Here is a 57052-nt window from a genome sequence, read left to right as displayed (position 1 = left end):
TAGAAGAAAGTATTAGAAAATCACATATTCAATTTTTGCAACGTGAGGATTTAAGATTACTAGTATTTTCGAAAGAAACAGGTGAATTTATTGCTTCAGCCGGATTACATCGTATTAATTGGGATATACCTCAATTTGAAATCGGATATTGGATTGATACAAGGTTTAGCGGAAAAGGCTATATGGTAGAGGCTGCGAAAGGTATAACGGATTACGCTTTTTCTGAATTGAAAGCAAACCGTGTAGAAATTCGTTGTGATTCTTTAAATAAGAAGAGTAGAGCGATACCTGAGAAATTAGGCTTTAAGTTAGAAGGTACGTTAGAAAGTGCGAGTGTTGCGGTAGATGGAAATGGATTAAGGGATATGTGTGTATTTGCCATGACTAGAAATACATATAAAAAAGAAGAGCTGTAAAGAAACAGCTCTTCTTTTTGTGTATTATGGTACAGGATGTCCATTAGAGCTTTCGAAAATTGTAAACCATTGTTGACGATCTAAGTTAACGTTTGTAGCAAGAGCGGCCGTTTTTACGCGATCTAATTTACCAGAGCCAACGATTGGCATCATATTAGCTGGATGAGCAAGTAACCAAGCATACATAACCGTATCGATACTAGAAACACCTAGCTCAGTAGCAACTTTTTGCATAGTTTCGCGTACACGTACGGCACGTTCGGATTGACCAGTAAAAATTTCCCCACCAGCAAGAGGTGACCAAATCATTGGATTGATTCGTTTTTCTTGGCATAAATCAATTGTCCCTTTTTCAAAATGCTCAAGCTGCAATGCAGAAACTTCAATTTGGTTCGTAATAAGCGGGAAATCTAAGTACGAACTTAACATATTAAATTGTGAAGGTAAGAAGTTAGATACACCGAAGTGACGAACTTTTCCTTCTTGTTTTAATTGTGAAAAGGCTTTTGCCACTTCATTTGGATCCATAAAAGGATCGGGACGATGAATAAGTAATACGTCAATATAATCTGTATGTAAATTTTTAAGTGATGCTTCTACACTTTGCATAATATGCTCTGCACTAGTATTGTAGTGAGCCACATATCGCTCTGGAAATTTCGGTGATGGGGGAGCGATTCCACACTTTGTAATAATTTGCATGTTTTCTCGTAAGGAAGGCTTTAATTGTAAAGCTTCGCCAAATAACCCTTCACATGTATATGCGCCGTAAATATCAGCGTGATCAAAAGTAGTAATTCCCATATCCATACAATCTTCAATGAAAGAAAGTAATTCTTGTTTCGTCATATTCCATTCTGCTAAACGCCAAAATCCTTGAATAATACGAGAGAATTCTAGCGTTTCATTCATTTGAACTCGTTCCATTATAAGTACCCCCTTGATGAATAATTATTATTTTGAAAAGGCTTTCTTAATACGTATTATTATATAGTTTGGGGGGTGTACATACAATAAATATGTTTTGCTAAAAAAATGATTTTCTCTATATGCTATAATGTAGAAACATATAGCTAGAAGGAGATGTACGAAATGATTCCAGTAACAATATTAACTGGTTTTCTTGGATCGGGGAAAACGACATTATTAAATCGTATTTTATCAGAAAATCACGGTAAGAAATTAGCGGTGATTGTAAATGAAATAGGGCAAATTGGCATTGATAATCAGTTGATTATGAATGTGGAAGAAGAAATTATGGAAATGACAAATGGCTGTTTATGCTGTACTGTACGTGAAGATTTACTCGTTGCTTTAAAACAGTTACTGGACGTAAAAGCGGAAGGGAAAATGGATTTTGATGGTTTAGTAATTGAAACGACTGGCCTTGCAAATCCAGGCCCGATTATTCAAACATTCTTTTTAGATCCAGTCATTCAATCTGCTTACCAAATTAACGGTGTTGTAACGGTAGTAGATAGTTATCATATACATAAACATTTTGAAAAAGGATTAGAAGCAAAAGAGCAAATTGCGTTTGCTGATGTCGTTTTAGTAAATAAATTAGATTTAATTGAAGAGAATGAGAAAGAAAATCTCTTGCATGAAATTCAAGGAATTAACCCGACTGCAAAGTTAATTGAGGCGACTAACTGTGAGGTAGATATACCATCTTTATTACAAATCCAAACGTTTAAAACGAAAGATACGTTGCAAATTTACCCTCATAAAGAACATAACCACTTAGAAGGTGTGAAATCATTTGTATTACGTGAAGAACGTCCGCTGGATTTACAAAAGCTTAATGAGTGGATGTCAGCTGTCGTTCAAGAGCTAGGGGAATATTTATATCGTTACAAAGGAATTTTATCGATAGATGGAGTAGATAAACGTATCGTTTTCCAAGGTGTACATACGTTATTTGCTGCTTCGTACGATAGAGAGTGGCAAGAGGGAGAAGAGCGAGTAAGTGAAGTAGTTTTTATCGGAAGAGATATTAATAAAGAGTGGTTCCAAGAACATTTCGAGGAGTGTGTGAAATAAGTCTGCGTAAATTGTAGGCTTATTTTTTATGAGCACTCTATTAGATTGTAAAACAGAATTAAATAAGGGAAAGAAACTAAAAATTGATAACTGTATAATAAAAAGCCTGTTTTCACAGGCTTGTATTTTCGTCTATTAGTAACTCCATTACAACACCTACAACTGGACCTTCATCATCAATATCCCCATTTAAGCGGAAACCAAATGATTCATACAGTCCCATTGCAAGTTTGTTGTCTGGATGTAAACTTAAGTAAATTATTTTACATTCAAATTTTTCTTGTAAGAATTGAATGAGTAAGCGAAGGAAACGTTTTGCGTATCCTTTTCCTTGATATTGTTGGTCAATCATAAAGCGATCGAGCCATACACTTTTATGTTTTACTGAATACCATCCATACATTGCGTATCCTACAAGTGTTTCGCCATCATATAAACCTACTGACGTTCCGTTTCCTTCATATAATGATTCTGCTAAAGAAAACGCGTTACTTTCAATAAATTGTTGCTGGTCTTTTGCGACGTCTAAAGCAACTACTGAACGCCAATTTTTTGCTGTTACTTCACAAATGTGAAGATTCATAATTCCAACTCACCTTCTAAATTAATATAGCTTTCAAGCTAATATGGATAATTTTACTTGTTATTTTGGTCAAGTCAAGGATAAATACATAAAAAGGCAGCTGAATAACAGATTCAGCTGCCTAGAAAATATAATGGATTAGTTTGTTGCTTCTTTCAATGTATTTACGTTTTCTTCCATTAAAGTGAAGTAATCTTTATTATTTTTTGCATCATCTTCAGAAATAGTAGCTAAGTGATTTAAGCGTAAAACTTTTGTACCAGTTTCTTTTTGAATTACGGATGCTACTTTTGGAGTAGAGAACGTTTCGAATAAAATATATTTTAGATTATGTTCTTTTACTGTTTTTGTAATGTCAGCAAGCTGCTTTTGAGATGGTTCATCAGAAGCTGAAATTCCAGCGATAGGAATTTGTTTTAGGCCGTATCGTTGTTCCCAGTAACCATAGGCAGCATGAGAAACTAAAATTTCTTTCGTTTTTGCGTTCGCTACAGCTGCCTTAAATCCATCGTCTAAATCAGTAAATTTAGTTTGAAGTGCTGCAAAGTTTTTTTCGAATTCTTTTTTATGTTCAGGTTGTAATTCTACAAGTGCATTTTTAATTTTTTCTGCTTGTTTCATTGCTAGAGTAGGATCTAACCAAACATGTGGGTCTTTATCGTGATGATGTTCATCTTCTTTATGGCCATCTCCATGATCATGATGCTCTTCTTCAGTAGAAGCACGAAGCTCAATACCTTTAGATGCATTTACAATTTTAACATTTTCTTTTTGTAATGTTTTTTCCATTTTTTCAGCAAATGGTTCTAATTCAGCGCCGTTATAAACAAATAAATCGGCTTTTGCAACTTGTACTGTTTGTTTTTGACTTGGTTCAAATGTATGTGAATCTGCACCAGGTGGGTAAATTGCTTCAACATTTACATAGTCGCCACCAATTTTCTTTGCGAAATCAGCAAGTGGGAAAATCGTTGTATAAACTGTTAGCTTTCCATCTTTCTTGGCATTACTTTCTTTTTTATTTGAGCAGCCAGCGAAAATTAAGGTAAAAATAAGTAAGAATGAAAATATAGTCAATCTTTTAGGCATGAAGTTCTCCTCTTTTCTTTTTTACGGATATATTTTCCCCAATTATAGAAGAAAAATATCATTTTAATACAAAACGGAATAATTACGTTTTAGTTTGCGAACTTAGTATAATACATCTTTAATAAAGTTGCAATAAATAATAATCATTCCGATTTGTTTTTGTTATAAAGTTGTCAAATATAGGTGTATTATTTTTGCAAATGCATGCATATGTGACAACGCTGTTTTCATATATTGAAAAGGAGGTAAAGAGGGGGATGAGCGCTTGGGTTACTTAATGGAAGCTATTTTATTAATATTAGCGGTAGTATTGCCATTATCTTTCGTATTAATTTTTTTAAGAAGATTAATAAGTAATTTAGGGGACGCTACAACAATAACGAAATTACAAGAGAGAGATGAGAAAAAAGAGTGAGTAAAGCACTATGCGTACGCATAGTGTTTTACTTGTGGTAAAATAAGAGCAGGAAACTCCTAAAGGTTGTATTTTACTGAAGGAGAGAAAAGTAAAATAAGAGGTATATGCATATATGAATAAGCGAACAGCGTTAATACTTGGTGCAAGTGGTTTAGTTGGACAAGAGATAACGCGTCTATTACTTGAATCAGATTACTACGATTCGGTTACTATTTTTGTAAGAGAGCCAATGCAATTGCAACATGAGAAGTTACAGCAGAAACAAGTTGATTTTTCGGTATTAGAGGAATATAAAGAGTTCTTTGCTGTGGATGATGTTTTTAGTTGCTTAGGAACAACAATAAAAAAAGCAAAAACAAAAGCAAATTTTAAAAAAGTAGATTATGAATATACGTTACGAGCTGCTTGTTTAGCTGAAAAACAAGGGGTACAAAATTTCCTTGTCGTGTCTTCTATGGGAGCGAATCCTAAATCATTTTTCTTTTATTCACAAGTGAAAGGGAAAATGGAAGAAGAATTGCAAAAGTTAGTGATCGGTGGTATTCACATTTTTAGACCATCATTATTAGTAGGAAATCGACAAGAATTTCGTTTCGGCGAACAAATGGCTGAAAAGTTATCTCGTATTATTCCTTTTATTTTTAAAGGGGCTTTCAAAAAGTATAAACCAATTTCAGCTAAAGATGTGGCGAAAGGTATGTATATAACCGCGCTGCGAGAAGAATCGGGTATCCATACTTATAATTCAAATGAAATTACAACGATAGAATAAATAAAACCGAGAAGAATGACTTCTCGGTTTTATTTATTCGTATGAATTTTTCCTGGTGCTCGCTTATATTGATATGGTTCTTGCAATTCAAAGCCAAGTTCATTGGCCGCTATTCTTGGGAAGTACGGATTGCGAAGTAACTCACGTCCGATAAAAATTAAATCTGCTTCGTTATTATTTAAAATTTGCTCTGCTTGTGACCCAGTCGTAATCAATCCCACTGCACCAGTTGCAATCTTAGTATGCTCTTTAATATGTTTGGCGTATTGTACTTGGTAACCGGGATACACATCAATATGTGCTGGTACAACTGCACCAGAACTACAATCGATTAAATCTATTCCCTGTTCTTTCATCCACTTTGTATACTGAACGTAATCTTGAACCGTTAGCCCGTCAGGGTGATAATCATTTGCTGAAATACGAACGAATATTGGTCCGTCCCAAACTTCATTTACAGAGTCGATAATTTCGCGTAAGAAACGATAGCGGTTTTCAGGTGAGCCGCCGTATTTATCCGTTCGTTTATTAGTAAGTGGTGATAGGAATTCATTGATAAGGTAACCGTGAGCGCCATGTAATTCGATAACATCAAATCCGGCTTGTTTTGAACGTAACGCGGCCCTCTGAAAAGCTAATATAGTCTCTTTGATTTGCTGTATATTCATTTCTACTGGTATCTTCATCTTATCATTAAAAGGAATTGCAGAAGGAGCGAAAGCATTCGTATCTAATTCAGCTTTTCTTCCGGCGTGAGCGAGTTGAATGGCAGCTTTTGCGCCGTTATCATGTATAAAAGTAGTCGTTTTATGTAAGCCTTCAATTAGGTTGTCATCCCAAATACCTAAGTCTTTGTTAGAAATTCGTCCTTCAGCTAACACCGCAGTTGCTTCAACCATAACTAAACCTACTTGGCCAGCAGCGCGAGTTCCATAATGAATGAGATGAAAATTCGTAACGCTGCCATCCTCATTCCCCGATGAATACATACACATAGGCGACATAACGATACGATTTTTTAGTGTAACGTTCTTAATTGTATAAGGTGAAAAAAGCTTGGGATTCATCAAATAGCCTCCTTGATTGAATTTTCTTATATTTTACCATTCTCTTTTTTGTTTCTCTAATAAAACGCTTATACGAAAAATTTTGTATATTCGTGTTACAATGACTAATATGAACTGAATTGGAGGATGGCATATGTACCAGGCTTATTATGAAAGCGAAGTAGGTTTGCTTGAAATTACAGCGAATCAAGAAGGAATTACGTCTGTTATATTTGTTGATGAACGACAAGAAGAAAATAAAAATGAAATGATAGAACAATGTATAAATGAGTTAGATGAATATTTTAAAGGGAAAAGAAAAGAGTTTACGGTCCCGCTGTCTGCGGAGGGAACAGCATTTCAAAAAAATGTATGGGATGCACTTTATACTATTCCATACGGCGTAAGTGCTTCATATTTAGATATTGCAGAGAAAGTTGGAAATATAAAAGCTGTACGGGCAATAGGAGGGGCAAATAGTCGGAATCCAATTTCAATAATTGTTCCATGTCACCGTGTAATAGGAAAGAGTGGAAAGCTTGTTGGATATGCTGGTGGTTTATGGAGGAAAGAGTGGTTATTAAAACACGAAGGTATTTTGAAATGACGTATGGATGGGAAGAGGGATTGTTTTGAAATGTATAAATTGTGGGCAACCTTGCGGGGAGGAACAGTTAAATTGTGCAAGTTGTCAGCGAAACTTGGATAATGAACAAGAGGAAGGTAGCTCGTTAATAGATAAAGAACTGGAAGTATATGTAGGGAGACAATATCCGTATTACAAAAGGAAATGGAATCTTGAGAATAAGCGGATTGCTAGGTGGAGCTGGAATGGTTGGGCTGCTGTCTTCAATATAGGCTGGCTAGGATATCGTAAGTATTATGTACCAGCTGCTTTATTTATGTTGTTATTAGTAGCGTGTGATGCATTTTCGTATTATATGGGATTTAATGTAGCGTTGCCAATCATTAATATGGTGCCTCTTACGTTTTTATTACTCATTTTTATTCTGTTTGGAATGGGGATTTTTGCAAATGGATTATACTATCAATTTGCGGAAAGACGTATATACCGAATAAAAGCAAGAGAAATAAAAGATAAATCAGTTGAAAACTATCTAATCAATGATAGCGGCGGAACGAGCAAAATGGGAGCGACAATTGTTACTATTTTAGCAGTTGCTAGCATATTTTTTAGCCATTTCTTTTTTCCGACTGATCGAGACGTTATTCAAAAGGTTCGTACAAGCTCGCTTTATGAATATCCTTTCTTTTCAATAGGTGAATCTTTTGAAAATTATTTTCAAAATTCAGGTTGGATATATTATCGTGGAACGGAAGGGTTAGAATTAGTAGAATTCCAAGGGTATAACACCGGAACGCCAAGACAAAAGGTGAAGATTCAATTTGTTGTCGATTATAAATTAGGTGAAGTGGAACCATACTCACTTATGGTTAATGGTGAATCTAAAACTGAAGAAGAGTTTTTGAAGCTGATGGAAGAAATATTTAAAGTTCAAAATCCATTTGATATAGAGGATGGATTACAAGTAAATGCTATTCAAGAAAGCGGCTGGAAAGAAATTTCCGATCGCTTTTTTCTATGTTTGTTAAAATAAATATTTAAAATAATCAGAATCTTTTGTATAATGAAATATATTATATAGGATTTAACTTATACATATAGATTGGGGGAAGGAAGAATGAAGAGAAAGACAACAACAATTGCTGCACTTGCGTTAACGACGAGTGTATTGGTTGCAGGATGTGGGAATGGTGAGAAGGCTTCGACAACGAAGAAAGAATCGAATAAGGGAATGGCCGATAAACAAGTTTTAAATTTGCTAGAAACAGCTGAAATTCCTTCAATGGATACATCTAAATCAACAGATTCTGTATCTTTCCGTGTATTTGTAAATGCAATGGAAGGTTTATATCGTCTAGATAAAGATAATAAACCAACACCAGGTATGGCAAAAGATGTGAAGATTAGTGAAGATAAAAAGACATATACATTTGAATTACGTGATGCGAAATGGTCAAATGGTGATCCAGTTCGAGCACAAGATTTTGTATATGCATGGCAACGTACATTAGATAAAGCATTAGCGGCAGAATATGCATTCATTTTATTTGATGTGAAAAATGCACAGAAAGTAAATAAAGGTGAATTACCAGCAGATCAATTGGGTGTTAAAGCGAAGGATGATAAAACGTTGGTAGTAGAATTAGAGCAACCAGCACCTTATTTTCTTGAGCTTACGTCGTTCCCTACATTTTTCCCATTAAATGAAAAATATGTGAAAGAGCAAGGAGATAAATACGGATTAGAAGCAGATAAATTATTATATAATGGACCATTTACAATGAGTCAATGGAAACATGAACAAAATTATCAGTTGAAGAAAAATCCTAATTATTGGGATAAAGATACTGTAAAATTAGACGAAATTAATGTAAGTATTGTGAAGGAAACAAGCACGGGAGTAAATTTATATGATAGTGATCAAGCAGATCGAGTTATTTTAACTTCTGAATTTGTTGATAAATATAAAAAGAATAAGCCAGATGAATTTAAAACGAAGTTAGATCCACGCATATATTTCTTGCGTTTTAACCAAAAAAATGCAACATTTAAAAACCAAAAAGTACGTGAAGCGATTGATTTAGCATACGATAAAAAAGGAATTGCTGATGTCATTTTAAATGACGGTTCATTGCCAGCATATTTCTTAGTACCTGAAAAATTTACGACAGGTCCGGATGGAAAAGATTTCCGCTCTGTAAATAAAAACTTCCGTGATAGTAAAGATAATGCAGAGAAAGCAAAAAAATTATGGGAAGAAGCGAAGAAAGAGCTTGGTCAAGATACAATTACGGTTGAATTACTAAATGATGATAACGGTAGCCGTAAAAAAGTGGGCGACTTTATTAAGGAAGAACTAGAGAAAAACTTGCCTGGTATTAAAGTGAATTTGAAACAGCAACCATACAAGCAGAAGCTAGATTTAGAAAAGAAATTCCAATACGAATTCTCATTATCTGCATGGAGCCCTGATTATCCGGATCCAATGACTTATATTGATATGTTTGTTACTGGAAGCTCATTTAATGAAATGGATTATTCTAATCCGAAGTATGATGATTTAGTAGCGAAATCAAAAGGAGAGCTATTAAAAGATGATAAAGCACGCTGGAATGCACTTGCGGAAGCTGAAAAAATCTTAATTGGTCAAGACGCAGCAATTTCTCCTACGTACCAACAAAGTACAGCTTATTTAGAGAAGCCGTTTGTAAAAGGCATTGCTAACCATACGTTTGGCGGGGACTTCAGTTATAAATGGGCATATATTACAAAAAAATAGTATAATGAAAGGTGAGTGAATTTTCGCTCATCTTTTATTTGTATAAGGAGGAATTATAGTTGTTAAGGGGAATCAATCATATTTGTTTTTCGGTATCTAATTTAGAAAACTCTATTATGTTTTATGAAAAAGTATTAGAAGGAGAATTATTAGTTAAAGGAAGAAAATTGGCTTATTTTAACATATGTGGAGTATGGATAGCGCTTAATGAAGAGACGCATATTCCGAGAAATGAGATTCATCAATCTTATACGCACATTGCATTTTCTGTTGAAAAAGAAGACTTTAAATGTCTAATACAGCGATTAGAAGAAAATGATGTTCATATTTTACAAGGAAGAGAACGTGATGTAAGAGATTGCGAATCTATATACTTTGTTGATCCTGACGGTCATAAATTTGAGTTTCACTCAGGGACACTGCAAGACCGTTTAAATTATTATAGAGATGAGAAACCTCATATGACATTTTATTAGGGAGGGATAGCATTTGCATGCACTTGTAATTGGTGGAACAGGAATGCTAAAGAAAGTTTCTATGTGGCTTTGTGAGAAAGGATTTTATGTTTCTATTATCGGGCGAGATGAAGTGAAATTAGAAAATGTTAAGCGAATGAGTTCTGCACCAGAAAATATTACATGCCTTTCGTTAGATTATCATAATGATGAAGATGTAAAGCTAGCTATTAAAAGTACAATTGAGAAAAATGGCCCAATCACATTAGTTGTTGCATGGGTACACACAAGTGCAAAGCATGTACTATCAAATATTTGTAAAGAACTAGATTTGTCGTCTAAAACATATAGTTTATTTCATATTTTAGGTAGTAAAGCATCACGTATGCCTGCACAAAAAATAGGGAGTACGCGATGTATTTATCATAGAATTATTTTAGGTTTTATTTTAGAAGATACATATGGAAGATGGCTTACTCATGAAGAGATAGCTGATGGAGTTATAAAAGGGATTGAAAGTAAACGAGCGGAGTGGATTGTAGGGAGAGTTGAACCGTGGGAATTACGACCAACATGGTGAGGAGGAGTAAGAAATGAAAACAACTATATATGTAACAAGGCATGGTGAAACAGAGTGGAATGTAGCGAAGCGAATGCAGGGACGGAAAAATTCTGCTTTAACTGAAAATGGTATAGTTCAGGCGAAACAATTAGGGAATCGAATGAAAGATTTACCAATCCATGCGATCTATAGTAGTCCGAGCGAAAGAACACTTCATACGGCAGAGTTAATAAAGGGGGAACGTGATATACCCATTATAGCGGATGAGCATTTCTATGAAATCAACATGGGTATATGGGAAGGACAAACAATCGCGGATATAGAAAAGCAATTTCCAGAAGAAGTACATCTGTTTTGGAATGAGCCACATCTTTTTCAGTCAACATCAGGCGAAAATTTTGAGGCCGTTTATGAAAGAGTAATTGAAGGGATGCAGCTTCTTTTAGAGAAGCATAAAGGACAAAACATATTGATTGTTTCTCATGCGGCAGCAGCAAAATTACTTGTAGGGCATTTCGCGGGAATTGAAATAGAAAATGTGTGGGATGATCCATTTATGCATAGTGCCAGTTTGAGCATAATAGAATTTGAAGAGGGTATTGGTAAAGTGAAACAATTTGCAGATATAAGTCACTTTCAATAAATGTAAAAAAGGCCGCAAAACGGCCTTTTTTGGGTGGTATAAAAACTAGCAGTTACGTTTTTTATACCAGAAGTGATCAAATTTCTTATTTTTGCAAGATGGGAATTTATGTCCGCCTTTGCAATCATTCCATTTGTGTCCGCTATCGTGACAGTCTTTACCATGATCACATGAATCATCGCAAGAGCCACCGTGTCCGTGAGGGAAGAACTCGCATTTTTTACAGTAACATCGTTTAGTCCAGTAAAATTTCTTTTCAAAGCGTACACATTTTGTAACGAATGTACAATGTTTTCTACGCGTACGTTTTGTAACTAAAACGCATTCTTTTCTACGCGTTACTTTCGTAACGAACGTCCATTTTTGAACGCGTACGCGAGTACATTTCGTAACAAATGTCCATTTTTTTACATGAGTACATTTTGTAACGAAAGTACAATGTTTCACACGAGTACATCTTGTTCTTGGGCAATTACAATCATCGCTACATTCAACTTTTGAAGAGCAATCATCATCGCATTCAAAAGTACTTGGATCTTGGTGTAAGAAATCCTCCATCCCAGCACTTTTGATTTCTTCAACAGCTTTTCTAATATCACGTTTCATAGAAATCCTCCTTATCATGTATTAAAGTGAAAAGGTATTCTTTTTCCTTAACATGATATGTATGTAGGCATCTTTCTGAACAGGACAAGAGTGTAATTTTATATAAATAGATGATTGCGGATGTATGGACAAGACAAGGCGCATACATTGAATGAAGAGAACTGAGAAGGGATGAGAAAACATGCTGCCTTCATATGATTTTTTTGTTCATCCAATGTACTTAGTGGAATTGAAAAAGGACATTTGGTCAGATAGTCCAGTGCCAGCAAAATTAACTTATGGAAAAAAGAAGTATGATATTGATATCGTATACCGAGGAGCTCATATTCGCGAATTTGAGAAAAAGTCTTATCATGTTATGTTTTATAAGCCTAAAAAATTTCAAGGTGCGAAAGAGTTTCATTTGAATTCGGAGTTTATGGATCCGTCTCTCATACGAAATAAATTATCTTTAGATTTTTTTCATGATATTGGTGTACTTTCGCCAAAATCACAACATGTATTTATAAAAATTAATGGTCAAATTCAAGGTGTGTATTTACAGTTAGAATCGGTTGATGAAAATTTTTTGAAAAATAGAGGATTACCGAGTGGTTCTATTTATTATGCGATAGATGATGATGCGAATTTTTCATTGATGAGTGAACGGGATAAAGATGTTAAGACAGAGCTCTTTGCGGGTTATGAATTTAAATATTCGAATAAAAATAGTGAAGAACAACTGAGTGAATTTGTATTTCAAGCGAATACTTTGACGAGGGAAGCCTATGAAAAAGAAATTGGGAAGTTTCTACATGTAGATAAATATTTACGATGGTTAGCAGGAGTTATTTTTACGCAAAACTTTGATGGTTTCGTTCATAACTATGCACTATATCATAACGATGAAACAAATTTATTTGAAGTTATACCGTGGGATTATGATGCGACTTGGGGGCGAGATGTACAAGGGAGACCACTTAATCATGAATATATTCGCATTCAAGGGTATAATACGTTAAGTGCAAGATTGCTAGACATACCTGTATTTAGAAAGCAGTATCGAAGTATTTTGGAAGAAATATTAGAAAATCAATTCACAGTTTCGTTTATGAGGCCGAAAGTAGAAGGGTTGTGTGAATTGATTCGCCCATATTTACTACAAGATCCATACATGAAAGAAAAATTAGAAACATTTGATCAAGAGGCTGATATGATTTATGAATATATAAATAAAAGAAGAAAGTATATACAAGACCACTTACATGAATTAGATTAATTTTGAAAGAGATTGAAACGTTATCAATCTCTTTTTTTTGTATAATAAAGATGTATCAATAAAAATGAAGTAATATATTTGATAGAGAATGGGGATGCGGATATATGACGATTAAATGGATTGATTGGGTAAAACAAATACAATCTATAGCTCAAGCGGGTTTAACGTATTCTAAGGATGTGTATGATATTGAGCGTTTCCAGCAATTACGAGATATTTCTATTTCAATGATGTCACATTACACGAAAACAGATTGGGAAGTCGTAGAGAAATTATTTGCAAGTGAGACAGGCTATCAAACACCTAAAGTTGATATAAGAGCGGTTGTTTTTCAAAATGAAAAGTTATTATTTGTGAAAGAAAAAAGCGATGGGAAATGGGCATTGCCAGGTGGATGGGCTGATGTCGGTTACACGCCAACCGAAGTTGCAGCAAAAGAAGTTTTCGAAGAGACTGGTTATGAGGTAGATCATTTTAAGTTACTAGCTATATTTGATAAAGAAAAACATCAACCATCTCCATCGGCGACGCATGTATATAAGATTTTCATTGGATGCGAGATTATTGGTGGAGAAAAGAAAACTAGTATTGAAACAGAAGAGGTGGAGTTTTTTGGTGAAAATGAATTGCCTAATTTATCAATTGCTAGAAATACAGAAGACCAAATTAAAGAGATGTTTGCCTACATGAAAGACCCGCAGAAAGAGAAATTAATAGATTAATCCTGCTTGAATTGTACATATTATTAAAATGAAGATATTGGCAGATTGCAGCCTTTATGTAATAATGGGATGGTATGTGAAGAAAAAAGGAGATAAAAAAGAACATGTTAGCAAACATAATAGATCAGTTATTGCAATTTTTTGCAAGCTTAGGTTACTTTGGAGTAGCTCTTGCTTTAATGATTGAAGTAATCCCGAGTGAAATTGTACTTTCGTATGCTGGCTTTTTAGTAGCGAATGGTAAAATTAGTTTTGTGGGTGCAGTTATCGCCGGAACGATTGGTGGTACTTTAGCGCAAATCTTTTTATACTGGCTTGGATACTACGGAGGGCGTCCGGTTGTAGAGAAATATGGGAAATATCTACTTATTAATAAACATCATTTAGACATAGCGGAAGGTTGGTTTAAGCGTTATGGAGCAGGCGTAATATTTTCTGCGCGCTTTATCCCAGTAGTACGTCATGCGATCTCTATTCCAGCAGGACTAGCTAAGATGCCATTAAAACTATTTACACTTTATACGGTTGTAGCGATCATTCCATGGTCAATTCTATTTATATACTTAGGTGAAAAACTTGGTGGGAATTGGCGACAAATTAAAGAGTATGCATCTGATTACACACATTACATAATTATAGGAGCTGTTCTTTTTATTGCTCTATACTTTGGTTTGAAATATTTCAAAAAGAAAAAAGCAGCGCGTTAAAGTCAATGATTTTTCATTGGCTTTTTTTGTTTGTTTCGGTTCTAAAGAAAAGGAGTTGTCCATAATGTGTAATAATAAAGCGTAGCGGAGGAATGTGATGAAAGGGTCACCGTTTATACGTGGAACGATATTTTTAACGATGGCAACGATGATATCAAAAATGTTAGGGTTTATATATGTTATACCATTTACAGCGATGGTCGGTACGAGTGGTTACGTTCTATACACATATGCATATCGTCCTTATACCATCATGCTCAGTATAGCAACAATGGGATTACCGCTAGCTGTTTCAAAGATGGTATCAAAATATGATCAACTGAATGATTATCATACGGTTAAGAGAGTGTTGAAAAGTGGAATCGTGTTTATGTTTATAATGGGAGTCATTTCGTGTTTTACGTTATATATGCTAGCTCCGCATTTAGCTAAACTTGTCATCGATGGGAATGATCAAACGGGGAATAGTGTAGGAGCGGTTACTACTAATATTCGAATTGTAAGTTTTGCGTTAATACTTGTGCCAGTAATGAGTTTATTAAGGGGCTTCTTTCAAGGATTCCAATCGATGGGGCCTTCTGCATTAAGTGTAGTTGTAGAGCAATTTTTTCGGGTTTTAACCATTTTAATAGGAAGCTTTGTCGTTTTATATGTTTTAAAAGCTTCTGTTTCGCTAGCGGTTGGTATTTCAACGTTCGGTGCATTTATGGGAGCTGTAGGTGGATTAACTGTTTTAAGTGCGTATTATATAAGAAGGAGAAGGCACTTAAAGAAAAAAGAGATGGAAAGTATACCACAAACAACGAAATCTTTTTTCTCATTGTATAAGGAGCTCTTTACATATTCTATTCCTTTTGTTGTGGTGGGCTTAGCAATTCCGTTGTATCAGACGATTGATACATTTACAATTAATAAACTACTTATACAAATAGGGTATATGCAAGGAGAAGCGGAAAAAATTAATGCGATAATTGGTCTTGTTCAAATGGTTGTACTTATCCCGGTATCCGTTGCGACAGCTTTTAGTATGTCTCTCGTACCAGAGATGACGAAAGCTTACACAGCAGGAAATACGAAGCTATTGTACAAACATTTTACGAGAACAAATGTATTAGTAGTAGCAATTACGGTACCGGCGGCAATTGGAATGATGGTGTTAGCCAAACCTGTATATACTCTTTTATTCGGTGCTGGAAATGATCCAGAAATGGGGAGAATCATTTTACAGTATTATGCTCCTGCTTGCATACTATTTTCTCTTTTTACAGTAACGGCTGCTATGCTACAAGGAATCAATCAACAGCAGAAGACGGTGCTAGGACTAGTGATTGGAATTATTGTGAAGATAGTTTTAAATATTGTATTGCTTCCGTATTTCGATTATGTAAGTTTTATCATTTCAACATACGCGGGCTATACGATTTCAGTCGGGTTTAACTTGTGGATGCTTTCTAAATATGTTATAAAGGCAACATAAGCTTTTAAGGCAGAGAGCACTCTGTCTTTTTCTATGTTTATCCCGCTTTAACGGGCAGTGAGACCCTCACCGCACAATTCAGCGAAAGAAAAGAAGTTTGGTTGGGGGCGGATAACTCGTAAAAGCCCGATTTGTAAGGGCTAATAATTAGTGAGGATGAAGCCCTCCACTGATTAAAGTTTCACTTTATAATATTTTTCTTATAAAAACGTTTTCAAAATAATTTTTCTATTGAAATTTAAACGTATGTTTCATATGCTGAGAATGGCGGTTTAAAAACTGTGATTTAAGAGAGGTAGATTCCTACATGTAAAAAGAATCGGGGTGATAGTATGTTAAATATATATTTAACAGACCGAAACGGAAAACTACAAGAGATTGAGGAAATGCAAAAGGGGTGCTGGATTAATGTACTTCATCCAACAGAAGAAGAAATTCAATATCTAGTACAAACTTTAAATGTAGACTTAGATTTCATTAAAGACCCTTTGGATGATGAAGAACGCTCTCGTATTGAAAAGGAAGACAATAATACTTTAATTATCGTGGATATTCCGACAGTTAGACATGATGAAGAAGGAAATTCGATTTATGACACGATTCCAATAGGTATGATTGTGATGCCGGATTGTTTTGTTACAATCTGCTTAGAAGAGAATCCAATTTTTGAACGTTTTATTAATCAACGTATTAAAGAATTTTATACGTTTAAGAAGACGCGCTTTGCACTTCAGCTCTTATATACGATTTCTACTTATTATTTAAGATACTTAAAGCAAATAAATCGAAAAACAATTGATTTAGAGCATCAATTAAATCAGTCAATGAAAAATAAAGAGATTTTCACATTGTTAGGCCTTGAGAAAAGTTTAGTATACTTTACAACGTCATTAAAGGCTAATAAAATTGTAATTCAAAAGTTAATGCGTAATAGTACATTTTTAAAAATGTATGAAGACGATCAAGATTTATTAGAAGATGTATTAATTGAAAATAAACAGGCTATTGAAATGGCGGAAATATATAGTCACATTTTAAGTGGAATGATGAATACTTTTAGCTCCGTTATATCAAATAATTTAAATAGTGTTATGAAACTGTTAACGTCAATTACGATCATTTTATCTTTACCGACGATGGTTTCTAGTTTCTTTGGAATGAACGTAAAGGTTCCGTTTGAAGGGGAAGCCCACGGTTTTGTAATTGTACTCATCATATGTGTAACACTATCTTTCACGTTAGCTTTTGTTTTTTGGAAGAAACGTTACTTTTAACGATAAGAAAGCTGCTCTAGCATAGTTATATAACTACGCTAGAGCAGCTTTTTTGCTATGAAATCTCAAATTTTGAATAGAATATAACTTGTACAATGTAATGTATATAAAGGGTATGTATGCTATATAAACCTTGTTCAATTAATGAAATGGGGTTAAAATTACATATTGTTAATGAAAAGTTGGAGGAAATACATCATGGAATTGTTTCAATTACCGAAAGCATTCCTGCAAATGAATACAATTTTTATCTCCATATTGATCGAAGCACTTCCTTTCGTGCTCATTGGTGTATTTATTTCAGGATTCATTCAAATGTTCGTGACAGAAGATATGGTGGCAAAATGGATGCCGAAGAACCGATTTCTGTCTGTTTTATTAGCTACTTTTTTAGGTATGTTGTTTCCAGGTTGTGAATGTGGAATTGTTCCGATTGTAAGACGATTAATTGGAAAAGGCGTTCCACCATACGCAGGGATTGCATTTATGTTAACTGGACCTATTATTAATCCAGTTGTATTATTTGCTACTTATGTTGCCTTTGGGAGTAGTATGCACATGGTATGGTATCGTTCTATTGTAGCGATTATCGTAGCCATTATCGTTGGAATTATATTATCCTTTATGTTTAAAGAACATCAATTAAGAGATGATCACTTCCCAGAAGTGAATAATAAGCGTCCACTGCGTAAAAAAATGTGGGATGTATGTACACACGCTGTTGAGGAATTCTTCTCAATGGGAAAATATTTAGTACTAGGTGCGTTAATTGCAGCAGCGGTACAAACGTTTGTACAAACTTCAACACTTCTTGCTATTGGACAAGGTCCGTTTTCTTCATCAGCTGTTATGATGGGACTTGCTTATATATTATCACTTTGTTCAGAGGCAGATGCATTTATCGCTTCTTCGTTCCAAAGTACGTTTTCAACAGCTTCACTTGTCGCGTTCCTCGTTTACGGACCGATGGTGGATATTAAAAATATGTTTATGATGCTTGCGACATTTAAAACTAAATTTGTAATTGTTGTTATAGTTACAGTTACTCTTGTTGTTTATGCAAGCTCACTACTCATTTATGCGATGGGGTGGTAGGTTATGTTTCGAGCATATATATTATTAGGTTTTACAATATTAATTGCGCAGCTTCATATTTCCGGTAACATTACGAAGTATATCAATATGAAGTATGCCTATTTATCAACAACAGCAGCAATTATTTTAGGTTTCTTAACGATTATACAAATTATCGTCGTTTTCCAAAAAGAGCACCAAAAGGAAAAAGAGAAAAATGATTGCAGTTGTGACCATAGCCATTGCGGGCATGATCATTCAAAAGATGAGAATACATGGTGGAAAAAAGCATTTTCGTACTCCTTGTTTTGTTTTCCAATTATCTCAGGGTTATTTTTCCCAATTGCGACGTTAGATTCGGATATTGTTAAAGCGAAAGGATTTCACTTTCCTGTTGCACAAGCAGAAAGTAAGGATCCATTTATGACAAGACAATTTCTAAGACCTGATACGAGCATTTATTACGGGAAAGAAGGATACCGTGGTGTAATGGAAAAAGGGAAGAAAGAGTTTGTTACGAAAGACAATATTAATTTGAAAGATGAAGACTTCCTAAAGGGTATGGAAACAATTTATAATTATCCTGGCGAGTTTACTGGGAAAAAATTATCTTTTAAAGGGTTTGTTTTTAGGGATGATTCTTCTAAAAAAGAACAATACTTCTTATTCCGTTTCGGTATTATACATTGCGTAGCAGATTCTGGTGTGTATGGTATGTTAGTGAAAAAGCCAGAAGGCGTAGAGTGGAATAATGATGACTGGATTCAAGTAGAAGGAGAGATAACTACTGAGTTTTATCAGCCGTTTCATGCGAATATTCCTGTATTAGAAGTAACAAAATGGAATAAAGTTGAACAGCCGAAAGAACAATATGTATTTAGAGGAGCCGATTGATAAAATCGGTTCTTTTTTGTGGACTAAAAGTTCTGAATGTTGTTAATATTAAACGTGTAGTTCATTTAGTATAGTGATTATTGAAATATTAGGGATAAATCATTAAAGGGGTGATAACAATGACAGAAGTAAAGGGGAAAACAGCCAATGAGTCAAGGGTGTTCAAAACGAGCCGAGTATTCCCAACAGATTTAAATGATCATAACACGCTATTTGGTGGGAAGATATTAGCGGAGATGGATATGGTTGCTTCTATTTCAGCATCCAGACATTCGAGAAAGGAATGTGTCACAGCATCTATGGACTGGGTCGATTTCTTACATCCTGTTCGTTCTTCAGATTGTGTTAGTTATGAATCTTTCGTAATTTGGACGGGAAGAACTTCGATGGAAGTGTTTGTGAAGGTAGTAGCTGAAGATTTAATTTCAGGTGAGAAGCGTATAGCGGCAACGTCATTCGTTACTTTTGTGGCACTTAGTAAGGAAAATAATCCAGTTCCAGTACCGCGTGTTATCCCTGAAACAGAAGAAGAGAAAGAATTACATCGTATTGCTGTGTTACGTGCAGAACAGCGTCATATACGTAAGGCAGAGAGTAAGAAAGTAGCCACATTGTTAACCTTTTGAGATGAATATTTAGCCATTTAAGTTACTATAGCAGTCGGAAATGGTTTTAAAATGAAAAGCGGACACCTAAAAATAGGTGTCCGCTTTTATAGTTTTTTCATCCACATATCATATGACAGTAGCTACTTAGCAGAAGCAAGCAGCACCGACGATGATTAAGAGGATAAATAATACGACTAATAGCGCAAATCCATTACCATGTGCGAAGCCCATTGTTATTTCCTCCTTTTATTTTAAGATACAACATACAATATGCAAATGAGCTATTGTTTGATATGGACATATATCATGCAATGACATATTTTCTTGAATGATAATGTAATAAAAAAGGGAAGATATAGAAATAACAGTAAGTGGAGAAAGGAATTTATCCATGAAGCACTTTTTCGCTATAATCCTTTGTTTAATAGGTGTATTCATTTGGATGAACATCGATGTGGAAATGGGGAAGGAAATGGCTAGTGAATATGAATTAGGACAAGTTCGATTAGGTGAATTTCAATTATATACGAACGGTGAAGAGTTATATAGAAAATTATTTGAGGATATAAACGATGCAGAAAAGTATATATATATCCATTTTTATATTGTAGGAAAAGATGAAATAAGCCAAGAGTTTTTACAGTTATTAGAGAAAAAAGCATCTAGCGGAGTAGAAGTGAAATTGTCAGTCGATCGGATAGGTGGATATAAGCTGAAGAAAAAGGTAATTAGCCGATTAAAGGAAAACGGTGTGAAGTTTACATTTAGTAAAAAACCGAAACTGAAAAATGTGTTCTATTCTTTGCATCAACGGAATCATAGACGTATTGTTACGATAGATGGAAAGGTATCATACGTCGGTGGTTTTAATATCGGAAAGGAGTACCTTGGACAAAATCCAAAGTTTGGGCCATGGCGTGATTATCACGTGCGCATCCATGGTGAGGGTGCAGCGGATATGGAAAGAAAGTTCGCCGAAGATTGGAAAGAAGATACAGGAGAAAAAATGCCTATACATGAAAGTATACCTACATTAGGGAATGTGAAATATCAATATTTATTTTCAAATGGAAAAGGCTTATGGGAAAAGTATGGGGCACTTTTAAAAAAGGCTAAAAAGTCTTTAATTATCGCTACACCATATTTTGTACCAAGTAAAGAAATGGTGAAAGAGTTAAAAGCTGCATTAAATCGTGGTGTTAATGTGAAAATTCTCGTGCCATTTAAAAGTGATGCCATATTGTTAAAACAAGCTGCCTATCCATATTTGAAAGATATGTTACATGCTGGAGCGGAGATTTATCAATATCGAAATGGATTTTTTCATGGGAAAGTAACAATTATTGATGGAGAAATTGTTGATATTGGGACAGCGAATTTTGATAATAGAAGTTTTTATTTAAATTGTGAGTCTAACTGTATCATATATGATAAAACAGTTGTTGATGAAGTATGGAGTCGATTACAGGTAGACTTTCATAAATCAAAACGATTTTCTGAAGAAGATTTTGAGAAAATTAGTAGATGGGATTGGTTTTTAGCGAGAATAGCGAATGTTTTAGCATCATATTTATAGTATATGGACAAAAGAGAAGGGAGGCGCTTTAATGGACTGTATGAAAGAATTAATGAAATATAGTTATATGCTAATATACAAGGTTGGAGAGTATGCTGGAAAGGTCAGAGACGAAGAATTAAAAAATCTATTACAGCACCATTTACCATATATGTTACAAGCATATAATGAACAAGTAAATTTTCAAGAAGGAGAGAATGTGCAGCATATAACCTGTGAAACAATGGAGTTTGATTTGCATGAAATGGGAAAGGAAACAGTTAGTAAATATACAGGGGATATTCATATTGCAACCAGTTATATTGCGCATTTGAAACGATTAGCTTTAAAGTTTGCTCAAGTTGCAGTGGAAGTTGCTAACCCAGAGTTTCGCTCATTTTTGGAAAATTGTTTCCTGAAAATGAACCGTTACGCTTATAGTGTGTGGCAATATGTTATGAAGAAGGAATATAAGATTACACATCTGTATGAAAATGAAAAGTTTGCATGAGAAACTAAGGCGAAATGGTATGCGCCTTAGTTTTTTTACGTCCATTGAGAGAAAAAACTAGTTTTATTGTGTATCGATTGGAAATGAAATATATAAATTAAAATTCGGTTTTGTTATCGGAAAATTTACAAAAATTTACCGTATATTTACTGTTTTTCAATCTCTCCTTTAAAAATAGAGAGTAATATGAGGTTGTACATATTCTATCACAAGGAGGAAACGCAAATGAACAAATGGGTTAAATCATTAACTGCTATGGCACTTGCAAGTTCTTTATTAATGGTAGGTTGTAGTAAAGGTGAGGACAAGAAGAAAGAAGACGACACAACAACACAACAAGAGGACAAAAAGGATAAAGAAACAAGCGGAACCGAGAAGTCTACTGATTCTAAAGAAAAGAAATAAAGTAATAATAAAGCTTCCTCTTATATATGAGGAAGTTTTTTTGTTGTAAATTGACTGAGATTATTGAAAAATAGAAAGAGAATGAAAGAGGGGGAAAACAAATGAAAGTATGTATATTGGGAGCAACAGGACGAGTAGGTTCAAACATAATTAATTTAGCATTAAAGGATTCAGCTGAAGTGACTGCATTAGCGCGTGATTTAAATAGAATAGAAATACAACATGAAAGGTTAAGAGTGATAGAAGGGAATGTATTGAACGAAAATGATATAAAGAAAGCGATAGAAGGAAGTGATATAGTAATTAGTGCACTTGGAACGGATCAAAATGGAACATTAGCGAAGAGTATGCCACAAATTATAAATAAAATGGAAGAAGATGGGATTCGCAGGATCATAACAATAGGAACAGCTGGTATTTTACAAGCAAGAACAGATCTAAATTTATATCGTTTTCAATCAACGGAATCAAAAAGGAAAACGACAACGGCAGCGGAAGATCATTTGGCTGCATATAAGGTACTAAGTAATAGTAATAATTTATGTTGGACAGTTGTTTGTCCGACACATTTAATAGATGGTGAGGCGACAGAGGTATATCGAACTGAAAAAGATATATTGCCAGAGGGTGGATCAAAAATTACAGTGGGTGATACAGCACACTTTGCATGGGATCTATGTAAGAAAAATATATATGAAAATAGTCGAGTAGGTATTGCATATTAAAAAACCATCCCAAAGTCGGGATGGTTAAAAGATGATATAACACAAGAAGATGATAATCATAATGATTTGGAGAATTGCTTTCGCTACTGTACTGCTTAAAAAACCAACTACAGTAGCGACTCCAACTAGAAAAGCATCTTTTGGCGATTTTTTATGTACTAGTTCTGTTATAAATACTGATAAGAACGGTATGATAATAAGTCCGAATGGTGGGAAGAAGAACGAGCCGACAATGATAGAAATCATTCCGACACGTTCACCCCATTTAGAACTACCGTATTTTTTTAAGAAATATCCATTTGCAATAAAATCAGCAACGAAAATGAAAAGAGTGAAAATGACTTGAATAATCCAAAAAGAAGTTGTTAATTCGCCTCCATTTATACCGAAATGGTAAATCAAATATCCAGCCCAGACAGCTAGTATGCCAGGGATAATTGGATAAATAAAGGCGAGAAATGAAACAACGAAACAGGCAATGATACAAATTGTTAATAAAACAGTCACTTTATAGCTCCTTTTTAATATCTAGTTTATGTACAGCAACTTTTTTGACTTGATGTCCATCAAGTTCTAATACTTTAAATTGAAAACCAGCATATTCAATGGAATAGCCAGCTTCAATATTTAAGTCAACTGCTTGAGAGAGAAGCCATCCTCCGATTGTATCTAAATCACTATCATCAATATGTAGGCCAAACATATCATTTACTTCAGAAATAAGCACCTTTCCGTCTAAAACAGTAAGCTTAGGTGTACGCTTTTCAATCATAGGTGATTCATCAGCATCGAATTCATCTTGAATTTCTCCAATGATTTCTTCAAGAATATCTTCCATCGTTAAAAGTCCGGCAGTACCACCATATTCATCCATAACGATTGCCATCTGAACGCGATTTTTTTGAAGGTGGACTAACGTTTTACGAATTGGAACTGTTTCAAATACAGTTAGAACAGGATGTATATAAGATTCAAGTGGTTTATAAATACCTTTCGTTTGATCATGGAATACTTCTTTCGTATTGATCATCCCAATGATATCATCTTTATCTTTTTCAATGATTGGATAGCGTGTATATTTTTCAGTAGCGACGATATCCATATTTTCTTCTAACGTATTTTCAGTAGACAAGCAAATCATTTCGGTACGAGGAACCATAATTTCTTTCGCAACTCGATCATCAAATTCAAAAATGTTATTTACATATTTATATTCGGTTTGGTTTATTTCACCGCTTTTAAAACTTTCACCTAAAATGAGTCGCAATTCCTCTTCAGAATGAGCAAGTTCACTTTCCTTCGCAGGTTCTAATCCGAGTAGTTTTGTGAAAAATATAGCTGTACTATTGAGTAGCCAAATGAATGGATACATAATTTTATCAAATAAAATAAGCGGTCTTGCAAATTTGAGTGTGATTGCTTCTGCTTTTTGAATTGCGAAAGACTTTGGAACTAATTCACCTAATACAACGTGGAAAAATGTAATAACACTAAAAGCAATAACAAAAGATAAAGTGTTAGCCATTGTTCCAGTAATATTAATTTTTTCAAAGAGCGGTCGTAGTATATGTTCCACAGTCGGTTCACCAAGCCAACCAAGCCCTAAAGAAGTGATTGTAATTCCGAGCTGACAAGCTGATAAATAAACATCTAAATTAGATAGGACGCTTCTTGCAGCTAAAGCTTGTTTATTACCTTCATTTGCAAGTTGGTCAATTCGACTTTTTCGTACTTTTACAACAGCGAATTCTGATGCAACGAAAAAGCCAGAAATAAGAATAAGTACAAAGATGAGAAAAATATTTAATATGTCCAAGCGTGTTCTCCATTCCAAGGTCTGGAATAAAGATGTCACCTCCTGCAATTATGTTATACTTTTATAATAAATCCAAATGAAAAGAATAGTCAAAGGAAAAGGGTAAATATTGGTATGTTTCTGTAATAGTTTTTGAATTTGCTGTTATTTTGTCCGCTATACAAAAGGAATAACCCCCTACTTTTAGATTATAGAGGGTTATTTTAAATTAAGGTTTTGGAACACTTCTCGTTAAAGTGTATGACTGTTGCTTGGAGTAGTTTGTGGTCCATAGTGTTTGAAGGAAAGAAAGTATGCTATATGGGATATAGAGTAGTAATAAGCCGATTGTAACAATTATAGGTGAATTGCCGCCAAATTGAACGATAAATTGTAACAGTCCATTTGCATGAAAAACGCATTCCATAAAAACGAATGAAAGAATAATGGAACCTAAAATTGATTTATGATTCGAAGTAAGCGCCAAAAACAATGTATCCACAAGAAAAGAATCATGTTTTATTTCATATTCATTTGTGTTTTTTAAGAAAGGAATCCATTTTTTTACTGCTTGCATAACGATAATCATGGCAGTACTACATACGATGATAAATGATGAGTAGTAAGGAAGGTTTATAAATTGTGCGATGTATAGAAGTAGTAATAAGACTGAACATTGTAATACTACAGTGCAAAAAGAGTAAGGTATCCATTTCAATACAGTAGTAAACTTTTTAAACGAGTTAGGTACTTTGAAAAATAAATGGCCGATACCCAAACTTATGAAAAATCCGATCGCAAGGGTAAAAGTAAAACGAACAATCGATATAAAATATATTTCCCATATGTAAGGGAATAATGGTGTTGAATGATTAGAAGTATGTATCATTTGGTTTGCTGAGAAAAAGATAGATTCATGCATCCAATCAACCTTTGGAATTGATATAGAAGAAAGCTGTGCGAAGTTTTGAAAAATGCTAATAAATCCATTTTGATAAGAGTAATTGTGTGTAATAAAAAGAGCTGGAATAGGACTTATGGCAAAAATAACAATAACACCAATTATAAATTTACATATATGTGAGCGTAATAAGGACATATAACCACCTACTCTTAGAATATTCAGAAAATTCTTATTCTTATTTTAGCTTTTTTTGAAAGAAGTTACAATATATTTTTCATTTAGTAATTCAGAGAGAAGATTTGATAGCAAAAATATACAAGTGAAGGATTCATGAATAAATTATGACAAGAAAATGAATAATTTTCAGAAAAATAAAATAAATCGTTTATTTTTTTCTGAAAATATAATATAGTTATGGCACAGAAAGTATTTTAACATAAGGAGGCTTTTTATGAGGATTAAAGGGAATTACGTGCCGAAAAGGGAAGTTTTACTGTGCTCAAGTTCGATTACGATTGGGGAAGCGTTAGAGCATTTAAATAAAACGGGGTATCGTTGTGTACCAGTTTTAGATGAAAAAAAAGAGAAATTTTTAGGGAATATATATAAAGTAGATATTTTAGAATATAAAGGATCACTTGATGAGAGTGTAATACAATTATTAAACGATAAAGAAGGATTTGTGAGAGAAGATTCATCTTTCTTTAAAGTATTTTTTACAATAAAAAAATTGCCTTATTTATCAGTAGTTGACGAAAAAGGGGTTTTCCTTGGAATTTTAACGCATAAAAAAGTTTTTGAGTTATTAGAGGATGCATGGGGCGTTCACTCTAGTAAATACTCTGTCATGATTGGAACGCAAGACTATAATGGAGCAATCCAAAAATTATCGACAGTTTTAAAGAAATACACTGGTATTCAAAGTTTGATGACTTTTGATAATGATGCCTTATTAGTTCGTAGAATTATGTTTACATTAGGAGAAGAGTTTAACGACGGTGAATTAGAGACATTATTGAAAGATTTAGAAGATCACGGATTTAGAGTTGTGTATGTGGAAGAGATGAAAAATCCACGTGAAGTTGAAACGATAGAGTAACATACAAAAGCCATCTAATTATATATTAGATGGCTTTTGTATGTTACGTGTATAAAGTTATTTGAAAATAACAATCGAATAATAGGTGAGATTGTAACAATATTTGTGTAAGAGAATAAAAAATGTAGATAATTTCGATTTTCAAAAAAATCAATTTGAAAATATGTTTTTATTTTGCAACTAAATATGTTACTATATGTGTGATAAAAACAAAGAGGTCTGACATCTACACTCCACGTAATAACACTCTAATGATTTAAAAATTCAAAAAAATCAAAATTCAAAATAATAATTGTATTAATGATTAGAGTAAAAATAAGGGGAATGGAGAAATTATGGAGAAAGACACTGCTTTGTAAGGGGCATATTTTATCATCTTGAGCAGAGAGGAGGATGCATAGCATATTGTAAAATATAGAGATAAACAATGAAAAAGTGCTATGCAAATGAAGAGCATGAAGGGACGTTTAAGGCCAGGTGATACGGTAGCAATTGGTTTAATGCTATTTGCATTATTTTTAGGAGCAGGAAATTTAATTTTTCCGCCAGTTTTAGGTCAACAAGCAGGAGAGAATGTTTGGATTGCTACAATAGGATTCCTTGTAACAGGAGTCGGATTACCCCTACTAGCTGTAACAGCTGTCGCGTTTGTAGAGGGGGACTTGAAAGCGCTATCTTCTAGAGTCCACCCTATATTTGCGTTTATTTTCCCATTGATTAGTTATTTAGCAATTGGACCATTTTTCGCGATTCCTCGTACTGGAGCTGTTTCGTTTGAAATGGGTATGAAGCCGTTTTTATCAGAGGCAATGGTTTCAGAGTGGTACATGCTATTTCTTTTCACGATAGTTTTCTTCGGAATAACGTGGTATTTATCATTAAATCCATCTAAATTAGTGGATTGGTTCGGAAAGTTTCTTACACCATTATTAGTATTAATTGTCGCTGTTATTGTCGGAAAGGCAATTATTGATCCAATTGGAGAGCCAGCTGCGCCGTTAGCTGCTTACAAAGAAAATGCTTTCTTTGGTGGATTTATTCAAGGATATTTAACGATGGATGCAATTAGCGCGCTCGTATTCGGAATTGTCGTTGTACAAGTTATCCGCTCTAAAGGGATAAAAGAGAGTAGTCAAATTGCAAAAATAACAGTAGTATCAGGTATTATTGCTGTACTTGGTTTAACGTTAATTTATTTATCACTTGCTTATCTTGGTTCAACAAGTACATCACTTGGTATCTCAGAAAACGGTGGCCTTATTTTAACGAATGTTGTAAATGAGCTATATGGGACGAGTGGTAAAATTTTATTAGGGCTTGTTATTATACTCGCTTGTTTAACAACTTCTGTTGGGTTAACATCTGCGTGTGCAGGTTTCTTTACAAACTTATTCCCAAAACTTTCGCATAAAACGATTGTAACAATGGTATGTGTATTTAGTTTAATTGTATCTAACCTAGGTTTAACACAATTAATCGCAGTAACATTACCTGTGTTAATGATCATTTATCCAGTTGCAATTGTATTAATCGTACTTTCGTATTTCCATAAGTGGATTGGGAAGCGTAATACAATTTATATTGGAGCTATTTTAGGTGCATTGTTAATTAGTTTCTTTAACGGTTTAGAAAGTGCGAAAATTAAAATTGACGCGATTTCTAATGTACTACAAATGTTACCGTTATATAACGAAGGAATCGGATGGTTAATTCCATCATGTATTGGCGGGATTCTCGGTTTCTTCTTCTATAAATCAAATGAATCAAGTGAATTACAAAAGAAAGGTGCTTAGGCACCTTTCTTTTTTTGAAGGGGATTTTTGTATTTTGTCTAAGTAATAATTGGGGGGAATGATAAATGGCTAATTTTGAAGATTTTTTAAATTTGGATTTGAGAATTGGAACTGTAATACATGCAGAGGAATTTAAAGAAGCGAGAGTACCAGCGATTAAACTAGCAATAGATTTTGGAGAAATCGGGATAAAGCAGTCAAGTGCTCAAATTACGAAAAGGTATATTCCAGAAGATTTAATCGGTCAACAAATCGTTGCTGTTGTAAACTTTCCACCAAAGCGTGTAGCTGGATTCAAATCAGAAGTGCTTGTGCTTGGTGGTGTTCCTGAAGCTGATGATGTTGTGTTACTTCAGCCTAATATGGAATTGCCAAATGGAACAAAAATTAGCTAGGGTGAAGGTAGGGGCTAATATGGATATCGGACGAGAATATTTGCAATGTGCGATTTCGAACTTTAAAGCAACAAAGAAACAAGGGGAACGGGCACTTTCTCAATTATCATATGAACAAATACAATGGTCCTCTCATGAAGAAACAAATAGTATAGCGATTATTATTAAGCATCTGCACGGTAATATGCGTTCTAGATGGACGGATTTTTTAACGTCTGATGGTGAAAAAACAGATCGTAATCGAGATGGTGAATTTGAAGGATGCTATCATTCAAAAGAAGAAACCCTTATAGCTTGGCAAGAAGGATGGAAATATGTTTTTAATACGATGAATACTTTAACGCCGGAACACTTATTGAAGACGGTATACATTCGCGGTGAAGCACATACTGTCATGCAAGCAATTGAAAGGCAAATTTCTCATTATGCATTGCATATTGGTCAGATTATTTACATTGGGAAGATGTTAAAAGAAAATGAGTGGGAATGTTTAAGTATTCCGAGAGGTCAGTCTGCGCGTTATGTAGAGAAAAAACGTTCAACATAATAATAAGAAAGAAACCGATAAAAAATAGGAAAAAAGAAAGTCAGCCAAATAATAGATGGTTCTGTAATCATAAGAATACTGCCAAAAATAAGTCCATATATAATAAGAAAGAAATTGAAAAGTGTATTCACAGGGAGAAATCGTGAGATAAATACTTGCTGTCGTTTAAAACAATCACTGTGAAATAAATAAAAGCGGAAGTACCATGTGGCTGTAATAAGGTCTTTCTTTCTCACAATTCTTTTTTTGCATGTATGACAGATAAATGGTGGTTGCATTTCATTACGCTCCATTTTTTATTTTCATAATAATGTGAGACAAAAGTAGGTACAAAGTGTATATTCCTATATACGCTCCTGCAATAAGGAAAAATGGATTCAGTAAAATTCCATGAATGCTCGTCATGAAAACTAAATCTTGTATTAAAACATCGTATATATTAATGGAAATAATTGTACCAAGTACATATAGTGCCAAGTACGCAGAAATATGTAGCACAATAGAGATTTTTGGTTGCTTAGCGGACAAATAAAAAATGAATGATAGAGCGATTGGTAATATTCCTATTAATAGCTTCAATTCATTTCACCTCATTAACAATATAGCCGAAATTTTAACGGTCTATTCTCTAGGGCTTGTACATAACTTGAAATAGAGAGGTGATAGTATGAATCGGGGCTTTTTTTTTATGAAGTTTACAAATATGCGTAAGTTAGTTTTATTTGTTATTACTACAGTGCTAGCGACTTTTTTTCTTATTAGTCTGATGGTAACCTCTATGAAAGAGACAAAGTCAACGTATTTATATAATTGGTTAAATGAGTTATCGATGAATGGTTACATGTATGTACTTGGAAAAGAGAATCATTATTTTACACAGGAGTATCGAAATTTGAATCAAGATTTTTCAATTTCTTCTTTTCTCTTTTCTATGGCTACAAATATTCGCTTTAATGATGTACGCAGTTTTGTCGGGAAAGAGCTCCCGGGATTTGGTAAGTACGATACAGAAATTGTTATTGCGGGTGAGGGTACAAATTATTCTAACTTACCGATAGAGTCGAGTGTTCCTCTTGAAGAAGTAGTGAAGGAACGGACTAGTGGAACTGGACAAGCACCTAAACAAGATACGAATAAAGAGAAAAAACAGCCGTCCCAAACGACTGGGAAGAGACAAGTTGCGTTTATTTATCATACACATAGCTGGGAATCTTATTTACCTTTACTTAACTTAACGAATGACCCGAATCCGAATAAAGCAACGAGTTCTGTGTCGAATATTTCTATATTAGGAGATCGTTTCCGTGAACAACTAGAAGGTGAAGGGATTGGGGCTACTAACGATAAGAGTGATGTTGGTCAAAAGTTAATAAGTAAAGGTTTAAACAGTAATAGTTCGTATAAAATGTCACGAGAAATTGTGCAGCAAGCTATGGCTGGAAATAAAGATCTTCAATACTTTTTTGATTTGCATCGTGATAGTGCCCGAAAGAATGTAACGACAAAAACAATTGGAGATAAATCATATGCAAAGCTTGCATTTGTAGTAGGGAAAGGAAATAAAAACTATGAAAAAAACTTACAATTAGCGACAGCTTTACATGAGGCGATTAATAAGAAATATCCAGGAGTGAGCCGTGGGGTCATTCAAAAAGGGTTCCAGACAGGAAATGGAATCTATAATCAAGACCTATCAGGACAAGCGATATTAATAGAAGTTGGTGGTGTAGATAATACAGAGGAAGAATTGAATCGATCAATTGATGCACTTGCTAAAGCATTTGGTGAATATTTTTGGCAGGCAGAAAAAGTGAATGGATAAAGTGAATGGATAAAGTGAAACGTGAATTAGCCAGGACATCTATCGATAATTATTAGCTCACTTCAATCTTGGAAAAACGTAAGTGTAATGCTTGCGTTTTTTCTTTGTAATGGTGAGATGTCACAGAATAGACATAATTTGTCGTTGTTATAGTAATATCGAAATTTGTCAATTTATAGTAGGAGATTTACAAAGGGATTTTCGAGAAAGTAGAGAAAATCTTTTTATAAGGAAAACTTTTTATTATGAAACTGGTAGGGTGATTGAAGTGATTAGAGAGATCGAAATAGAAGATGCAGCATCATTTTTACAATTAAGTAAGCAATTAGATGAAGAAACGAAGTTTATGTTATATGAACCAGGGGAAAGAAAAACTACAGCTGAGCAACAAGAAAAAATAATCGATCGATTTATAGAAAATGAATATGCAACAATATTTGTAGCAGTTGAAGATGAGAGGATAGTAGGTTTTATATTAGTGAATGGAAATAACATTCAAAGAAAGAGACATGTGGCAACCATTGTAATTGGTATTTTGCAAGAGTATAACGGGCGAGGTATTGGGACGAGATTGTTTAAAGAGGTTGAGAAGTGGGCAAAATTACATGATGTATGGCGTTTAGAATTAACAGTAATGGCCCACAATACAAGAGCTCAGACACTATATAAAAAAGCTGGATTTGAGAAAGAAGGTGTCAAAAAAGCTGCTCTTATTATCGATGGAAAGTGCATCGATGAGTATGAAATGGCCAAATTATTAAAATAAGAGGTCGTTATATGAAAAAAAGATGGGCACTACTTGGTATTGTAGCTGCAATAATTATTGTTGGAGTAGCAGGAATCAATTATAAAATGTATAAGGATAAGCAGGCGCGGGAAGTAAGTGTAAATAGCATATTTCCGAAAGCGAAAGAAACGATTGCTAATATGGATGGGGATATTGCGGTAATTAATAATCCGAATTCAATGCTTGTACTTGTAAATAAAAGTAGGCGTTTACCAGCTGGGTATAGACCGCCAGATTTAGTTATTCCGAAAGTGCGCTACTCTAGTGAAGGTGATCAAGAAAAGAAAAAGATGAGAAAAGAGGCAGCGAGGGCGCTTGAGGATATGTTTCAGCAGGCTGACAACGAGCGTATTTTTCTTTTTGCAGTTTCTGGATTTAGATCTTTTGATCGACAAAAAGCATTAAATACGATGTATAAAAAACAAGACGGGGAAGCAAAAACAGCAATGTCTAGCGCGGTTCCTGGCACAAGTGAGCATCAAACTGGACTAGCTATGGATATTACGTCTCAATCTGCTAAATTTCAGTTAGAGACAGTTTTTGGGGAAACGAAAGAAGGTCAGTGGCTTTCTGAAAATGCCCATAAATTTGGTTTTGTGGTTCGATACACAAAAGCGAAAGAAACGATTACGGGCTATCGGTATGAACCATGGCACGTAAGGTATGTGGGAAATCCACAAGCTACATATTTGTATGATAATCAACTGACGCTTGAAGAAGTAACAGAGTGAACAATTGAGGGGAGAGATGTACAATGACGATGTTATATAAGAAAAAAGTACATGCATATATTACAAGAGAACAAGAGGGGGTTATGCAATTACTTGTTTTTAAACATCGTGATATACATGAAGCTGGTATTCAAGTGCCAGGGGGAACGGTTGATGAAGGTGAAACGTTAGAAGCTGCTATATTGCGTGAAGTACAGGAAGAATCCGGATTGCGTCATTTATGCATAGAGCGGTTTTTAGCAGATTACATTATACATATGAAAGAAAAACAGGAGTATGAAAAACGCCACTTTTTCCATGTAACTTTACTAACAGATGTAAAGGATACTTGGGAACATATTGTAAGTGCTGGTGAGGAAGATAAAGGATTAGTATTTTGCTATGAATGGGTTGATATTGCAAAATGCCCTGAATTAGCTGGGAAACAAGGTGAGTTTTTACATTTATTAGATGAAGTATACGCACAGTAATGTAAGAGTCTGAAGCGAAGGTTAATCCGTTTCAGACTTTTTTTATTTTTCGGGAAATTAAAGGTGTTTAAATAAGAGTATTGAATTTCTTTAAAGGGATATTAATTTAGGATGTGTTGAGATGAAAAATTGAAAAAGTAAGGGGTATATGTTAAAAAAGTTCATATAAGGGAGAATATAAATGGAAATTCAGTTTAATTCAATCTTAAAAAAGGAATTAACAATTCAAGATATTCAAAATGAAATGGAATCTGGAAAGCTAACTTCAAAAGAGCTAGTGATGTATTATCTCTATAGAATTGCAAAGTATGATCAAGACGGGCCGAAAATCAATTCAATTTTAGAAATCAATCCAGATGCTATTTTTATTGCAGAAGCGTTAGATTATGAAAGAAAGACAAACGGCGTAAGGGGACCATTGCATGGAATACCTGTTTTGCTTAAGGATAATATTGAAACGAATGACTTCATGCATACAAGTGCAGGTACAATAGCTCTAGAACAAAATATAAGCAGTGAAGATGCATTTCTCGTTACTAAACTGCGAGAAGCAGGGGCAGTGATAATAGGAAAAACGAATATGACAGAATTAGCAAATGCAATGTCTTTTGAAATGTGGGCTGGATATAGTGCAAGAGGTGGTCAAACAATCAATCCATATGGAACGGGCAAGGATCATATGTTTGTTGGCGGATCTAGTACAGGATCTGCAATAGCAGTTGCTGCTAACTTTACAGTAGTATCTGTTGGGACAGAAACCGATGCTTCTATTTTGAGCCCCGCTGTTCAAAATTCTGTAGTAGGTATTAAACCGACTGTCGGTTTAATTAGTCGTAGAGGAATTATTCCATTTACTTATTCGCAAGATACAGCTGGACCATTTGCTAGAACGGTAACCGATGCTACTATTTTGCTAGGGAGTTTAACTGGAGTGGATGAGAAAGATGTAGTTACTCACAAAAGTGACGGTAGGGCATATCGGGATTATACATCTTACCTTGATGCAAATGGCTTAAATGGAGCGAAGATTGGTGTGTTTAACGCTGCACCAAAAGATTATTACGAAAATGGTGAGTATGATGAAATCTTGTTTAAGGAAACGATCCAAGTATTACGTAATGAAGGAGCGACAGTAGTAGAAAATATTGATATTCCTTCTTTTCATAGAGAATGGAGCTGGGGAGTTCCGCTTTATGAACTGAAGCATAGTTTAGATAACTATCTTTCTAAATTACCTTCTACTATTCCGGTACATTCTATTTCGGAGTTAATGGAGTTTAATAAAAACATAGCAGAAAGAGCTTTAAAATATGGACAAACCAAGTTAGAGGGAAGAAAAGACTTTCCAAATACGTTACGAAATCCAGAATATTTAAATGCGAGATTAGAAGATATATATTTTTCTCAAGAACAAGGCATTGATTTTGCATTGGAAAAATATAATCTTGATGCGATACTGTTTCCTTCCTATATAGGTTCTACTATATGTGCGAAAGCGGGTTATCCGTCTATAGCAATACCAGCTGGGTATATGGAAAGCGGGAGACCTTTTGGAATTACGATTGCAAGTACTGCCTTTAGTGAAGGGATATTAATTAAGCTAGCTTATGCTTTTGAACAAGCGACAAAGCATAGAAAAATCCCCAACTTATCATGAATAGAATAAACAAAGAGGACAGGAATCCCTGTCCTCTTTGTTTTAGTGATTAAAGTGAAATATCGTTCTGCTCTGTCTTATGATATTTTAATAAACTAAAAGATAAACAAGCGGAACATAAAATAAGAATAGAAGCGATGATATAAATTGTACGAACACCGAACATATCAGTAATAATGCCAATGCTAAGCATAGATAGTCCAGAGGCTGTTGAAAGAAGTGCACCATGTGCTGTATACATTTTGGATAATAAAGCAGGGGCGACACTTGATTGTAAAACAGTCGTTTGGGAAATATCTCTAATTTGATAACATGGTCCCATTAGAACACATAGAAAAAGCGCAATAAATCCGCTGCTCGTCATACCATATAAAAATGTAAGAATGCTAAATATAAGAGAGCCAATCGACATAGATCGTATTAAATTGTTTTGAATATAGGAACTCATTTTCCAGGCTAATAGACCACCGATTAACGTGCCAACATAATAACTTGTATTAATATACCCCCACCATTCTTCGCCCTTATGAAGGATAGTCGTAACGTATGCCATCGTAATAGCGCCAATCCATATTGTCCCTGCGAAAGTTTCGATTAAGTCCATATATGTAACGGTACGGAGAGAAGGATTTTGAAATAGGAGTTTCCAACCTTCTAATAAAACAGTACTTTTGGAAGAGGGAGAATCTGCTATTCTTTCAGTATGTATGGAACGTAATGAAAAATGTAATGCAATGCATCCGAAAATCATTAAAATGTTATTAATCATGAGTGTAGAAGTAGCGCCAATGAGAAGAACGACAATACTCGTAAATGAATAAGCAACGGCTTGCACAATTTGTGTTGAAAAGGAAAAGATACTATTTACTTTTACTAATTTTTCTTTCGGTGTAAGGCGCGGAAGAATACCGTATAATAATGGAGCACTCCACCCACTACATAATGAAATGACAAAAATAAAAGTTAATAGAGCTATAATGTTTGTGGATAAGACCGGGAACAAAATCATTAATAATAGTAAAAAGACTGTTTTCAGCCATTGGAGCGTATATAACAGCGTATAAGATGGAAAACGATTTATTATAAGTGGTGCAGAGATGTTAGCAATTAGATTTGTGATAACTTGTAATAATGGAAAAAGAGCAGTAATAGTAGCTGATTTAGTTGCTATATAAATATGAGTTGTAATAATCATTACATATACGATGTCAGCGAGAGTAATGCATATTTTGGAACCTAAATAGTAGATTAGTGACAGGTTTCTCAATAAGATTATCACCTCTATAAAAAATAGTATTTAGTAATTGTAATAATTGTAATTTAAAAATTAAAATTTTTAAAGAATTTAATTTTTTGTCACTTTTTGAAAGGGATTTTCATGTATAATGAAGAATATATTGATATAGTATTATATTAATGATCATTGTAACAGTGAGTATGTACAATAGCTTGTAGCAAACGCCCAAGTGTAAGAAAGGGCGGATAAACCATTCTTTTCTTCATATACATATAGAAAATGAGAAAGAAAGTGAGGGTTGCATATGGCTGCTTGGGTAATTTGGTTTATAATAGCTGGTATTTTATTTATCGCAGAAATGTTGTCGATTACATTTTACATGCTTTGGCTTGGAATTGGAGCTGTTGTCGGAGGTCTTATTGCTTTGTTTACTCCTGATGCACTACTGTTACAAGTTACTGTTGGTGCAATTGTAAGTTTAACTTTGACATTCTTTACGAAAAGAATTTCAAAAAACTTTCGAGAAGCAAAAGGTTTTACTGATACAGTAGATATGCTTGTTGGTAAAAGAGGGATTGTTATGCAAGCGATTACAAATGAAGCGAATGGTATTGTGAAAGTGGATGGAGATACTTGGACAGCTATTGCAGATTCTTCAATTGATGCTGGAGAAAAAGTCGTTGTTATAAAGAGGCATAGTACTATATTACAAGTGAAAAAGGAGAGTGAATAAATATGGTAGCATTAACGTTAACGATTATATTCGCACTAATTGTAGTTACATTTATCGCATTAACAATTAAAATTATTCCTCAGCAAAAAGTTGGGGTTGTTGAAAGATTTGGTAAGTTTCAACGTATCATGCACCCAGGGTTAAATATTTTAATACCAATTGTAGATCGTGTTCGTGTATATCATGACTTACGTATTCAACAAACGAATGTACCACCGCAAAAGGTAATTACGAAAGATAATGTTCAAGTAGAGATTGATACAATTATTTTCTATCAAATTGTTGAACCAGAACTTGCGACATATGGTATTTCAAACTATGAATATGGTGTTCGTAATATTACTTCAGCAACGATGCGTCAAATCATCGGTAAAATGGAACTGGATGAAACGTTATCTGGTCGTGAAAAAATTTCAACAGAAATCCGCTTAGCGCTTGATGAAGCAACAGAAAAATGGGGCGTACGTATTGAACGTGTCGAAGTTGTTGATATTAACCCGCCAAAAGATGTGCAAGCATCAATGGAAAAACAAATGAAGGCTGAGCGTAATAAACGTGCGATTATTTTAGAAGCTGAAGCAGCAAAACAAGATAAAGTCCTTCGCGCTGAAGGTGAAAAGCAAAGTAAAATCTTGATGGCTGAAGGGGATAAAGAAGCGCGTATTCGCGAAGCTGAAGGTATAAAAGAAGCAAAAGAATTAGAAGCACAAGGGGAAGCACGAGCAATTGAAGAAATTGCAAAAGCAGAACAAAATCGTATTGAATTGCTTCGTGAAGCGAATTTGGATGAGCGTATACTTGCTTACAAATCATTTGAATCATTAGCTGAAGTTGCAAAAGGACCAGCAAATAAAGTCTTTATTCCGTCTAATGCAATTGAAACACTTGGTACTCTTGGGGCAATTGGAGAAATATTTAAAGAAAAACAAGCGAAGAAACTACTTTCAAATGATACAGGAAAAGAACAATAAAAGTGAGGAAGAGAAATGGTATACCATTTCTCTTTTTTTGTGCGTATATTCTGAAAAGCTTGTACATATCCATGTATAAAGAAGGTGATGCAGTGAAAAAGTATGCAACTCGAATACATGGGAAGAAACTGATTTCGTTACTCCTTTTATATGCGCTAATAGTAATTATGATAGCGTCGATTTTGACGTCATTTTTACATACAATGAAATCGAATTATGCAAATCAATGGTTTGGAAAAGTATCGATGCAAGGTTTTGTTCAAATGATAGAAAGTGAGAATCGCTATTACGGATTTGATTATTTTAAGAAGAATAAAAGAGAGTCAGTTGGGAATTTAATGTTCTCTATCGCGACAGATTTGAAAATTAAAGATTTAAGAACATTCGTCGGTAAAGAAGTACCTGGTATGTCAAAGTATTATTCTAATATTATCGTAGCTGGGGAAGGGACAAACTTGACGAATATCCCAAATGAATCTAGTGTACCGATTGAAGAAGTAACGAAAGAACGGGAAATAGCAAAAGATAAAGTTACAGAAGCGGAAAAGAATAATCCGGTTCAGAAAAAGAACGGAGCGAAAAAAGGTGAAAGTGCAGTATATATTTATCATACACATAGCTGGGAATCCTTCTTTCCATTATTACCAGGGGCAACTGATCCATCTAGCCCAGATGTAAATGTGTCTTTACTAGGGAAACGTATGAAAGAGCAACTTGAAGGACAAGGAATTCCGGTAGTTCATGATAAAACGAATATGGGTGATTTATTAGCGAGTAAAAAGTGGGTATGGTATCAGTCATATAAAGCGTCTCATGAATATGTAAAAGAAGCATTAGCACAAAATAATAAAATTGCGTTTCCGATTGATATACACCGTGACGATCAGCGTAAGAAAGTAACAACAAAAGTAATTAACGGAAAATCGTATGCAAGATTATATTTTATAATTGGGATGGAAAATGAAGGCCGTGCTGAAAATGAAAAAATTGCAAGAGCGATCAATAGTTATTTAGATGAAAACTATTACGGATTAAGTAGAGGGATTTTTCCAAAGTATAAAAAAGATGGAAATGGCGTTTATAACCAAGATTTATCGAAAAATGCGATGTTAATTGAAGTTGGTGGTGTTGATAATACGTTAGATGAATTATATAACACAATTGATGTGTTAACAGAAGCGTTTAGTAAATATTATTGGAATGATGCGGAAAAAGTGAATGGATGAGGGACGGGAGACCGTTCCTTTTTTATTTTGGAATCTTAAAATGTGATATAATGGAATTTTGTGAATGTTAAATAAAGGGAGAGAGAAACATGCAAATACTACTAATACGCCACGGAGAATCAGAAGCTGATATTTTACATGTGCATGAAGGTCGAGCTGATTTTGAGTTAACTGACAAAGGGAGACAACAAGTACAAAGACTTGTACAGAAAGTAAAAAAAGATTTTGTACCAGATTTCATTTGGGCAAGTACATTAAAACGCGCTCGTGAAACGGGTGAAACATTAGCAGAAGCAATTGGTTGTCCAATTCAATTAGAAGAGGAATTAATGGAGTTTAATAATGGAGTACAAGCAGGCTTATCATTTGAAGAAGCAAAGAAATATCCAGAGCCAAAGTTTCTTCATGATCGTTTTGAAAACGGGGAATCGTTTATTGAGTTTCGAATGAGAATAGAAGGAATCTTTTCTAAAATCTTGACAGAGAATACATATGACCGAATTGCAATTGTTGCCCATGGAGGCGTAATTAATAGTCTATTACGTGCATTTTTCAAAATGCCAATTTCAATGGACTACTATTTCAAAATGGGAGATACGGGAATAAGTTTAATTGAAATTGAGGGTGAACAAAAAACGGTGCATTTCATTAATGATACGAATCATTTGGACGGGATGTAAAGACTTATGTACAAAGTTGTATTTTTCGATGTTGACGGTACGTTATTAAGTGAGATTGATAGAAGCATGCACGAAAGTACAAAAGAAGCGGTACAAAGATTAATAGATAAAGGAATTCACGTAGTTGTTACAACTGGAAGACCATATAGTTTATGCTCACAATTTAAGGAACTAGGTATAAATACGTTTATTTCAGCAAATGGTGCACATATAAAATGTGGGAAAGAAGTTATACATAAATCAGTACTTTCAAGCGAAATCGTTCATGATATTTCAAATTTTGCTGAATTACATGGTCACAGTGTTTCTTACTTTACAGAAGAATTTGCAATGAATAATATTGCTTCCAAAGATGAACGTGTCATGCGAGCGTTAAATGAAACTTTAAATTTAGAGCGGTATCCTGACAAAGTTAGAAACTTATCAGATGAGATGTATTGCATATGTCTGTATGCTGATGATACAGAAGCTCAAAAATTCATTGAAAGATATCCAGCACTTACGTTTGAGCGTTTTCATGGTTACGTTATAAATGTATTGGAAGATAGTAAAGTATCGAAGCTAACTGCAATTCAAAAAGTATTGGAACATTTAAATATTAGTAAATCAGAAGCCATTGCCTTTGGCGATGGTGGAAATGATATTGAAATGTTGCAGTATGTAGGATTAGGAGTTGCGATGGGAAATGGTGGAGAGGAGTTGAAGAGAAGGGCTGATTTCGTTACAACGAAGGGGAGTGAAGGCGGAATTTCTTATGCGTTAAAGAAGTTGCGCATTATTTAAAACTAATAGTTAGTCAGTGTGAAAAATCCTGTTTTAATAATGGCTTTTGTTAATATGTATACTGTTTTAGGGAATTATTTGAGCTCTCCTACTTACAATTTAACTGCAGAACAAATCCTTTATTTTCGCTTAGCAGGGCTGTTTGGTATGTTGCTCTCACCACTTGCAGGTCGTTTAACAAAGAGGTTTGAAGTAAGGAAAGTTCTTCAAGGAGGATTGTTGATTGCTATTTTTAGTCTAAGTTCAATGGGCTTTGTTTCGTATCTATCTCTACTTGTAATGATGAGTGTCTGTTTTGTAATAGGTATTGCTATATCCGTTCCGTCTTTAGTTTCTCTTGTAGGTCAATTAGGAGGGAAAGCAAGGGGAATAGCAGTATCTATTTATACTTTTATTTTATTTTTAGGTACTAGTATAGGACCTATCATTTCTATTTATCTTATGAAAATAGGCGGTTATGCTCAAACATTTATTTTATTAGGAATGATACTTTTTATTGGTTTTGTAGCTTCTCTATTTATAATTAATGAATGAGTGGAAAATCACTCAAATAAAGGAATGCGTGGATCTTTCATATGCTCGCATAATAAAATATGAATTTGTCCACGATGATGATAAAAGTGTGCAACGATTTCAAGTAACCATTCAAAGCGCGAATAAGAAATCCCCCAATAGGCAGTCATAACTTCTGCTAATTCTATTTGGGAGTAGGAAAGAAATGTTTTAGAGAGAAGGTTGTATCCTTCAATCATCGTTTGTTGTATGTGAGCAACTGTTACGGGCGTATGTTCTATATAAAAGGTATGTAATTCTTTTTCTGAAATACCATTTAAAATGAGTAAATCAGCATGACAAATAAGAGAAAGATGTGCACACATTTCAAATAATGATCGTTTTGAGTGAATCGGTTGTATTTTTAAATCGTTTTCACTATATTGGTTAAGCATATAAATAGAAGTATCAATAGCAACTTTTAGTTGATGCAATGCAGATTGAACAAACATTGTAATTCTCCTCGTCTCCGTATATAATAGTTTCTTGAGGATATTATATCATACTCAAAATTCCGAAAATTCTAGTAGTTTGACTAGCATAATGAAAAGTATTATATTGTAAAAGGTCATATGAAACGTGAAATAGAATGGAATGCAATTATTGAGTTAGGAGTTAGACCAATGAGTTTGAAATATGGAAGAGATACAATTGTAGAAATTGACTTAAATGCTGTAAAACATAATGTAAAAGAATTTAAAAAACATGTAAATGATGAAGAAATTAAGATGATGGCTGCTGTAAAAGCGAATGGGTATGGCCATGGGGCAGTTGAAGTTGCCAAAGCTGCAATTGAAGCTGGGATACATCAACTTGCAGTTGCATTTGTAGATGAAGCAATAGAATTAAGAGAAGCAGGAATTACTGTGCCGATTTTAATTTTAGGATACACACCAGTAGCGGCTGTAGAAGATGTAATTCAATATGACGTTATGATGACTGTTTATAGAGTAGAAGATTTACATGGTATAAATGAAATTGCAAACCGTCTTCAAAAGAAAGTACAAATTCAAGTGAAAATTGATACAGGAATGAGTCGTATCGGTTTACAAGAAGAAGAAGTTAAACCATTTTTAGAAGAATTAAACCGTATGGAGTATGTAGAGGTAGTAGGGATATTTACGCATTACTCTACGGCAGATGAAATCGATAAATCATATACGAATATGCAAACAAGTTTATTTGAAAAGGCTGTTAATACAGCGAAAGAATTAGGAATTCAAATACCATATATTCATAGTTCAAATAGTGCGGGATCAATGGAATTAAGTAACACATTTCAAAATATGGTACGCGTTGGAATAGGAGTGTACGGTATGTATCCGTCAAAAGAAGTGGATCATTCAGTCGTTTCTTTACAGCCTGCGTTGTCGTTAAAATCAAAAGTAGCTCATATTAAACATGCGAAGAAGAATCGTGGTGTAAGTTATGGGAATACGTATGTAACAACTGGTGAAGAATGGATTGCGACTGTACCAATTGGTTATGCTGATGGTTATAATCGTCAATTATCTAATAAAGGCTATGCGTTAATTAACGGGGTTCGAGTACCTGTTATTGGCCGTGTTTGTATGGACCAGTTAATGTTGGATGTTTCAAAAGCGATGCCAGTACAAGTAGGAGACGAAGTAGTATTCTACGGTAAACAAGGTGAAGAAAATATCGCAGTAGAAGAAATAGCGGATATGTTAGGTACAATAAATTATGAAGTTACATGTATGCTAGATAGAAGAATTCCGCGTGTCTATAAAGAAAATGACGAAACAACTGCAGTTGTAAATATATTAAGAAAAAACTGAATCATTTCGATTCAGTTTTTTTATTCATATCAAATGCGAATATACCCTCGTTATGTAATACGGAGTAAACTTTGTGAAACACACTTTTTAGTTCATCTAAATTAAACTATCACCGGCAGAGATGACCAGTCCCGCAACAAAGATCTAATATACGAGAGTAGGGAAGAGCATCTTGTAAAACGAGGCTGGGTAGGAGTATTAAACAAAATGTCTCCAATGTTTATTATAGATGTTTGCTAAAATATCATAATTAGAATAAATTGTTTTTTTAACATATGTATTCACCTAAAAATTCATTAAATTATAATAGTCATGCCTCGTTTTAATTTCAAAACCACATTGTGTATATAGTTTTAAAGCGTGGATATTTTTTGTTTCGACGTCTAATTCAATTGTTGAAACTCCTTCTGTAATAAGGGTATGTACTATATTACAAAGAATATCTTTTCCGTATCCTTTACCTTGATAAGAAGGATGAACGGCGAATCCTGATAGTGTAGTAGATTGCTCTTGTTTAGAAACTGTAATTGTTCCTATCACTTTTTCAGCAATAAGGGCACTGTAAACTTGATGGGAAGATGAATTCATCATTTTTTGTAACCATGCAGTCGTATTTTCTACTGAATCACCAAAAGCTTTACTAGAAATTTTAATAAGATCAAGAAGTGATTCTGAAGTTGCAAGAGTAAGCTGTATATTATTATCTGTTGTTTTTTGAATTTCGTTTGTTTTGCACTCCATACTATATTCACTATATAAATATGGTAACTTCATATGTTTTACAAATTCATTCCCAGAAATAGAATCCCCATTAATAATAAGAAGAGCTTCATCTGTCTCTCTATTTTGTATTTCTTTCATTGCAGTTTGTAAAAGGATAGTTCCGAAACGTTGTTTTCTAAAATGAGGATGTACAAAGCCTATTAGTTCAAGCTTTGTTGGTCTTTCGAAATCATACATATTTAAAGCGCCAATTAATTGAGTACCGTTATAAAGAAGAAAATCGTTTATATAATCTTCATTTCGATTTTTTAAAAAGTTGATATGTAAATCTGAAGAGTAATCAAGATTGTCTTGTTGCCCACAAATATAAGCCAAATCCTTCATTTGCTGTATTTCACTTTCTGTTACAGAACGCTTTTTCTGAATATCCATTGTATACTCCCTCTCATTCGTATTTAAAAATAGGATGGGTGACTTAACCATTTTTTTAATTCCACATTACCTTGCACAGATAACAGTCGGTATAAATAACGATAAGGCTGTCTATATTCTTCTAAGTGAGGAATAGACATAATTGTTTCGTAACCACTTTTAAAGACATGTGCTTCTTTTTCGGTAAGTACATATTCTAGTCCGATAAAATCAAGCTCTCGCGGAGCAACAGCGTAAGCTTCAGTATCTACTAAACCCGTAATAGTTGTACCGTCAGATAAAAATTGAGTAGGATCCATATCAATTAAGACGAGTGTAGATTCCTTTGGTACGGACAGGGAAGAAAGTTGTGATTCAAAAGTAGGGAATGCATTTTGTATGCTTTCATCATCGGAATAAAACATATTCACAAGCTCTTTACTCACGTTTAAAATATGTGATTGGAATTCATCTAGTGGAATTTGGAACGTGCCTGACGGATTTCCTATGAAATCGGCTTTAAACTTATGTATTTCTGCAAGTCCTTTTCCTAGGCTGAATAAAATAGAATCTGGTTGCTCGATAAAAGATTGAACTGTGTTACCTACTAACTTTTCGACCACCACAAATTCACGGCCATTTAAAACATGTTTTTCTAATGTTTTTGGGATAGGAAGATTCGTATGTTCTTGCAGCAATGTATGTACAGTTTCTAAATGATGGACGTTCCTTGGATCAATTCCAAATAGATTTTTACATCCCCACCAAAAATCATTATTTGGTTCTTCATTCATTTTAGAAGCACGAACGATAACTTCTGTATCTTCTGTTTGAACGAGAAAAACATCACTTGCATGATCTTCATAACCTGGGTGTAAGGCTTGAACGGATAGAATAGGTGAATTGAATAGTTGTTGTAACATGAAAAGACTCCTTTTTCTGTAAATTCCATAAATTCATTATATAACAGATGATGTGTTATGAGGATAAAGATAAAAAGATAGACAGCATACTTACATTTATAGTGAAAACTCATTAAAAATATTATATTTCTCTATTTTTGTATGAATTGTCTAAAAATAATGGTGGTAATACTTGAATGTAAGACTCGTATCTTTAAATCTATGAAGAGTAAAAGTAAAATTAAGCATTCATTTATAAGATTGTGAATCACAATAATGTAGACTATAGAAAATATTTCTCAATAATAAAATGAAGAGAAAAGCATGAAGAAGTAGAATGCATTCATTTATAATAGACTTAAATTAATTAATATAATTAATTGTTAATTTTATTATATTAATTGGATAGGAGAGAATGTTATGGCAAATGTACTCGTAATAAATTTTCCTGGGGAAGGTCATATTAATCCGACTTTAGCTATTGTAAGTGAGTTAATTCAGCGAGGGGAAACAGTTGTTTCTTATTGTATTGAAGATTATAGAAAGAAGGTTGAAGCAACAGGTGCGGAATTCCGAGTGTTTGAGAATTTTCTCTCTCAAATTAATATTATGGAACGAGTAAATGAGGGTGGGAGTCCTTTGACGATGCTATCTCATATGATTGAAGCATCAGAGCGTATTGTTACTCAAATTGTAGAAGAAACAAAAGAGGAAAAATATGATTATTTAATATATGATAATCATTTTCCAGTAGGACGTATTATAGCGAATATTTTACAATTACCAAGCGTTTCATCCTGTACAACGTTTGCTGTTAATCAGTACATTAATTTTCATGATGAGCAAGAATCGAGACAAGTAGATGAAATGAATCCATTATATCAATCTTGTTTAGCGGGAATGGAAAGATGGAATAAGCAGTATGGAATGAAATGTAATAGTATGTATGATATTATGAACCATCCTGGTGATATTACGATTGTATATACTTCAAAAGAATATCAGCCGCGTTCAGAGGTATTTGATGAATCATATAAATTTGTAGGTCCATCAATTGCTACTCGAAAAGAAGTGGGGAGTTTTCCTACCAAAGATTTAAAAAATGAAAAAGTGATTTTCATTTCTATGGGAACAGTTTTTAATGAACAACCTGCTTTGTATGAAAAATGTTTTGAAGCGTTTAAAGATGTTGATGCGACAGTCGTATTAGTCGTTGGTAAGAAGATAAATATAAGTCAATTTGAAAATATCCCGAAAAATTTTAAGTTGTATAATTATGTCCCGCAATTAGAAGTTTTACAGCATGCTGATGTATTCGTGACACATGGTGGTATGAATAGTTCGAGTGAAGCGTTATATTACGGTGTTCCATTAGTTGTAATTCCGGTAACAGGAGATCAGCCATTCGTTGCAAAACGATTGACTGAAGTAGGGGCAGGCATAACACTTAATCGCAACGAGTTAACTTCTGAATTATTACGTGAGACTGTAAAGGAAGTAATGGATGATGTGACGTTTAAGGAGAATAGTCGTAAAGTGGGAGAGTCGCTTAGAAATGCCGGTGGATATCAAAGGGCAGTTGAGGAAATATTCAAATTAAAAATGAAGCCGTACGTAAAGATTAAATAGATGTTAAAAACACACTTACTTTTAATTTGTAAGTGTGTTTTTAGTATTACGCGTTACATGTGTTACATAAAAATAGCGATAAAGGAGAAACTTTTGTGTATATAAATCGATACCTTTGAATTAGTAGTAAAATTACGTTAAAATAATACTAAGAAAATATATAAGTTTTGGGGGTAATGAATGAAGAAAGTATTTGAATACGTATTATTAACAATTGGCTCAATTATAGTAGCAGGTTCATTAGAGCTTATTTTAGCACCTAATGGATTAGTAGATGGCGGGGTAACGGCTATTGCTATTATGGCAAATAAAGTCGCAGGATTGCCGCTTTATGGTGTGTTCTTAGGAATTAATATCCCAATTTTATTATTTACTGCAAAAGTAATGGGAAAGAAATTTTTTATCCGTACATCTTATGCGAATGTAGTTACAACACTCGGATTAATTTATTTAAAACCATTTCCAGCAATTACGACTTCTGAGTTATTAATTGTACTTTATGGTGGAGTACTGTTTGGAATTGGTGTTGGGATTGTTGTTAAAATGGGTGGAGCAATTGACGGTTCAGAAATGTTAGCAGTTTGGATGAATAAACACTTTAATGTACCGATTAGTACATTTTTACTTGCAGTAAATGCAGTTATTTTCATCTTTGTTGCCATTTTATTTTCAATCGAACAAGCGATGTTCTCGTTAGCAATTTTCTATATTGTTACGAAGATGATTGATTTTATACTAGATGGTATTAATCAAGGTAAGAGCGTTATGATTATTTCTGGTAAGAATAAAGAAATAGGCGATTTACTTATGAAAGAATTGCAACTATCTGTTACGTATCTACATGGAGAAGGTGGTTTTTTAGGGGAGCATAAGAGAATCATTTATTGCATTACAAACCGATTCATTTATCCGAAAATGAAAGATCTCGTTCTCTCTGTAGATCCAACCGCTATAATTGAAGCTTCCTATTCAACAGAAACGACTGGTGTGAAACGTCCGGGAAGGAAAGCTAGGTCAGGTGAATAACTAGAAGAAGGCTGTCCAAAAAGTTATTTTGGAACAGCCTTCTTTTTTATTTTGTTGAATTGTTAACATGTTACAAGTTAAACCCACTGTTAACAAGTTTCCTTGCAACTAGGAAACCAAGCGTCTTTCAATAATATAGCCAACGTTTCAATTTTATTTTCCGGAATACTACCAAAGCCGAGTAATACGTATGATTCCTTACGTAAATCATTCACGAAATCATATGGAGAAAGTGGGTATAATTTAACGCTTTGTTTTTTAGCGGATTCAATCAGTTCATTTTCATTCATACTGTTATTTACACATAAAACAATATGAAGTCCGGACTGTTCGCCAAGAATTTGAACATTAGCCCCCATTTCTTTCGTAATGGATTTTACTAACGTATGATGTTTTCTTTTATATAGTGTACGACTCCGATTAAGGTGACGTTCCCAATTCCCGTTTTGTATAAAGTTAGCAAAAGCAAGTTGTTGTATTGTAGCGACTGTTTGTTTGAAAATTCCATGCAGTTCTTGGTATATCTTTAAAAGGTGTGGTGGTAAAACAACATATCCCATTCGTAAAGAAGGTAAAAAAGATTTTGAGAAAGTTCCCATATAAATAACGCGTTCATTTGAATCAAGACTTTGTAAAGAAGGAATCGGCTTACCAGCGTAGCGAAACTCTCCGTCATAGTCATCTTCAATAATGTATCCATTGCAATCATTAGCCCACTTTAACAATTCTAATCTTCTAGATAAAGGCATAATAATCCCGAGTGGAAATTGGTGTGATGGTGTAACGTATGCGACATTGGAATTTGTATTGTATAAACTAGAAATATCAATCCCTTTTTCATCCAATGGTATGGGATGAATTTGTCTATCACAGCTTTTAATAATTGCGTGTATACGGTGAAATCCAGGGTTTTCAATGCCGTATTCTTTTGTAGGGCCAAGCAGTTGAAGCAGTAGCCAGAGAAGTGGCTGTGTTCCGGCGCCGATCACAATTTGATCAGGTGAAGAATGTACACCGCGAGAATGATATAAATATATTGATATATGCTCTCGAAGAGCGAATTCACCTTGAGGATCTTCTTTGGCAAATAGTGCATTTTCGTATGTAAGTATGGATTCTTGTAATGCTCGTTTCCAATTTGTAATCGGAAATGCATTTTGATCAATAAGCCCTTGGCTACAATCATATTCAAATTTTTCTTCTATCAAATTGTTCGTCTTCTTTGCTGCATTTCGTTTTTTATTTGGGATAATGTCAATATCGAAATTTGCTACAAAAATACCACGTTTCGGTTTACTTTCTGCATAACCTTCAGCTAATAACTGTTGATAAGCTGATTCAACAGTAATGCGGCTAATATTAAGTTGTGATGCTAAATTTCTGTGTGAGGGTAGACGTGTGCCAACAGAAATAGTCCCTTGTATAATTTCAGCTTTTATATATTCGTAAATTTGCAAGTAAATAGGTGTGTTACTTTGTAATTGCAATGGGATAGTAAAATCCATATAAAACTCTCCTTTAAAACTGGCCTTATAAAAAACACTTAAACTGCCACTTAAGTAAAGGGCAGTTGCTTTCTATAATAATGATATAACATTTAGAAAATTATTTAAATAGTTAAGGGAGAGTTAAAAATGAATGTTAAAGAAGTAGTAACAGAAGAGCAATTACATGACGTATTACCTGTTTTACAGCAATTAAGAACGAAACTTTCAAAAGAGGAAACAAGCTCTTTATTTCGAAATATGAAAGAAGAAAATTATAAACTATTTTCGCTGCGTAATGAGGATGATGAAGTTGTTAGCCTTGCAGGTGTAGCAATTTGTACGAACTTTTATAATAAGAAACACGTTTTCGTATATGACCTTGTAACAGCAGAAGCACATCGTTCAAAAAGACATGGGAAAGTATTACTTTCGTATATAGAGAACTGGGGAAAGGAAAACGAATGTGAGTCTATCGTCCTCACGTCAGCATTTTCAAGAATTGATGCTCATCGTTTTTATGAAAGAGAAGGGTATGATAAGGTGAGTTATTCTTTTCATAAAGAATTATAAAAAATAAGAAGAAGTTGTCCCGCAAAAGTTGGGAACAGCTTCTTCTTATTTTTTAAGTTATTATTAAACCGTAAATAGGTTGTAAGTTATGGTATATGTATTTGAAAAGGTTATATAGTGTATTTTGTCGAATTGTTTTAATTTAATAAAGAGAATGATTGGAGCGCTTATACTTGAAAAAAATAAAGAAACTATCAATCCCTAATGATGCTAGAGTTATCGTCATATCTGATATTCATGGAGAATTAAATCTTTTAAAAGAAGCACTACATAAAGTTAACTTTAAAGATGAAGATTATTTAATTATTAATGGAGATCTTTGCGAGAAAGGACGAGATAGCGTAGGTGTAGTAAACTACGTTATGAATCTTGTAAAGAACAATTCAAAGGTTCACGTTGTTGAAGGGAATTGTGAAGTTTTAGTTGATGCTCTTCTAAATGAAAATCCTGATCTTATTAATTATTTATGTATGAGAAAGCACTCGATTTTTAATGAATGGCTAGAGCAATTAGGTTTTTCAGTTCATGAGGGCACTTCAATTCGTGAAGTGAAAGAAGCGTTGTTAAGTGAATTTTCACAAGAACTATATTGGCTAACAGAGTTGCCAACAGCGATTGAAACAGAAGATTATATTTTTGTGCATGCCGGTCTAGAAGATAGAGTAGATTGGAAAGAAACAGAGCGCAAAAATGCGATAGCAATGCCACAGTTTTTTAATAAATCACATAAAGCAAATAAGTATGTAATAGTTGGTCATTGGCCTGTCGTGAACTATTCTGAAGAAGCACCGTCTAACAATCCAGTTATTGATAAGGAGAAAAAAATTATTGCAATTGATGGAGGAAATGCAATTAAAGAAGCAGGGCAATTAAACGTATTTATTATTCAGAGGAAACAAACCGGCGATACGTTTTCTTATACATATGTAGACTATTTTTCAGAGTACGAAGTAATAGCGGATTTTAATGCGAATTCAGAAATGCAGGGCGGAGTGACATATCCGTATTATTACATAGAGCCTATCGAGAAGATGCAAGATTACACCGTATGTAAACAAAAGGAAACGAATAATTTACTCATTGTAAAAAATGAATATATGAAACAACTTGAGTCAGGTGAATATACAGTGAAAACCGATATTTCTTGTGCGCAAATAAGCGTTAGGAAGGGAGATATCGTTTCTCTCATTGATGATAGCTGTTCAGGATATGATTTAATTAAAAAAGATGGCGTAGAGGGTTGGATAGGGAAAGGGATTTTAGTTGAGATAGAAAAAGTGAAAAATAAAACATTAAGCTGAAATAGGAGGGGTATAACCTCCTATTTTTTTAAAGGAGTAGATTGCTTGCTGTCTTTAATAAGTAAATAAATCGTACTCGGCAGAATGATAAACGTCATTCCTAAAAGAATTGCTAGTATAGCATAACCTCTATAGAGAGCAGAAACGATAAAAGGAAGTATCGCTAAAAAAATACCTGCTATCATCATTGAAATACTACTAATATTTGAAGCTCTTTTTTCAAGGTGCTTATCATTCCATTCTAATGAAACGGTTGATCTAGTCGTATCAATTTTGGAACTGAAATAACCTATTAATATAAATAAAAGCCCTAATGCTAAAAATATGAAATGATCAAGAGGAAGTGAAAAGCCAAGAGCGATGAGGGCGATGACAATATCGACAAAAAATAAGAATAGTAACATTGTGTTACCGATCCAATGGAGAAATTTCTGGTTACTCGCTGCTTTAGATAAAGCTAAAAATACAAAGAATAAGAAGGAACATATAATTATATTTACGATTACAAAAGTGCTTTTATCCATTGTTGATGTAGGCGTTCCATTAAAGTCCCATTTCGTAACAATACTTAATGGTAAGAAGAAATAGAGAATAATATTTGTCATAATAATAGTAAGAAATAAAGCAATACTAAATCGATTATTCACTGAAACACCAGCTTTCTAAATCAATAATTGGTATCTAATAACAAAATTATACAATATAATATATGATATTAGTTTTGATTTTTCTGAAAAAATATTATAATTATATATGAAATAAAGAGGAATGCAGGAGGGAATTATGCAAAGCGTTGTATTAAAGGGGAAGAAAGTTACAATTCGTACAATAGAAGAATCAGATATAAAAACATTATGGAATATCATATTTAAAGAAGAAAGTCCAGAATGGAAGAAATGGGATGCGCCATATTTCCCGTTCTCAATGCAAGAATACTCATCCTATAAGGAAAAGATGCAAACTCGTTTAAAAGAAGAACCACTGTCAAATTTAATTATAGAAAATAACGGTCAAATCATTGGGACAGTCGGGTTTTATTGGGAATATAAACCGACGCGTTGGTTAGAGATGGGGCTTGTGATTTATGACTCAACATACTGGAATGGTGGATACGGTACAGAAGCATTGACATTATATAGAGATTTGCTATTTGAAAAAATGGAGATTGGTAGAGTAGGAATCACGACTTGGTCTGGCAATGAACGAATGATGAAAGTAGCGGAGAAAATAGGAATGAGCTTAGAAGGTAGAATGCGAAAGTGTCGTTATTATAACGGAACATACTATGATTCTATTCGAATGGGCATGATTCGTGAAGAATGGGAAGCGCTATGTGTAACGAAGGGGTGAGAAAGATTGTACGCTATTATTGCTACATTTGATCGTGTGTTTACTCATAAAATTACAGAACTGCAAAATGAATTAACAAATGTAATTGGAACAAATCAACTAGCTGGAGTAGAACCTCATATTACGTTAGCTGATTATAATGAGTTAGATGTCCATTTGTATACGGAGAAACTAGGGGAGTTTGTAGCTATTCAAGAAAATATGGATGCAGTAACTTTTCCTTCTATTGGAATTTTTCCTACTAATGGAACGGTCTTTCTAGCGCCGACTGTTACCGATGAATTGTTAAAACTTCATCATTCTTATCATGATTATTTTAAAACTTTTCATGACAACCCAAATTCATATTACGTACCGGGAAAATGGGTTCCGCATTGTACAATTGCAAATAGATTACATACAAAGCAGTTTTTAAGTGTAATGGAATATATTTATGGAAAGTTTAATTTTGCAACAGCTTCAATTGAGAAATTAAAATTAATTAAGGTGAATTATGAAAATGGTTTTGCCGTTTCTTCTAGTATATTAGCAGAATATAATTTAAAGAGAATGGAGACATCGAGATGACATATATAATTAGAGAAATGAAGCAAGAAGACATTCACGCTGTACAATCAGTAGCAAAAATAGCTTGGCATGATACATACGAAGGCATTATTCCAAGAGAAATTCAAGATAGTTTTTTAGATGAGGCATACTCTGATGAAAAAATGAAATATCGTCTTAAAAATACGCATTTATTCGTTGCGGAAGAAGAAGGAGAAGTAATAGGGTTTGCAAACTTTTCACCTGTTAGACTACAAAACGAAGCAGAATTAGGTGCGATTTATTTGTTACCAGATCAGCAAGGAAAAGGGATCGGAAGTGCTTTATTACAAAGAGGGATTAAAGCATTAAATGGGATACGGAAATTGTACATACATGTAGAAGCAGCAAATGAAAAAGGAAAACGCTTTTATGAAGCGAAAGGTTTTGCTGAATTAGAGCAATTTGAAGAAGACTTTGAAGGACATATGATGCAGACAGTAAGGATGGTTTTATACGTATAAGGAGGACTAGTAATGAAAATTTTTGATTTTAGTGAAAAAGTAGGAAAGCACCTATCAGTATTTCAATCTAATTTCATCATGTCAAAAATATTAAACCATCAAGGAAATATACATATCGGTGCTATGCATTTACACGAGAATGGAATCATCGGTAATCATGAAGCAGTTGTATCTCAACTGCTTCTTATTGTGGACGGGACAGGATATGTATGTGGAGTAAATAAAGAAAAGATAAAGATAGAGGCGGGACAAGCTGTGTTTTGGGAAAAGGGAGAGCTCCATGAAACAAGTACAGAACACGGATTAACGGCAATTGTTATGGAAGCGGAGAATCTTGAACAAGCGATAGTAATGCCTATTATTCAAGGGGAGTTGTGAAAAATGATAATTAAGGCGAATCAAGAAGATACCAATGAAATATTAAAATATGCGGCTCAATCGCTTTTTGAAGGGACGAGAGGGAATTGTCAATTAAGTACCGAGAAAGCAATTGAGATTACAAAGCCGATTGTAGAAAAAGGAGCATACTATTTAATTGTTAAAGAAGAAAATAAAGTAATGGGATGGATATTAATAGGGGGAAATACAGACTATTTTTCTCGTGAAAAACTTGGATTTATATATGAATTGTACGTTTTCCCAGAATATCGCGGGAGAGGATTATCGCGAGAACTGATGGAAGCTAGTATTAAGGAATTAAAGGAGAAGTATTCAGAAATTCGGTTGAATGTATTTGCTGGGAATTTTGCAAAAGAGATGTACGAAGAGTTTGGGTTTGTTGAAAGGCAGGTCATTATGACTTTGAAGTGAGTATTATAGTCTGAATGGGAGAAAATAATGATTTAGTGGCTACTTTCTCGCTGGGATTTAAAGTGAATAAGTCCTTATAAATATATAAAATAGATGGTTTGCCTTTATTTTATAGTAGATTTATAGAGTGTGCTTAAAAAAATAAATTAGTATTATACAATATATCGTTATTATAGTAAAAGAGAAATTTTGGAAAAATATCATTTTTTTGTTTAGAAATTTTTAAATTATTGATATAATCAATTTGTAGAATTGATTATTGGTTAATTTTACTATTTTTTAATTTTAAGGGGGATTTAATAATGGCAGGACAAATTCGTATGTCACCAGAGGAGCTTAAATCGAAAGCGACTCGATATGGACAAGGTGCAAATCAAATTGAGGACATTTTACGTCAACTACAAAACTTACAAAATGAATTAAGAGGAGAATGGGAAGGTCGTGCTTTCGAAGGTTTTGACCAACAGTTCAATCAATTAAAGCCAAAAGTACAAAACTTCGCACAGCTATTACAAGAAATTAATATGCAGCTTAATAAAACTGCAGAAGCTGTTGCTAGACATGACGAAGATCTTTCTCGTAATTTCGGTCTACAATAAGACAGATAAAAAGAAATATATAATTTAGCCATGCAACCATACGTTGTATGGCTAAATTACTTTAAAACTAGAGTAAGATACGAAGTCTTTCATTAGATAGACTCGCAGTCGCAGGAGTGATAAGTAGTGAAAAAGTTCAAATGGAGCATCTTGTTGTTTATTATTTTAGCTCTTGTACTATCAACAGGGGTCTCCTATTTAGCATTAAATCAAAATGTTAAGAAAGCTAATGAGAATACTACACCAAAAATGACAGTTGCGTTGGTAAATGAAGATCAGGGCACTGTATTTGAGGGCAATAAAATAGCGTTTGGAGATCAATTTGTTAAAAATGTAAATAAAAATACGAAACAAGAATGGTACGTAGTTAGTCGCGGGGTAGCAGAAAATGGATTGAAAAATAATAATTACAATATGATGATTGTTATTCCAAATGATTTTTCTAGGAAAGCAGTTGCGATTGATTCAGAGATTCCGGAGAAATTAACTTTAAACTACAAAGTAAATGCAACTGGGAATAAGGATTTGAAAGCTGAGGCAGAAAATACAGCTTCTGTTATTTTAGAAGATTTCAATAAGCAAATAATCGACGTTTATTTTGCGAGTATTATCGGTAAGCTACAAGGTGCACAAGATAATATAGGTAAAATAATTGAAAAAGGAAACGTTCAAACAACTATGTATAAAAAAGATATACATAGTCCGTTAGCAAATTACACAAATCAATTTAAAACAGTACAAGATTATACAGGTGTTTCTGTTAATAGTTTCAAAGGATTTCAGGATGTTTTAAAAGGTTTCGGTCAAGCGTTAGATGAAGGGAATAAATCAAACAGTACGTACTTAGATGGTTTTAATAACTTTCAAAAAATGCAAACTGATAACAATTTGTTAGCGAATAATTTCACAAATCAATTCAATCAATATATGAATGATATGAATACAGGCGATGCTTTAAAGCAATTAAGTGCATTGGAATCCGCTAATAAAATTATTTCAAATCAATTTACGTTTTCAGAGAAAGAACCAAATATTTTAACTGATGCTGCAGCAATTCAAAAATATTTAGCAGATGTAAAAAAACAAGTGTCTGAATATGATACAGAACTTGCAGGGAAGTTAGAAAGTGATATTCAAGAGACGGTAATTAAGAAGTTAAAGCAATCTATGTCGAATGATGGAAAGCAAGAAATCTTCATAAATACATTAATGAAACAACCAGATGCTCGAATAAAGAAACAAATCGAGAATTTAATTGCGAAATTACCTAGTTTAAACATGGAAGAAATCGGTCAAAGTGATTTGCCAGATACAACGAAATTACAACTGCAAAATGTAATTCAATTTACACAAAAATATAATAAAGAAAATAATTTTTATTATGATCCTGTAAATAAAATATCTTTAGGAAACGCAATTAAAGAAGTAAAGGATAGACTTTATACAGAGGGAATTACATTTAGTGATACTGCAAAAGTAATTAAAATGGAATCTCCGCAAATTTTGAAGATAAAGATTCCAGAAGAATTTAAACTAGATGGAAGTACAGGATTCTTACATATTGATGATGTGGATCGTACAAGTGACTTTCTTCAAAGCGAAGCAGGAGAAATTACAATAGCTCCTCGTAATGAAGGGGATATAAAGATTAGCTTGGATGTGAAGTTAAAAGATCCAAACATCAATATAGATGTTTTCTCTCCTGTAACATGGCAGTGGGAATTGAGCGGGACTCATAAAAAAGAAACTAGTCCTGAAAAAGAAGAACCTAATAAAGAGGATAAAGGAACACAAACTGAAAATAGCAAGGTGGAAAATGTGGTTCATAAATCACAGTATGGCATAATGCCGTTGGTACACAGTGCTAAAAACCCTATTATTAAAAAAATGGAAAACACAACAGGGAAAGATAACGGAACCGGAGGAAACCCAGGAGGCGGAACGGGAACAGATAACGGAACTGGAGGAAACCCAGGAGGCGGAACGGGGAAAGATAACGGAACCGG

The 57052-nt window shown here is 33.9% G+C and carries 65 protein-coding genes and 2 pseudogenes (1 of these 67 cut by a window edge); 49 read left to right on the top strand and 18 right to left on the bottom strand.

Going from position 1 to position 57052, the window contains the following annotated elements; all coding sequences use genetic code 11:
• A protein-coding gene (locus BLT20_RS12835) for a GNAT family N-acetyltransferase (protein WP_001068745.1) crosses the window boundary here: on the top strand, nt 1-416 show its 3' portion. Its footprint begins 169 nt before the window's first position; 416 of the gene's 585 nt are visible here — the last part of the coding sequence; its start codon lies off the left edge, out of view; the stop codon is at nt 414-416.
• Between the two features lie 24 nt (nt 417-440).
• On the opposite strand, the gene BLT20_RS12830 is transcribed toward BLT20_RS12835, so the two are convergent.
• Nucleotides 441-1343 (bottom strand): aldo/keto reductase, encoded by a 903-nt coding sequence (locus BLT20_RS12830; protein ID WP_000442816.1) that lies wholly within the window; start codon nt 1341-1343, stop codon nt 441-443.
• A 165-nt stretch (nt 1344-1508) separates the two neighbouring features.
• Between BLT20_RS12830 and BLT20_RS12825 the strand changes: the two genes are divergently transcribed.
• Entirely contained in the window at nt 1509-2459 is a 951-nt protein-coding gene (locus BLT20_RS12825) for a CobW family GTP-binding protein (RefSeq protein WP_000613422.1), read from the top strand.
• Nucleotides 2460-2571: 112 nt separating this feature from the next.
• On the opposite strand, the gene BLT20_RS12820 is transcribed toward BLT20_RS12825, so the two are convergent.
• Both BLT20_RS12820 and BLT20_RS12815 read right to left on the bottom strand, forming a co-directional pair.
• Nucleotides 2572-3042, bottom strand: a complete 471-nt coding sequence (locus tag BLT20_RS12820) for a GNAT family N-acetyltransferase (protein ID WP_001048677.1) — start codon at nt 3040-3042, stop codon at nt 2572-2574.
• Between the two features lie 138 nt (nt 3043-3180).
• Nucleotides 3181-4131, bottom strand: coding sequence for a metal ABC transporter substrate-binding protein (locus BLT20_RS12815; protein WP_001126148.1), 951 nt, complete (start codon nt 4129-4131; stop codon nt 3181-3183).
• A 265-nt stretch (nt 4132-4396) separates the two neighbouring features.
• Here BLT20_RS12815 and BLT20_RS30580 point away from each other — a divergent pair, with 265 nt between their 5' ends.
• Together BLT20_RS30580 and BLT20_RS12805 are read left to right on the top strand one after the other, a co-directional pair.
• Nucleotides 4397-4546: a hypothetical protein gene (locus BLT20_RS30580; protein ID WP_000540932.1), complete on the top strand. Its 150-nt coding sequence runs from the start codon at nt 4397-4399 to the stop codon at nt 4544-4546.
• 115 nt (nt 4547-4661) lie between these two features.
• Nucleotides 4662-5321, top strand: coding sequence for an oxidoreductase (locus tag BLT20_RS12805; RefSeq protein WP_001042735.1), 660 nt, complete (start codon nt 4662-4664; stop codon nt 5319-5321).
• 29 nt (nt 5322-5350) lie between these two features.
• Here the strand turns inward: BLT20_RS12805 and namA are convergent, their stop codons facing one another.
• The gene (gene namA / locus BLT20_RS12800) at nt 5351-6388 is read right to left on the bottom strand and encodes an NADPH dehydrogenase NamA (protein WP_001068416.1); all 1038 of its coding nucleotides are present in this window, start codon (nt 6386-6388) and stop codon (nt 5351-5353) included.
• 133 nt (nt 6389-6521) lie between these two features.
• On the opposite strand from namA, the gene BLT20_RS12795 reads away from it, so the two are divergent.
• The 6 genes from BLT20_RS12795 (at nt 6522) to BLT20_RS12770 (ending at nt 11392) form a co-directional block, all read left to right on the top strand.
• On the top strand, nt 6522-6974 hold the full coding sequence (locus tag BLT20_RS12795; RefSeq protein WP_000283912.1) for a methylated-DNA--[protein]-cysteine S-methyltransferase: 453 nt from the start codon (nt 6522-6524) through the stop codon (nt 6972-6974).
• 7 nt (nt 6975-6981) lie between these two features.
• Nucleotides 6982-7986: a DUF2628 domain-containing protein gene (locus tag BLT20_RS12790; protein WP_013141905.1), complete on the top strand. Its 1005-nt coding sequence runs from the start codon at nt 6982-6984 to the stop codon at nt 7984-7986.
• Nucleotides 7987-8070: 84 nt separating this feature from the next.
• Entirely contained in the window at nt 8071-9732 is a 1662-nt protein-coding gene (locus BLT20_RS12785; protein ID WP_000824276.1) for a peptide ABC transporter substrate-binding protein, read from the top strand.
• 59 nt (nt 9733-9791) lie between these two features.
• Nucleotides 9792-10208, top strand: a complete 417-nt coding sequence (locus BLT20_RS12780) for a fosfomycin resistance bacillithiol transferase FosBx1 (RefSeq protein WP_000943763.1) — start codon at nt 9792-9794, stop codon at nt 10206-10208.
• Between the two features lie 13 nt (nt 10209-10221).
• Entirely contained in the window at nt 10222-10767 is a 546-nt protein-coding gene (locus BLT20_RS12775) for a short-chain dehydrogenase (protein WP_000543113.1), read from the top strand.
• A 13-nt stretch (nt 10768-10780) separates the two neighbouring features.
• Nucleotides 10781-11392 (top strand): phosphoserine phosphatase 1, encoded by a 612-nt coding sequence (locus tag BLT20_RS12770; protein WP_000858827.1) that lies wholly within the window; start codon nt 10781-10783, stop codon nt 11390-11392.
• A gap of 45 nt (nt 11393-11437) precedes the next feature.
• On the opposite strand, the gene exsB is transcribed toward BLT20_RS12770, so the two are convergent.
• Complete coding sequence (exsB, locus tag BLT20_RS12765) at nt 11438-11998, bottom strand: exosporium protein ExsB (RefSeq protein WP_000817482.1); 561 nt, start codon at nt 11996-11998, stop codon at nt 11438-11440.
• Nucleotides 11999-12179: 181 nt separating this feature from the next.
• Between exsB and cotH the strand changes: the two genes are divergently transcribed.
• From cotH to BLT20_RS12725, 8 genes are all read left to right on the top strand, one after another.
• Entirely contained in the window at nt 12180-13256 is a 1077-nt protein-coding gene (gene cotH / locus BLT20_RS12760) for a spore coat protein CotH (RefSeq protein WP_000938001.1), read from the top strand.
• Nucleotides 13257-13360: 104 nt separating this feature from the next.
• Nucleotides 13361-13978 (top strand): NUDIX hydrolase N-terminal domain-containing protein, encoded by a 618-nt coding sequence (locus BLT20_RS12755; RefSeq protein ID WP_000153584.1) that lies wholly within the window; start codon nt 13361-13363, stop codon nt 13976-13978.
• A 104-nt stretch (nt 13979-14082) separates the two neighbouring features.
• On the top strand, nt 14083-14685 hold the full coding sequence (locus BLT20_RS12750) for an undecaprenyl phosphate transporter UptA (protein ID WP_000880691.1): 603 nt from the start codon (nt 14083-14085) through the stop codon (nt 14683-14685).
• Between the two features lie 97 nt (nt 14686-14782).
• Nucleotides 14783-16162, top strand: a complete 1380-nt coding sequence (locus BLT20_RS12745; RefSeq protein WP_000678845.1) for a putative polysaccharide biosynthesis protein — start codon at nt 14783-14785, stop codon at nt 16160-16162.
• Nucleotides 16163-16494: 332 nt separating this feature from the next.
• Nucleotides 16495-17436 carry a magnesium transporter CorA family protein gene (locus BLT20_RS12740; RefSeq protein WP_000932389.1) on the top strand — a complete coding sequence of 314 codons (942 nt, stop codon included), beginning with the start codon at nt 16495-16497 and terminating at the stop codon, nt 17434-17436.
• A 198-nt stretch (nt 17437-17634) separates the two neighbouring features.
• Nucleotides 17635-18531: a permease gene (locus tag BLT20_RS12735; RefSeq protein ID WP_000418716.1), complete on the top strand. Its 897-nt coding sequence runs from the start codon at nt 17635-17637 to the stop codon at nt 18529-18531.
• A gap of 3 nt (nt 18532-18534) precedes the next feature.
• Nucleotides 18535-19404: a TIGR03943 family putative permease subunit gene (locus BLT20_RS12730; protein ID WP_000488043.1), complete on the top strand. Its 870-nt coding sequence runs from the start codon at nt 18535-18537 to the stop codon at nt 19402-19404.
• A 119-nt stretch (nt 19405-19523) separates the two neighbouring features.
• Nucleotides 19524-20030 (top strand): acyl-CoA thioesterase, encoded by a 507-nt coding sequence (locus BLT20_RS12725; protein ID WP_000141164.1) that lies wholly within the window; start codon nt 19524-19526, stop codon nt 20028-20030.
• A gap of 126 nt (nt 20031-20156) precedes the next feature.
• Here BLT20_RS12725 and BLT20_RS12720 read toward each other — a convergent pair whose 3' ends face one another.
• Nucleotides 20157-20243, bottom strand: a complete 87-nt coding sequence (locus BLT20_RS12720; protein WP_000505094.1) for a YjcZ family sporulation protein — start codon at nt 20241-20243, stop codon at nt 20157-20159.
• A 160-nt stretch (nt 20244-20403) separates the two neighbouring features.
• On the opposite strand from BLT20_RS12720, the gene cls reads away from it, so the two are divergent.
• The 4 genes from cls to BLT20_RS12700 all read left to right on the top strand — a co-directional run bounded on the left by cls (nt 20404) and on the right by BLT20_RS12700 (nt 23208).
• Nucleotides 20404-21588 (top strand): cardiolipin synthase, encoded by a 1185-nt coding sequence (gene cls, locus BLT20_RS12715; protein WP_002023919.1) that lies wholly within the window; start codon nt 20404-20406, stop codon nt 21586-21588.
• Between the two features lie 31 nt (nt 21589-21619).
• Entirely contained in the window at nt 21620-22078 is a 459-nt protein-coding gene (locus BLT20_RS12710; RefSeq protein ID WP_000340527.1) for a spore coat protein, read from the top strand.
• 225 nt (nt 22079-22303) lie between these two features.
• Nucleotides 22304-22483, top strand: coding sequence for a hypothetical protein (locus BLT20_RS12705; protein WP_001045960.1), 180 nt, complete (start codon nt 22304-22306; stop codon nt 22481-22483).
• A 101-nt stretch (nt 22484-22584) separates the two neighbouring features.
• On the top strand, nt 22585-23208 hold the full coding sequence (locus BLT20_RS12700) for an NAD(P)-dependent oxidoreductase (protein WP_000861651.1): 624 nt from the start codon (nt 22585-22587) through the stop codon (nt 23206-23208).
• 24 nt (nt 23209-23232) lie between these two features.
• On the opposite strand, the gene BLT20_RS12695 is transcribed toward BLT20_RS12700, so the two are convergent.
• The 3 genes from BLT20_RS12695 to BLT20_RS12685 form a co-directional block, all read right to left on the bottom strand.
• Entirely contained in the window at nt 23233-23715 is a 483-nt protein-coding gene (locus BLT20_RS12695) for a DUF456 domain-containing protein (protein WP_000217339.1), read from the bottom strand.
• A 1-nt stretch (nt 23716) separates the two neighbouring features.
• On the bottom strand, nt 23717-25024 hold the full coding sequence (locus BLT20_RS12690) for a hemolysin family protein (protein ID WP_000353738.1): 1308 nt from the start codon (nt 25022-25024) through the stop codon (nt 23717-23719).
• A 208-nt stretch (nt 25025-25232) separates the two neighbouring features.
• Nucleotides 25233-26102, bottom strand: coding sequence for a hypothetical protein (locus BLT20_RS12685; RefSeq protein ID WP_000055267.1), 870 nt, complete (start codon nt 26100-26102; stop codon nt 25233-25235).
• 256 nt (nt 26103-26358) lie between these two features.
• Here BLT20_RS12685 and cbpA point away from each other — a divergent pair, with 256 nt between their 5' ends.
• The 4 genes from cbpA (at nt 26359) to BLT20_RS12665 (ending at nt 29741) form a co-directional block, all read left to right on the top strand.
• Nucleotides 26359-27006: a cyclic di-AMP binding protein CbpA gene (gene cbpA, locus BLT20_RS12680; protein WP_001220526.1), complete on the top strand. Its 648-nt coding sequence runs from the start codon at nt 26359-26361 to the stop codon at nt 27004-27006.
• Between the two features lie 440 nt (nt 27007-27446).
• Nucleotides 27447-28799 carry a branched-chain amino acid transport system II carrier protein BrnQ4 gene (gene brnQ / locus BLT20_RS12675; protein WP_001999653.1) on the top strand — a complete coding sequence of 451 codons (1353 nt, stop codon included), beginning with the start codon at nt 27447-27449 and terminating at the stop codon, nt 28797-28799.
• A 65-nt stretch (nt 28800-28864) separates the two neighbouring features.
• Complete coding sequence (gene csaA, locus BLT20_RS12670) at nt 28865-29194, top strand: chaperone CsaA (protein WP_001263013.1); 330 nt, start codon at nt 28865-28867, stop codon at nt 29192-29194.
• Nucleotides 29175-29741, top strand: coding sequence for a DUF1572 domain-containing protein (locus BLT20_RS12665; protein WP_000435830.1), 567 nt, complete (start codon nt 29175-29177; stop codon nt 29739-29741). Before csaA ends, BLT20_RS12665 begins: the two co-directional genes overlap by 20 nt.
• Here BLT20_RS12665 and BLT20_RS12660 read toward each other — a convergent pair.
• On the bottom strand, nt 29714-30019 hold the full coding sequence (locus BLT20_RS12660; protein WP_002164560.1) for a hypothetical protein: 306 nt from the start codon (nt 30017-30019) through the stop codon (nt 29714-29716). The genes BLT20_RS12665 and BLT20_RS12660 overlap by 28 nt on opposite strands.
• A 4-nt stretch (nt 30020-30023) precedes the next feature.
• Nucleotides 30024-30320, bottom strand: a complete 297-nt coding sequence (locus BLT20_RS12655) for a hypothetical protein (RefSeq protein WP_000770737.1) — start codon at nt 30318-30320, stop codon at nt 30024-30026.
• A gap of 88 nt (nt 30321-30408) precedes the next feature.
• Here BLT20_RS12655 and spoIIP (BLT20_RS12650) point away from each other — a divergent pair, with 88 nt between their 5' ends.
• From spoIIP (BLT20_RS12650) to BLT20_RS12630, 5 genes are all read left to right on the top strand, one after another.
• Nucleotides 30409-31563 (top strand): stage II sporulation protein P, encoded by a 1155-nt coding sequence (spoIIP, locus tag BLT20_RS12650; RefSeq protein ID WP_001079278.1) that lies wholly within the window; start codon nt 30409-30411, stop codon nt 31561-31563.
• Between the two features lie 268 nt (nt 31564-31831).
• Nucleotides 31832-32329: a GNAT family N-acetyltransferase gene (locus BLT20_RS12645; protein WP_000617568.1), complete on the top strand. Its 498-nt coding sequence runs from the start codon at nt 31832-31834 to the stop codon at nt 32327-32329.
• 11 nt (nt 32330-32340) lie between these two features.
• A complete protein-coding gene (locus BLT20_RS12640; protein ID WP_000747648.1) occupies nt 32341-33081 on the top strand; it encodes a M15 family metallopeptidase in 741 nt (246 codons plus the stop codon).
• A 23-nt stretch (nt 33082-33104) separates the two neighbouring features.
• A complete protein-coding gene (locus BLT20_RS12635) occupies nt 33105-33551 on the top strand; it encodes an NUDIX hydrolase (protein ID WP_000178293.1) in 447 nt (148 codons plus the stop codon).
• Between the two features lie 181 nt (nt 33552-33732).
• Nucleotides 33733-35208, top strand: coding sequence for an amidase family protein (locus tag BLT20_RS12630; RefSeq protein WP_000405416.1), 1476 nt, complete (start codon nt 33733-33735; stop codon nt 35206-35208).
• 49 nt (nt 35209-35257) lie between these two features.
• Here the strand turns inward: BLT20_RS12630 and BLT20_RS12625 are convergent, their stop codons facing one another.
• Nucleotides 35258-36475, bottom strand: coding sequence for an MFS transporter (locus tag BLT20_RS12625; RefSeq protein WP_001245227.1), 1218 nt, complete (start codon nt 36473-36475; stop codon nt 35258-35260).
• A gap of 274 nt (nt 36476-36749) precedes the next feature.
• On the opposite strand from BLT20_RS12625, the gene BLT20_RS12620 reads away from it, so the two are divergent.
• The 6 genes and pseudogenes from BLT20_RS12620 to BLT20_RS12595 form a co-directional block, all read left to right on the top strand.
• Nucleotides 36750-37178 carry an NfeD family protein gene (locus BLT20_RS12620; RefSeq protein ID WP_000741986.1) on the top strand — a complete coding sequence of 143 codons (429 nt, stop codon included), beginning with the start codon at nt 36750-36752 and terminating at the stop codon, nt 37176-37178.
• A gap of 2 nt (nt 37179-37180) precedes the next feature.
• A complete protein-coding gene (locus tag BLT20_RS12615; protein WP_000226251.1) occupies nt 37181-38149 on the top strand; it encodes an SPFH domain-containing protein in 969 nt (322 codons plus the stop codon).
• A gap of 71 nt (nt 38150-38220) precedes the next feature.
• Nucleotides 38221-39375 (top strand): stage II sporulation protein P, encoded by a 1155-nt coding sequence (gene spoIIP, locus BLT20_RS12610; protein ID WP_002025676.1) that lies wholly within the window; start codon nt 38221-38223, stop codon nt 39373-39375.
• A gap of 89 nt (nt 39376-39464) precedes the next feature.
• Nucleotides 39465-40055 carry a histidine phosphatase family protein gene (locus BLT20_RS12605; protein WP_001166440.1) on the top strand — a complete coding sequence of 197 codons (591 nt, stop codon included), beginning with the start codon at nt 39465-39467 and terminating at the stop codon, nt 40053-40055.
• A 6-nt stretch (nt 40056-40061) separates the two neighbouring features.
• Entirely contained in the window at nt 40062-40838 is a 777-nt protein-coding gene (locus tag BLT20_RS12600; RefSeq protein ID WP_000278976.1) for a Cof-type HAD-IIB family hydrolase, read from the top strand.
• Nucleotides 40839-40868: 30 nt separating this feature from the next.
• A pseudogene (locus tag BLT20_RS12595) lies at nt 40869-41372 on the top strand (MFS transporter); the annotation flags it as partial.
• Nucleotides 41373-41380: 8 nt separating this feature from the next.
• Here BLT20_RS12595 and BLT20_RS12590 read toward each other — a convergent pair.
• Nucleotides 41381-41842, bottom strand: a complete 462-nt coding sequence (locus BLT20_RS12590) for a DinB family protein (RefSeq protein WP_000498001.1) — start codon at nt 41840-41842, stop codon at nt 41381-41383.
• Nucleotides 41843-42013: 171 nt separating this feature from the next.
• On the opposite strand from BLT20_RS12590, the gene alr reads away from it, so the two are divergent.
• Nucleotides 42014-43189, top strand: coding sequence for an alanine racemase (gene alr, locus BLT20_RS12585; RefSeq protein WP_002182683.1), 1176 nt, complete (start codon nt 42014-42016; stop codon nt 43187-43189).
• Between the two features lie 22 nt (nt 43190-43211).
• Here the strand turns inward: alr and BLT20_RS31040 are convergent.
• From BLT20_RS31040 to BLT20_RS12570, 3 genes and pseudogenes are all read right to left on the bottom strand, one after another.
• Nucleotides 43212-43474: pseudogene (locus BLT20_RS31040) on the bottom strand (class I SAM-dependent methyltransferase); the annotation flags it as partial.
• A complete protein-coding gene (locus BLT20_RS12575) occupies nt 43475-44344 on the bottom strand; it encodes a GNAT family N-acetyltransferase (RefSeq protein WP_000354420.1) in 870 nt (289 codons plus the stop codon).
• Between the two features lie 23 nt (nt 44345-44367).
• Nucleotides 44368-45246: an aminoglycoside phosphotransferase family protein gene (locus BLT20_RS12570; protein ID WP_000941368.1), complete on the bottom strand. Its 879-nt coding sequence runs from the start codon at nt 45244-45246 to the stop codon at nt 44368-44370.
• Nucleotides 45247-45645: 399 nt separating this feature from the next.
• Between BLT20_RS12570 and BLT20_RS12565 the strand changes: the two genes are divergently transcribed.
• Both BLT20_RS12565 and BLT20_RS12560 read left to right on the top strand, forming a co-directional pair.
• Entirely contained in the window at nt 45646-46854 is a 1209-nt protein-coding gene (locus tag BLT20_RS12565) for a macrolide family glycosyltransferase (protein WP_000024466.1), read from the top strand.
• 180 nt (nt 46855-47034) lie between these two features.
• Complete coding sequence (locus BLT20_RS12560; RefSeq protein WP_000755126.1) at nt 47035-47880, top strand: YitT family protein; 846 nt, start codon at nt 47035-47037, stop codon at nt 47878-47880.
• A gap of 89 nt (nt 47881-47969) precedes the next feature.
• On the opposite strand, the gene BLT20_RS12555 is transcribed toward BLT20_RS12560, so the two are convergent.
• The gene (locus BLT20_RS12555) at nt 47970-49385 is read right to left on the bottom strand and encodes a MocR-like pyridoxine biosynthesis transcription factor PdxR (protein ID WP_000348026.1); all 1416 of its coding nucleotides are present in this window, start codon (nt 49383-49385) and stop codon (nt 47970-47972) included.
• Nucleotides 49386-49514: 129 nt separating this feature from the next.
• On the opposite strand from BLT20_RS12555, the gene BLT20_RS12550 reads away from it, so the two are divergent.
• Complete coding sequence (locus BLT20_RS12550; RefSeq protein WP_001101108.1) at nt 49515-49937, top strand: GNAT family N-acetyltransferase; 423 nt, start codon at nt 49515-49517, stop codon at nt 49935-49937.
• A 173-nt stretch (nt 49938-50110) separates the two neighbouring features.
• Nucleotides 50111-51238, top strand: a complete 1128-nt coding sequence (locus BLT20_RS12545) for a metallophosphoesterase (protein ID WP_000721378.1) — start codon at nt 50111-50113, stop codon at nt 51236-51238.
• Between the two features lie 20 nt (nt 51239-51258).
• Here the strand turns inward: BLT20_RS12545 and BLT20_RS12540 are convergent, their stop codons facing one another.
• A complete protein-coding gene (locus BLT20_RS12540) occupies nt 51259-51885 on the bottom strand; it encodes a DUF1648 domain-containing protein (protein ID WP_001065169.1) in 627 nt (208 codons plus the stop codon).
• Nucleotides 51886-52021: 136 nt separating this feature from the next.
• Between BLT20_RS12540 and BLT20_RS12535 the strand changes: the two genes are divergently transcribed.
• From BLT20_RS12535 to esaA, 7 genes are all read left to right on the top strand, one after another.
• Nucleotides 52022-52588: a GNAT family N-acetyltransferase gene (locus tag BLT20_RS12535; protein WP_001192367.1), complete on the top strand. Its 567-nt coding sequence runs from the start codon at nt 52022-52024 to the stop codon at nt 52586-52588.
• 6 nt (nt 52589-52594) lie between these two features.
• A complete protein-coding gene (locus BLT20_RS12530; RefSeq protein ID WP_000270863.1) occupies nt 52595-53155 on the top strand; it encodes a 2'-5' RNA ligase family protein in 561 nt (186 codons plus the stop codon).
• Nucleotides 53152-53637, top strand: coding sequence for a GNAT family N-acetyltransferase (locus BLT20_RS12525; RefSeq protein WP_000221050.1), 486 nt, complete (start codon nt 53152-53154; stop codon nt 53635-53637). Before BLT20_RS12530 ends, BLT20_RS12525 begins: the two co-directional genes overlap by 4 nt.
• A gap of 12 nt (nt 53638-53649) precedes the next feature.
• On the top strand, nt 53650-54015 hold the full coding sequence (locus BLT20_RS12520) for a cupin domain-containing protein (protein ID WP_000688072.1): 366 nt from the start codon (nt 53650-53652) through the stop codon (nt 54013-54015).
• Between the two features lie 3 nt (nt 54016-54018).
• Nucleotides 54019-54447: a GNAT family N-acetyltransferase gene (locus tag BLT20_RS12515; RefSeq protein WP_000584239.1), complete on the top strand. Its 429-nt coding sequence runs from the start codon at nt 54019-54021 to the stop codon at nt 54445-54447.
• Nucleotides 54448-54749: 302 nt separating this feature from the next.
• Entirely contained in the window at nt 54750-55046 is a 297-nt protein-coding gene (locus BLT20_RS12510) for a WXG100 family type VII secretion target (RefSeq protein ID WP_000918601.1), read from the top strand.
• Between the two features lie 126 nt (nt 55047-55172).
• Nucleotides 55173-57052: type VII secretion protein EsaA (gene esaA / locus BLT20_RS12505; protein WP_141770358.1), on the top strand; the 1880-nt coding region annotated here is incomplete at its 3' end.

The sequence above is a fragment of the Bacillus sp. cl96 genome, from assembly GCF_900100505.1.
GTDB classification, from domain to species: Bacteria; Bacillota; Bacilli; order Bacillales; family Bacillaceae_G; genus Bacillus_A; species Bacillus_A cereus.
This window is presented reverse-complemented; position numbering and strand designations above follow the sequence as displayed.

What these genes read in the sequence shown, in the direction of transcription:
- BLT20_RS12525 (WP_000221050.1), top strand. Translation starts at nt 53,152, where the DNA reads ATGACATATATAATTAGAGAAATGAAGCAAGAAGACATTCACGCTGTA.
- BLT20_RS12665 (WP_000435830.1), top strand. Translation starts at nt 29,175, where the DNA reads ATGGAACAAAAATTAGCTAGGGTGAAGGTAGGGGCTAATATGGATATC.
- BLT20_RS12720 (WP_000505094.1), bottom strand. Translation starts at nt 20,243, where the DNA reads ATGGGCTTCGCACATGGTAATGGATTTGCGCTATTAGTCGTATTATTT.
- BLT20_RS12615 (WP_000226251.1), top strand. Translation starts at nt 37,181, where the DNA reads ATGGTAGCATTAACGTTAACGATTATATTCGCACTAATTGTAGTTACA.
- BLT20_RS12600 (WP_000278976.1), top strand. Translation starts at nt 40,062, where the DNA reads ATGTACAAAGTTGTATTTTTCGATGTTGACGGTACGTTATTAAGTGAG.
- BLT20_RS12570 (WP_000941368.1), bottom strand. Translation starts at nt 45,246, where the DNA reads ATGTTACAACAACTATTCAATTCACCTATTCTATCCGTTCAAGCCTTA.
- BLT20_RS12815 (WP_001126148.1), bottom strand. Translation starts at nt 4,131, where the DNA reads ATGCCTAAAAGATTGACTATATTTTCATTCTTACTTATTTTTACCTTA.
- namA (WP_001068416.1), bottom strand. Translation starts at nt 6,388, where the DNA reads ATGAATCCCAAGCTTTTTTCACCTTATACAATTAAGAACGTTACACTA.
- BLT20_RS12740 (WP_000932389.1), top strand. Translation starts at nt 16,495, where the DNA reads ATGTTAAATATATATTTAACAGACCGAAACGGAAAACTACAAGAGATT.
- BLT20_RS12820 (WP_001048677.1), bottom strand. Translation starts at nt 3,042, where the DNA reads ATGAATCTTCACATTTGTGAAGTAACAGCAAAAAATTGGCGTTCAGTA.
- BLT20_RS12830 (WP_000442816.1), bottom strand. Translation starts at nt 1,343, where the DNA reads ATGGAACGAGTTCAAATGAATGAAACGCTAGAATTCTCTCGTATTATT.
- BLT20_RS12575 (WP_000354420.1), bottom strand. Translation starts at nt 44,344, where the DNA reads ATGGATATTCAGAAAAAGCGTTCTGTAACAGAAAGTGAAATACAGCAA.
- cls (WP_002023919.1), top strand. Translation starts at nt 20,404, where the DNA reads ATGAAGCACTTTTTCGCTATAATCCTTTGTTTAATAGGTGTATTCATT.
- BLT20_RS12705 (WP_001045960.1), top strand. Translation starts at nt 22,304, where the DNA reads ATGAACAAATGGGTTAAATCATTAACTGCTATGGCACTTGCAAGTTCT.
- spoIIP (WP_002025676.1), top strand. Translation starts at nt 38,221, where the DNA reads ATGTATAAAGAAGGTGATGCAGTGAAAAAGTATGCAACTCGAATACAT.
- BLT20_RS12620 (WP_000741986.1), top strand. Translation starts at nt 36,750, where the DNA reads ATGGCTGCTTGGGTAATTTGGTTTATAATAGCTGGTATTTTATTTATC.
- BLT20_RS12770 (WP_000858827.1), top strand. Translation starts at nt 10,781, where the DNA reads ATGAAAACAACTATATATGTAACAAGGCATGGTGAAACAGAGTGGAAT.
- BLT20_RS12685 (WP_000055267.1), bottom strand. Translation starts at nt 26,102, where the DNA reads ATGTCCTTATTACGCTCACATATATGTAAATTTATAATTGGTGTTATT.
- spoIIP (WP_001079278.1), top strand. Translation starts at nt 30,409, where the DNA reads ATGAATCGGGGCTTTTTTTTTATGAAGTTTACAAATATGCGTAAGTTA.
- BLT20_RS12520 (WP_000688072.1), top strand. Translation starts at nt 53,650, where the DNA reads ATGAAAATTTTTGATTTTAGTGAAAAAGTAGGAAAGCACCTATCAGTA.
- BLT20_RS12790 (WP_013141905.1), top strand. Translation starts at nt 6,982, where the DNA reads ATGGGAAGAGGGATTGTTTTGAAATGTATAAATTGTGGGCAACCTTGC.
- BLT20_RS12700 (WP_000861651.1), top strand. Translation starts at nt 22,585, where the DNA reads ATGAAAGTATGTATATTGGGAGCAACAGGACGAGTAGGTTCAAACATA.
- brnQ (WP_001999653.1), top strand. Translation starts at nt 27,447, where the DNA reads ATGCAAATGAAGAGCATGAAGGGACGTTTAAGGCCAGGTGATACGGTA.
- BLT20_RS12745 (WP_000678845.1), top strand. Translation starts at nt 14,783, where the DNA reads ATGAAAGGGTCACCGTTTATACGTGGAACGATATTTTTAACGATGGCA.
- BLT20_RS12510 (WP_000918601.1), top strand. Translation starts at nt 54,750, where the DNA reads ATGGCAGGACAAATTCGTATGTCACCAGAGGAGCTTAAATCGAAAGCG.
- BLT20_RS12660 (WP_002164560.1), bottom strand. Translation starts at nt 30,019, where the DNA reads ATGCAACCACCATTTATCTGTCATACATGCAAAAAAAGAATTGTGAGA.
- cbpA (WP_001220526.1), top strand. Translation starts at nt 26,359, where the DNA reads ATGAGGATTAAAGGGAATTACGTGCCGAAAAGGGAAGTTTTACTGTGC.
- BLT20_RS12730 (WP_000488043.1), top strand. Translation starts at nt 18,535, where the DNA reads ATGTTTCGAGCATATATATTATTAGGTTTTACAATATTAATTGCGCAG.
- BLT20_RS12795 (WP_000283912.1), top strand. Translation starts at nt 6,522, where the DNA reads ATGTACCAGGCTTATTATGAAAGCGAAGTAGGTTTGCTTGAAATTACA.
- csaA (WP_001263013.1), top strand. Translation starts at nt 28,865, where the DNA reads ATGGCTAATTTTGAAGATTTTTTAAATTTGGATTTGAGAATTGGAACT.
- BLT20_RS12750 (WP_000880691.1), top strand. Translation starts at nt 14,083, where the DNA reads ATGTTAGCAAACATAATAGATCAGTTATTGCAATTTTTTGCAAGCTTA.
- cotH (WP_000938001.1), top strand. Translation starts at nt 12,180, where the DNA reads ATGCTGCCTTCATATGATTTTTTTGTTCATCCAATGTACTTAGTGGAA.
- BLT20_RS12785 (WP_000824276.1), top strand. Translation starts at nt 8,071, where the DNA reads ATGAAGAGAAAGACAACAACAATTGCTGCACTTGCGTTAACGACGAGT.
- alr (WP_002182683.1), top strand. Translation starts at nt 42,014, where the DNA reads ATGAGTTTGAAATATGGAAGAGATACAATTGTAGAAATTGACTTAAAT.
- BLT20_RS12535 (WP_001192367.1), top strand. Translation starts at nt 52,022, where the DNA reads ATGCAAAGCGTTGTATTAAAGGGGAAGAAAGTTACAATTCGTACAATA.
- BLT20_RS12515 (WP_000584239.1), top strand. Translation starts at nt 54,019, where the DNA reads ATGATAATTAAGGCGAATCAAGAAGATACCAATGAAATATTAAAATAT.
- exsB (WP_000817482.1), bottom strand. Translation starts at nt 11,998, where the DNA reads ATGAAACGTGATATTAGAAAAGCTGTTGAAGAAATCAAAAGTGCTGGG.
- BLT20_RS12630 (WP_000405416.1), top strand. Translation starts at nt 33,733, where the DNA reads ATGGAAATTCAGTTTAATTCAATCTTAAAAAAGGAATTAACAATTCAA.
- BLT20_RS12805 (WP_001042735.1), top strand. Translation starts at nt 4,662, where the DNA reads ATGAATAAGCGAACAGCGTTAATACTTGGTGCAAGTGGTTTAGTTGGA.
- BLT20_RS12605 (WP_001166440.1), top strand. Translation starts at nt 39,465, where the DNA reads ATGCAAATACTACTAATACGCCACGGAGAATCAGAAGCTGATATTTTA.
- BLT20_RS12755 (WP_000153584.1), top strand. Translation starts at nt 13,361, where the DNA reads ATGACGATTAAATGGATTGATTGGGTAAAACAAATACAATCTATAGCT.
- BLT20_RS12640 (WP_000747648.1), top strand. Translation starts at nt 32,341, where the DNA reads ATGAAAAAAAGATGGGCACTACTTGGTATTGTAGCTGCAATAATTATT.
- BLT20_RS12555 (WP_000348026.1), bottom strand. Translation starts at nt 49,385, where the DNA reads ATGGATTTTACTATCCCATTGCAATTACAAAGTAACACACCTATTTAC.
- BLT20_RS12590 (WP_000498001.1), bottom strand. Translation starts at nt 41,842, where the DNA reads ATGTTTGTTCAATCTGCATTGCATCAACTAAAAGTTGCTATTGATACT.
- BLT20_RS12825 (WP_000613422.1), top strand. Translation starts at nt 1,509, where the DNA reads ATGATTCCAGTAACAATATTAACTGGTTTTCTTGGATCGGGGAAAACG.
- BLT20_RS12710 (WP_000340527.1), top strand. Translation starts at nt 21,620, where the DNA reads ATGGACTGTATGAAAGAATTAATGAAATATAGTTATATGCTAATATAC.
- BLT20_RS12725 (WP_000141164.1), top strand. Translation starts at nt 19,524, where the DNA reads ATGACAGAAGTAAAGGGGAAAACAGCCAATGAGTCAAGGGTGTTCAAA.
- BLT20_RS12550 (WP_001101108.1), top strand. Translation starts at nt 49,515, where the DNA reads ATGAATGTTAAAGAAGTAGTAACAGAAGAGCAATTACATGACGTATTA.
- BLT20_RS12635 (WP_000178293.1), top strand. Translation starts at nt 33,105, where the DNA reads ATGACGATGTTATATAAGAAAAAAGTACATGCATATATTACAAGAGAA.
- BLT20_RS12560 (WP_000755126.1), top strand. Translation starts at nt 47,035, where the DNA reads ATGAAGAAAGTATTTGAATACGTATTATTAACAATTGGCTCAATTATA.
- BLT20_RS12565 (WP_000024466.1), top strand. Translation starts at nt 45,646, where the DNA reads ATGGCAAATGTACTCGTAATAAATTTTCCTGGGGAAGGTCATATTAAT.
- BLT20_RS12735 (WP_000418716.1), top strand. Translation starts at nt 17,635, where the DNA reads ATGGAATTGTTTCAATTACCGAAAGCATTCCTGCAAATGAATACAATT.